This is a genomic window from Nitrospirillum pindoramense (genome assembly GCF_007827955.1).
Classification (GTDB): Bacteria; Pseudomonadota; Alphaproteobacteria; order Azospirillales; family Azospirillaceae; genus Nitrospirillum; species Nitrospirillum amazonense_B.
In genome coordinates, this window is the sequence record NZ_VITR01000014.1 from 1 (window position 1) to 57,245 (window position 57,245).

At 67.8% G+C, this 57,245-nt stretch carries 47 protein-coding genes and 1 tRNA gene (1 of these 48 running past the window's edge); 21 read left to right on the plus strand and 27 right to left on the minus strand.

Translation table 11 applies throughout. The features are described from left to right. Positions 1-174: 174 nt before the first annotated feature. From FBZ90_RS21090 to FBZ90_RS21155, 14 genes are all read right to left on the minus strand, one after another. Positions 175-393, minus strand: a complete 219-nt coding sequence (locus tag FBZ90_RS21090) for a hypothetical protein (RefSeq protein WP_145620594.1) — start codon at positions 391-393, stop codon at positions 175-177. Positions 394-423: 30 nt separating this feature from the next. Next, entirely contained in the window at positions 424-894 is a 471-nt protein-coding gene (locus FBZ90_RS21095) for a hypothetical protein (RefSeq protein ID WP_145734967.1), read from the minus strand. A gap of 42 nt (positions 895-936) precedes the next feature. Continuing rightward, entirely contained in the window at positions 937-3,168 is a 2,232-nt protein-coding gene (locus tag FBZ90_RS21100; RefSeq protein WP_145734968.1) for a TonB-dependent receptor, read from the minus strand. 170 nt (positions 3,169-3,338) lie between these two features. After that, on the minus strand, positions 3,339-3,725 hold the full coding sequence (locus FBZ90_RS21105) for a hypothetical protein (protein ID WP_145734969.1): 387 nt from the start codon (positions 3,723-3,725) through the stop codon (positions 3,339-3,341). Positions 3,726-3,816: 91 nt separating this feature from the next. Next, complete coding sequence (locus FBZ90_RS21110; RefSeq protein ID WP_145734970.1) at positions 3,817-4,704, minus strand: sigma-70 family RNA polymerase sigma factor; 888 nt, start codon at positions 4,702-4,704, stop codon at positions 3,817-3,819. Next, entirely contained in the window at positions 4,704-5,183 is a 480-nt protein-coding gene (locus tag FBZ90_RS21115; RefSeq protein ID WP_145734971.1) for a carboxymuconolactone decarboxylase family protein, read from the minus strand. Before FBZ90_RS21115 ends, FBZ90_RS21110 begins: the two co-directional genes overlap by 1 nt. 373 nt (positions 5,184-5,556) lie before the next feature. Continuing rightward, the gene (locus FBZ90_RS21120) at positions 5,557-6,546 is read right to left on the minus strand and encodes an ABC transporter substrate-binding protein (RefSeq protein ID WP_145734972.1); all 990 of its coding nucleotides are present in this window, start codon (positions 6,544-6,546) and stop codon (positions 5,557-5,559) included. A gap of 23 nt (positions 6,547-6,569) precedes the next feature. Beyond that, positions 6,570-7,535, minus strand: coding sequence for a D-isomer specific 2-hydroxyacid dehydrogenase family protein (locus FBZ90_RS21125; RefSeq protein WP_145734973.1), 966 nt, complete (start codon positions 7,533-7,535; stop codon positions 6,570-6,572). Then, complete coding sequence (locus FBZ90_RS21130) at positions 7,532-8,647, minus strand: LLM class flavin-dependent oxidoreductase (RefSeq protein ID WP_145734974.1); 1,116 nt, start codon at positions 8,645-8,647, stop codon at positions 7,532-7,534. The genes FBZ90_RS21125 and FBZ90_RS21130 overlap by 4 nt, the downstream gene beginning before the upstream one ends. Before the next feature lie 27 nt (positions 8,648-8,674). Then, complete coding sequence (locus tag FBZ90_RS21135; RefSeq protein WP_145734975.1) at positions 8,675-9,865, minus strand: acyl-CoA dehydrogenase family protein; 1,191 nt, start codon at positions 9,863-9,865, stop codon at positions 8,675-8,677. Then, positions 9,862-10,788, minus strand: a complete 927-nt coding sequence (locus FBZ90_RS21140; protein WP_145734976.1) for an ABC transporter ATP-binding protein — start codon at positions 10,786-10,788, stop codon at positions 9,862-9,864. Before FBZ90_RS21140 ends, FBZ90_RS21135 begins: the two co-directional genes overlap by 4 nt. A 3-nt stretch (positions 10,789-10,791) precedes the next feature. After that, positions 10,792-11,661, minus strand: a complete 870-nt coding sequence (locus FBZ90_RS21145; protein ID WP_186455968.1) for an ABC transporter permease — start codon at positions 11,659-11,661, stop codon at positions 10,792-10,794. Between the two features lie 307 nt (positions 11,662-11,968). Beyond that, complete coding sequence (locus FBZ90_RS21150; protein ID WP_145734977.1) at positions 11,969-12,697, minus strand: hypothetical protein; 729 nt, start codon at positions 12,695-12,697, stop codon at positions 11,969-11,971. Next, entirely contained in the window at positions 12,687-14,873 is a 2,187-nt protein-coding gene (locus FBZ90_RS21155; protein ID WP_145734978.1) for a serine/threonine-protein kinase, read from the minus strand. Before FBZ90_RS21155 ends, FBZ90_RS21150 begins: the two co-directional genes overlap by 11 nt. Before the next feature lie 195 nt (positions 14,874-15,068). On the opposite strand from FBZ90_RS21155, the gene FBZ90_RS21160 reads away from it, so the two are divergent. Further along, positions 15,069-16,628: a sigma 54-interacting transcriptional regulator gene (locus tag FBZ90_RS21160; RefSeq protein WP_186455969.1), complete on the plus strand. Its 1,560-nt coding sequence runs from the start codon at positions 15,069-15,071 to the stop codon at positions 16,626-16,628. 88 nt (positions 16,629-16,716) lie between these two features. Continuing rightward, positions 16,717-17,919: a bifunctional alpha/beta hydrolase/OsmC family protein gene (locus FBZ90_RS21165; protein ID WP_145734980.1), complete on the plus strand. Its 1,203-nt coding sequence runs from the start codon at positions 16,717-16,719 to the stop codon at positions 17,917-17,919. Positions 17,920-18,027: 108 nt separating this feature from the next. On the opposite strand, the gene FBZ90_RS21170 is transcribed toward FBZ90_RS21165, so the two are convergent. Beyond that, on the minus strand, positions 18,028-19,242 hold the full coding sequence (locus FBZ90_RS21170) for an MFS transporter (protein ID WP_145734981.1): 1,215 nt from the start codon (positions 19,240-19,242) through the stop codon (positions 18,028-18,030). Positions 19,243-19,403: 161 nt separating this feature from the next. Here FBZ90_RS21170 and FBZ90_RS21175 point away from each other — a divergent pair, with 161 nt between their 5' ends. After that, on the plus strand, positions 19,404-19,973 hold the full coding sequence (locus tag FBZ90_RS21175; RefSeq protein ID WP_186455970.1) for a TetR/AcrR family transcriptional regulator: 570 nt from the start codon (positions 19,404-19,406) through the stop codon (positions 19,971-19,973). A gap of 16 nt (positions 19,974-19,989) precedes the next feature. Here the strand turns inward: FBZ90_RS21175 and FBZ90_RS21180 are convergent, their stop codons facing one another. After that, positions 19,990-20,955 carry an ABC transporter substrate-binding protein gene (locus FBZ90_RS21180; RefSeq protein ID WP_145734983.1) on the minus strand — a complete coding sequence of 322 codons (966 nt, stop codon included), beginning with the start codon at positions 20,953-20,955 and terminating at the stop codon, positions 19,990-19,992. A 222-nt stretch (positions 20,956-21,177) separates the two neighbouring features. Between FBZ90_RS21180 and FBZ90_RS21185 the strand changes: the two genes are divergently transcribed. Continuing rightward, positions 21,178-21,984 carry a class II aldolase/adducin family protein gene (locus FBZ90_RS21185; protein ID WP_145734984.1) on the plus strand — a complete coding sequence of 269 codons (807 nt, stop codon included), beginning with the start codon at positions 21,178-21,180 and terminating at the stop codon, positions 21,982-21,984. Positions 21,985-22,052: 68 nt separating this feature from the next. Here FBZ90_RS21185 and FBZ90_RS21190 read toward each other — a convergent pair whose 3' ends face one another. Further along, positions 22,053-22,937, minus strand: a complete 885-nt coding sequence (locus FBZ90_RS21190; RefSeq protein WP_145734985.1) for a LysR substrate-binding domain-containing protein — start codon at positions 22,935-22,937, stop codon at positions 22,053-22,055. Between the two features lie 343 nt (positions 22,938-23,280). On the opposite strand from FBZ90_RS21190, the gene FBZ90_RS21195 reads away from it, so the two are divergent. From FBZ90_RS21195 to FBZ90_RS21225, 7 genes are all read left to right on the plus strand, one after another. Further along, on the plus strand, positions 23,281-25,794 hold the full coding sequence (locus tag FBZ90_RS21195) for a TonB-dependent receptor plug domain-containing protein (RefSeq protein WP_246130643.1): 2,514 nt from the start codon (positions 23,281-23,283) through the stop codon (positions 25,792-25,794). A gap of 159 nt (positions 25,795-25,953) precedes the next feature. Next, positions 25,954-27,282 carry an LLM class flavin-dependent oxidoreductase gene (locus FBZ90_RS21200; RefSeq protein ID WP_145734986.1) on the plus strand — a complete coding sequence of 443 codons (1,329 nt, stop codon included), beginning with the start codon at positions 25,954-25,956 and terminating at the stop codon, positions 27,280-27,282. Between the two features lie 185 nt (positions 27,283-27,467). After that, positions 27,468-28,205, plus strand: a complete 738-nt coding sequence (locus FBZ90_RS21205) for a SapC family protein (RefSeq protein ID WP_145734987.1) — start codon at positions 27,468-27,470, stop codon at positions 28,203-28,205. Between the two features lie 447 nt (positions 28,206-28,652). After that, positions 28,653-29,648 carry a hypothetical protein gene (locus tag FBZ90_RS21210; RefSeq protein WP_145734988.1) on the plus strand — a complete coding sequence of 332 codons (996 nt, stop codon included), beginning with the start codon at positions 28,653-28,655 and terminating at the stop codon, positions 29,646-29,648. Positions 29,649-29,788: 140 nt separating this feature from the next. Then, positions 29,789-31,165 carry an L-seryl-tRNA(Sec) selenium transferase gene (selA, locus tag FBZ90_RS21215; protein ID WP_246130645.1) on the plus strand — a complete coding sequence of 459 codons (1,377 nt, stop codon included), beginning with the start codon at positions 29,789-29,791 and terminating at the stop codon, positions 31,163-31,165. Next, on the plus strand, positions 31,162-33,114 hold the full coding sequence (gene selB, locus FBZ90_RS21220) for a selenocysteine-specific translation elongation factor (RefSeq protein WP_145734990.1): 1,953 nt from the start codon (positions 31,162-31,164) through the stop codon (positions 33,112-33,114). The genes selA and selB overlap by 4 nt, the downstream gene beginning before the upstream one ends. 16 nt (positions 33,115-33,130) lie before the next feature. Further along, positions 33,131-33,226 (plus strand) — tRNA-Sec (locus FBZ90_RS21225). A gap of 21 nt (positions 33,227-33,247) precedes the next feature. Here the strand turns inward: FBZ90_RS21225 and selD are convergent. After that, complete coding sequence (selD, locus tag FBZ90_RS21230) at positions 33,248-34,294, minus strand: selenide, water dikinase SelD (protein ID WP_145734991.1); 1,047 nt, start codon at positions 34,292-34,294, stop codon at positions 33,248-33,250. Positions 34,295-34,518: 224 nt separating this feature from the next. Here selD and FBZ90_RS21235 point away from each other — a divergent pair, with 224 nt between their 5' ends. Continuing rightward, positions 34,519-35,607, plus strand: a complete 1,089-nt coding sequence (locus tag FBZ90_RS21235) for a permease (RefSeq protein WP_211102235.1) — start codon at positions 34,519-34,521, stop codon at positions 35,605-35,607. Between the two features lie 187 nt (positions 35,608-35,794). Here the strand turns inward: FBZ90_RS21235 and fdhE are convergent, their stop codons facing one another. From fdhE to FBZ90_RS28920, 5 genes are all read right to left on the minus strand, one after another. Continuing rightward, positions 35,795-36,721, minus strand: a complete 927-nt coding sequence (gene fdhE / locus FBZ90_RS21240) for a formate dehydrogenase accessory protein FdhE (RefSeq protein WP_145734992.1) — start codon at positions 36,719-36,721, stop codon at positions 35,795-35,797. Positions 36,722-36,829: 108 nt separating this feature from the next. Then, complete coding sequence (locus tag FBZ90_RS21245) at positions 36,830-37,504, minus strand: formate dehydrogenase subunit gamma (RefSeq protein WP_145734993.1); 675 nt, start codon at positions 37,502-37,504, stop codon at positions 36,830-36,832. Further along, positions 37,501-38,442: a formate dehydrogenase subunit beta gene (gene fdxH / locus FBZ90_RS21250; RefSeq protein ID WP_145734994.1), complete on the minus strand. Its 942-nt coding sequence runs from the start codon at positions 38,440-38,442 to the stop codon at positions 37,501-37,503. Before fdxH ends, FBZ90_RS21245 begins: the two co-directional genes overlap by 4 nt. After that, a complete protein-coding gene (gene fdnG, locus FBZ90_RS21255; protein ID WP_477529318.1) occupies positions 38,442-40,976 on the minus strand; it encodes a formate dehydrogenase-N subunit alpha in 2,535 nt (844 codons plus the stop codon). Before fdnG ends, fdxH begins: the two co-directional genes overlap by 1 nt. 12 nt (positions 40,977-40,988) lie before the next feature. Continuing rightward, positions 40,989-41,582 (minus strand): hypothetical protein, encoded by a 594-nt coding sequence (locus FBZ90_RS28920; protein ID WP_477529319.1) that lies wholly within the window; start codon positions 41,580-41,582, stop codon positions 40,989-40,991. 381 nt (positions 41,583-41,963) lie between these two features. Here FBZ90_RS28920 and FBZ90_RS21260 point away from each other — a divergent pair, with 381 nt between their 5' ends. After that, the gene (locus FBZ90_RS21260) at positions 41,964-42,479 is read left to right on the plus strand and encodes a methylated-DNA--[protein]-cysteine S-methyltransferase (RefSeq protein ID WP_145734996.1); all 516 of its coding nucleotides are present in this window, start codon (positions 41,964-41,966) and stop codon (positions 42,477-42,479) included. Here the strand turns inward: FBZ90_RS21260 and FBZ90_RS21265 are convergent. Genes FBZ90_RS21265 through FBZ90_RS21275 form a run of 3 tightly spaced genes read right to left on the minus strand, consistent with a single transcriptional unit; the run spans position 42,476 to position 48,340 of the window. Further along, positions 42,476-43,951, minus strand: a complete 1,476-nt coding sequence (locus tag FBZ90_RS21265) for an efflux transporter outer membrane subunit (protein WP_145734997.1) — start codon at positions 43,949-43,951, stop codon at positions 42,476-42,478. The genes FBZ90_RS21260 and FBZ90_RS21265 overlap by 4 nt on opposite strands. A gap of 19 nt (positions 43,952-43,970) precedes the next feature. Beyond that, entirely contained in the window at positions 43,971-47,177 is a 3,207-nt protein-coding gene (locus FBZ90_RS21270) for an efflux RND transporter permease subunit (protein ID WP_145734998.1), read from the minus strand. 11 nt (positions 47,178-47,188) lie between these two features. After that, on the minus strand, positions 47,189-48,340 hold the full coding sequence (locus tag FBZ90_RS21275) for an efflux RND transporter periplasmic adaptor subunit (RefSeq protein ID WP_246130648.1): 1,152 nt from the start codon (positions 48,338-48,340) through the stop codon (positions 47,189-47,191). Positions 48,341-48,646: 306 nt separating this feature from the next. Here FBZ90_RS21275 and cyoA point away from each other — a divergent pair, with 306 nt between their 5' ends. The 5 genes from cyoA to FBZ90_RS21300 all read left to right on the plus strand — a co-directional run bounded on the left by cyoA (position 48,647) and on the right by FBZ90_RS21300 (position 54,772). Continuing rightward, positions 48,647-49,486: a ubiquinol oxidase subunit II gene (gene cyoA / locus FBZ90_RS21280; RefSeq protein WP_145734999.1), complete on the plus strand. Its 840-nt coding sequence runs from the start codon at positions 48,647-48,649 to the stop codon at positions 49,484-49,486. Between the two features lie 13 nt (positions 49,487-49,499). Next, a complete protein-coding gene (gene cyoB / locus FBZ90_RS21285) occupies positions 49,500-51,494 on the plus strand; it encodes a cytochrome o ubiquinol oxidase subunit I (RefSeq protein WP_145735000.1) in 1,995 nt (664 codons plus the stop codon). After that, positions 51,491-52,129 carry a cytochrome o ubiquinol oxidase subunit III gene (cyoC, locus tag FBZ90_RS21290; protein ID WP_145735001.1) on the plus strand — a complete coding sequence of 213 codons (639 nt, stop codon included), beginning with the start codon at positions 51,491-51,493 and terminating at the stop codon, positions 52,127-52,129. Before cyoB ends, cyoC begins: the two co-directional genes overlap by 4 nt. A gap of 1 nt (position 52,130) precedes the next feature. Next, the gene (gene cyoD, locus FBZ90_RS21295) at positions 52,131-52,544 is read left to right on the plus strand and encodes a cytochrome o ubiquinol oxidase subunit IV (RefSeq protein ID WP_145735002.1); all 414 of its coding nucleotides are present in this window, start codon (positions 52,131-52,133) and stop codon (positions 52,542-52,544) included. Between the two features lie 155 nt (positions 52,545-52,699). Further along, positions 52,700-54,772 (plus strand): hybrid sensor histidine kinase/response regulator, encoded by a 2,073-nt coding sequence (locus tag FBZ90_RS21300; RefSeq protein ID WP_145735003.1) that lies wholly within the window; start codon positions 52,700-52,702, stop codon positions 54,770-54,772. A 25-nt stretch (positions 54,773-54,797) separates the two neighbouring features. Here FBZ90_RS21300 and mce read toward each other — a convergent pair whose 3' ends face one another. Then, the gene (gene mce, locus FBZ90_RS21305) at positions 54,798-55,217 is read right to left on the minus strand and encodes a methylmalonyl-CoA epimerase (RefSeq protein ID WP_145735004.1); all 420 of its coding nucleotides are present in this window, start codon (positions 55,215-55,217) and stop codon (positions 54,798-54,800) included. Positions 55,218-55,387: 170 nt separating this feature from the next. On the opposite strand from mce, the gene FBZ90_RS21310 reads away from it, so the two are divergent. The 3 genes from FBZ90_RS21310 to FBZ90_RS21320 form a co-directional block, all read left to right on the plus strand. Then, complete coding sequence (locus tag FBZ90_RS21310) at positions 55,388-56,407, plus strand: NADPH:quinone oxidoreductase family protein (RefSeq protein ID WP_145735005.1); 1,020 nt, start codon at positions 55,388-55,390, stop codon at positions 56,405-56,407. A 45-nt stretch (positions 56,408-56,452) separates the two neighbouring features. Further along, positions 56,453-57,058, plus strand: a complete 606-nt coding sequence (locus tag FBZ90_RS21315) for a TetR/AcrR family transcriptional regulator (protein WP_145735006.1) — start codon at positions 56,453-56,455, stop codon at positions 57,056-57,058. A 93-nt stretch (positions 57,059-57,151) separates the two neighbouring features. Next, positions 57,152-57,245, plus strand: partial view of a type 1 glutamine amidotransferase domain-containing protein gene (locus FBZ90_RS21320; protein WP_145735007.1) — the 5' portion only. 587 nt of this gene lie beyond the right edge of the window; 94 of the gene's 681 nt are visible here — the first part of the coding sequence; the start codon lies at positions 57,152-57,154; its stop codon lies off the right edge, out of view.

Here is a 57,245-nt window from a genome sequence, read left to right on the forward strand (position 1 = left end):
AGCGGGGGGGGGCGGTGGGCGCCTCACATCCTATGCGCGAACTTGCGTCACCAGCATGAGCCGGGCAAATCGGGGCGGTGAATTATCCAGGCTAGGGGCTGGACCAGGGCCGGGGAAATCGAGTTTTCCTGAAGTTGGGCTTGAGGCCCGGTGGTCAGGCGCGAGGCCAAACGCCTATTGGGCCCGATCTTCGATCACCATAATAGGAAGGTCTGACGAAGCATTCAGCCACTGGAAAGGATCACGATCGTGCGCGCGCTGCCCCCGCTCCTGCGCGGACAGGAAGTCTTCCGGAATCTCCACTCCCTCAAACGCCGCAAAGAAACCTGACCAGTCCCCCTGCGGACATGCGGGCTGATCGCGGTCCACCAAAGGATTGTTTTCACTGTTCATGGCGTCTCCGAGATTTGGGGTCTGCCGTGCCTAGAGATTCCAGCGCTCAATGTCGGTTACCCGCAAATGACCCCACAGTGACCGCCTCACTTTCAAGATGTATATGTACTCATCGTCATGGCCGCAGCCATCGGTATTGAGTGTCACCCAATAGGTGGGCCACCAACCAGCATGACTATCGATCCGGCGTATCTTCAAGGCCTGCAACTGGGCCATGCACGCTTGAAAGGTCGTATAATCATCGGAAGAAAAAGTACTACTGGGCACGGCGTTCAAAAGCCGTCGATTAATAACACCCTTATCCTGAAAGCCTGCCAGCGCTTGGGTGACGGAGACCCAATCCGCCAATGCCGCCTGCGGCGTCAGATCTCCGCGTTCCAATCCCGAGGGTATCGGGCGGTCAGCATGGGCTTGTTGGCATGACAATATGACCACCAGCCCAGTAAGCATCGCCCATCCGCGCATGCCCGCCGCCCTTACCGCAATCACGTATCCCCACATGCTATGGCATTGACCATAGGAAGAGAATACGGCCCCGTCCTTTTACAGCTTATACCCCACCTTGAAGAACACGGTACGCGGCGGGCTTTCGACGAAGGTCCACACCGTGCCGGCGGCGGAGGCGGAGTAGCTGCCACCCTGGGGCAGGCGGCGGTCGGCCAGGTTGCGCACGGTGGCGGAGAAGGTCCAGCGTTCGTCCTCCGTCGTGTATTTGGCGAACAGGTTGACGTTCCACTGCGCCGGGATGGCCACCTGCCAGGAATTGGCCACGTCGGCGTAGGACAGGGTCTGGAACTGGGCGTCCACGCCGACCTGCGCCTGGCCCGGCACCGCCAGCGGCAGCGTGTAGGTGGGGGCCGTGCGGAAGGTCCAGCGCGGGGCGTAGGGCAAGCGGTTGCCACTGGCACTGGTGCCGATGCCGGCGTAGTTCGGGAACTGGTCGTACAGCGCCAGCGTGTAGCTGGCGGAATTGTCCCAGCGCAAGCCCTCGAACGGCTGGATGGTGGTTTCCAGCTCAAATCCCTCGGTATAGGCCGACGCCGCGTTCAGGCGGCGGGAGCGCAGAGTGGCCGGGTCGGTCGCCGTCGCCTGCAGGTTGGTGTAGTCGTTGTAGTAGAGTGCCAGGTTGACCAGCAGGCGCCGTTCCCACCACTGGCTTTTCACGCCCACCTCATACGTCTCGACCTTTTCCGGCTGATAGGGCAGCTGGGCGTTGATCAACGCGCTGGCGCGATTGTCGAAGCCGCCAGCCTTGAAGCCCTTGGAATAGCTGGCATAGGTCAGGAGGTCCGGCGTCCATTGGTAGGAGGCGGCGAACTTGGGCGTCAGGGAATACCAGGTAGCGTCCGACTTGGTCTGGAAGGCACCGGCCTTGTTGGTGGCGGTGGCTGGCACGATGGGGTTGCCGGCGGCGTCGGTGATGCGGGTGCCCGTCAACGTGTCGTCGAACTGTCGATAGGTGAAGTCGCGGCTTTCGATGGTGTAGCGCAGGCCGACGGTGCCGGTCAGCTTGTCGGTGACGTGGTAGTCACCCTGGCCGTAGGCCGCGTAGCTGTCGGTCTTGGTGTTGCCCACCTGGTCCTGCGGCGGGTTGGCCAGGCTGGGATAGCTGAAGCCGTTGCGGTCGCTGGAGAAGTTTTCGTGCAGGTAGAACAGGCCGCTGGTGAAGTCCAGCGGACCCCAGCTGCCGTTGGCCTGGAACTCCTGCGTCAGCTCATTCTCGTAATAGCGGATGAAGTTCACCTGCTTCACCGCCGCCTCGCCGTCATTGTCGTAGGTGACGGGGGCCTGGCCGAACAGGCGATAGGCGGTGACGGACTTCAGGGTCAGCTTGTCGCCCAGGGCCTGGGTGATGCGCAGCGCCGCCCCGCCGGAGTTGGAGTTGTTCTGCGGCTGCGGCTCCGCGAACGACAGCGAGGGGTCGAAGCCGCCGCCCGGCTGGCTCTTGGGCGTGTAATAGGCAGTGGTGGAGCGGTCGCGCTTGGCATCCAGGGTCAATTGGATGTCCAGGTCGTCGGTGGCCTGCAGCTTCAGCTTGGCGCGGGCGCTGTCCACATTCAGGTCGTTCACGTCCTTGTTGATGGTGGGATCGCGGGTATAGCCGTCGTGCTGCTCATGCCCATAGGCCAGGCTGGCGTACAGCTTGTTGGCGATCAGGGGGCCGGAGACGTAGCCATGGCTCTCGAACGCGCCCCAGGTGCCGACGCCGGCATCCACCGACAACCGCACCTCGTCGTTCGGGTCGCGGGTGATGTAGCGGATGGCGCCGGCGCTGGTGTTGCGGCCATAGAGCGTGCCCTGCGGCCCGCGCAAGACCTCCACCCGCTCCAACTCCGCCAGCAGGGGCGACGCGGCGATGGAGCGCGGAATGTAGACGTCATCCACATACTGGGCGATGGCGGGGTCGAAAATGGGGTCGGTCTCACCAATGCCGCGCAGGAAGAACAGCTGGGTCGTCGGCGTGATGCCACCGCGCGGCACCGTCAGGCCGGGCACCAGGCCCGCCAGGTCGCGTACCGTGCTGATGTGCTGGTCCTGAAGAGTGTCGGCGGTGTAGGCGGTCAGCGCGATGGGCGTTTCCTGCAGGCGGGTCTGGCGCTTTTCCGCTGTCACCACGATGTCGGCGATGCCGCCGCTGGCTTCCAGATCCGGTGCTGCCTCGGCCACGGGGGCCGGGGCCGTCTGGGCGGACGTGGATGCCGTCAGCGCGCACAGGGCACTCCCCAGCAGCAACGAGGAAACAGCAACAGGGGAAAACGAGGCCCGGCGAACCATGGAAGAGTGCTCCGCGAAACGAATGGGGAAGCACTCGTTTGGCGTATTTCACAGTTCCATAAAAACGAGATTTGCTTATGTGATCGGTGATTAACCGTCAAATGACTGTGATTTTTGCCAATACCACAGATATTTCCGTTAGGATGGCGACAACCGAAACCGCCTGGCCGCTATCGCCCAAGCCACCGCACCGCCGCCGCGTCGGTATCATCCGGCCGGGTGTTGAAGGCGATACGGGTCTGGGGGGCGGCGCGATGGATGGTGTTCAGCACCGTTTCCAGCAGGATGAGGTTGGCCGGCGGGTTGCGGATGCCGGCGCCGATCACCACCACGTCATAGGTCGCGCGGGACAAGGCGGCGGCGACTTCCGTCTCCGCCACGGCGGGGGCGGGCTGGATATACAAGCTGTCGCAACTGTAGCCCTGGCCCTCCAGCGACTGTTTGGACGCGGTCACGCCTGCCCGAACCTTGTCGGCGGTCATGCCCGGGATGATCCCTGGTGCCGTGTAGTCGACGGTGTCGGGATCCTGGCCGACGATCAGGATACGATGAGTCATGGCGCAAAACTCCCCCAGGTTTGCGACGAAAGGATGCAAGGAAGGCGCTCCTGACGCAAGTGTCGGGCAACCGTGCGCCAGGGGCACTCCATTATGAGTTCCCGACGACCATCCCCAGCGCCTGTGCGATCCGGGACAGCTTGTCGGGGTTGCGGGTGATGTAGATGGCGGTGATGCGGCCATCCTCGATCTCGAACGCGGTGGTCTGCAGCATCGCGCCCCGCTCCATGCTGGCATAGCCGGGCAGGCCATCGATGCGCAGGGGCCGGATGAAGACGGCCGTCTGGAACTCCCCCTTGGCGTGCAGGCTGGCGAACAGGCGTGTCAGGCGGTCCACCCCGACGATGGGGTTGCGGAAGGCATGCACCTTGCCGCCGCCGTCGGCCCGCAGCACCACGTCCTGCGCCAGCAGGCCGCGCAGGGTGTCCACATCGCCCAGGTGGGAGGCGGCATAGAAGGCCTGGGCGATGCGCTCCCCCTCCTCCGGCGCCACGGGATAGCGGGGACGCGCCTCCTGCACATGGCGGCGGGCGCGCACGGCCAGTTGGCGCACGGCGGCGGCATCGCGGTGCAGGGTGCCCGCCACCTCATCCAATGCCACGCCGAACACGTCGTGCAGCAGGAAGGCCGCCCGCTCCAGCGGCGACAGCCGTTCCAGCGCCAACATCAGCGTCAGAGTCAGGTCATCCTCGCCCGCGTCCTCATCACTGCCGGCCAGGGGCTCCGGCAGCCAGGCGCCGACATACGTCTCCCGCCGCACCCGGGCCGACTTCAACGTGTCCAGGCACAGGCGGGTGACGATGCGCGACAGGAAGGCGGCGGGGACCTCCACCGTGGCCTGGTCCGCCTGGCGCCAGCGCAGGTAGGCGTCCTGCACCACATCCTCCGCTTCCGCCAGGGAGCCCAGCATGCGATAGGCCAGGCGCACCAGCCGGGGCCGCTGCGCCTGGAAGATCGCGGTGGCGTCCCCCTCCCCCATCACGCGGCCGTCGCGGCGCTATGGGCCACCGGCGGGTGGGCGGCGCGGAAGCCCACCTGCAGGCGGTTCCACAGGTTGATGAGGCCGATGGCCAGGCTCAGATGCACCTGCTCCGCCTCCGTGAAGTGGGCCTGCACCAGGGCATAGTCCTCATCCGGCGCGCCGGTGTCGGCCACGCGGGTCAAGGCTTCCGTCCAGGCCAGGGCGGCGCGCTCCCGATCGGTGTACAGCGAGGAATCCCGCCAGGCGTTCAGCAGGTGCAGGCGCATCTCCGTCTCCCCCATCTTGCGGGCGTCGGTGACGTGCATGTGCAGGCAGAAGGCGCAGCCGTTGATCTGCGACGCGCGGATCTTCACCAGTTCCAGCAGCGCCGGCTCCAGCCCGCCGGCCTTGAGGGCGGTGCTGGCTGCCAGCAGTCCCTTGATGGTCTCGGGCGCCAGCTTGAACGCGTCAGTGAGGCGGGGGGTATGGGTGCTCATCGTCATCTCCATCAGATCATGCGTCATCGCATGACCCAAAGACGAGATGGCTTCACGGCCGTGTGACATGGCGGTCGAAAAAAATCCGCACCCTTATGTCGGATGCCGAAAGAGCAACCCATGGGTTGTGGGCGTGCCGGGTTTTCGATGAATATCTTCCCGTGGTCAGGGGGCGGATGGGCCGCCTCCCCGCCACAGGAAGAAAGGAAATTGGATGCTCATCCGATCCTTCTTCCTTCATCTCCGCTTCCGGTTCCTCGGCATGGCCGTTGAACTGAAACTGGGGAGGTGAAGGGCGCCGGGGGGAGTAGCCGCTCTCCCCGGTTGCCCTCGGAAAATACCGCAGATCCCACGACCCCGCAATCAGGCGCCCTTAAAGTTTCGCCAACACCTCATGCAGGCTGTCGTCCCACAGCGGCCGCACATCCACCGGGGCGGGGATGACGCCGGCGGCGGCGAAGGTGTCGGCCACGTCCTGTTGCGAGGCGATGGCCGCGTCGCTGACGGGCAGCAGGCGATAGGCGGCGCTGCGTTCCCGGTACTCCTGGAGGTAGGCGGCCTCGGGGATGTTGGTCAGCTGCGCCCGAAGGCGAGCCCAGCGGGTGTAATCGGCCTCGATCCAGGCCAGGGTCTTGGCGTAGCGCTGCAGGTAATCGGTGATGGCGCGCCGCTTCAGCGGATCGGCCAGGGCGTCCTTGGAGGCCGCCACCAGATAGTTGCCGGACAGGCGGTTCAGGCCGGTGGTCAGCACCCGCGCCCCACCCTCGCGGGCCAGCTGCACCACCACGCCATAGATGACCCAGGCGTCCAGGCTGCCCTGGTTGAAGGCCGCTAGGCCGTCCTGCGGCGACAACGCCACGGGGGTGATGTCGGCGAAGGTCAGCCCCTGTTCCTTCAGGATCTTCAGCAGCATGTATTGCGTGGTGGTGGCGCGGACATAGCCCACGCGCTTGCCCTTCAGGTCCGCCGTGGTCTGCAGCGGGCTGTCCTTGGGCACCAGCACCACCTGGTTGTTCACGTCGCCCTGCAACACGGCGATGATGCGTACCAAGGGGTTGGCGGCGGCGATGAAGATGGGCGGGATCTCGCTCATGCCGCCCACGTCCAGGGAATGGGCGTTGATCGCCTCCGCGATCAGGTTGCCGCCGGCGAACTGGGCCGTTTCCAGGGTGTAGGGCGTGTCGGCCACGCCCGCCTGCTCGAAGAAGGAGTCCGGATTGCCCCGGTATGTCGCCGCGCGCAGGGTGACGCCGGCCAGGTCCGCGTCCTTCTTGCGGCCACAGGCACCCAGGTTTAGGGCGCCCAGGCCCAAGGCCCCCGCCGCCAGCCCCCGCAGGGCGGACCGGCGCGATATCAGCATCATGGGTTCGATCTTTCCTTTATCCTTCAGTAGCCGCGCGCCAGATCGACCACGTCCTCCAGCGGTTCCCCGCGACGAAAACGGATCAGATTATGGGCCAGCTGGGCCGCCAGGTTGGCGTGGGTATCCGGCGTGTAGACGGAGGTGTGCGGCGACAGGCGCACGCGGGGGTGGCTGTAGTACGGGTGGCCGTCCGGCAAAGGTTCCGGATGCGTCACGTCCAGGGTGGCCAGCGACACCCGCCCCTCCGCCAGCGCGGCCAGCAGCGCCTGGTCGTCGATCAGCGCGCCGCGCGCCACATTGACCAGATGCAGGCCGGGCTTGGCGGCGGCCAGCACGCGGGTGTTCACCAGATGATGGGTTTCCGCCGTCGCGGGCGCCGCCAGCACCACATGGTCGGCGCGGGCGAACAATTCCAACACATCATCCACCCGCTCCACACCCGGCACGCCCAGGTCGCCGGCCCCGCGCCGTGTGGCCAGCACCGTCATGCCCAGGGCCAGGGCCTTGGGCGCCAGGGCCTGGCCGATGCCGCCGAAGCCGACGATGCCCAGGGTGGCCCCCTCCACCAGGCCTAGGGGTGACGGTTGCCAGTCGTCCGCGCGGCTGACCCAGATCTCCGGGAAGCGCTTGGCGGCGGCGAAGATGGCGGCCAGCGAGAACTCGGCCAGGGCGGTGGCGGAGGTGCGCTTGGCCGCCGTCACCACCGGCCCGTCGAACAGCCAGTGGGGATAGAAGTCGATGCCGACCGAGACCAGCTGCACCCAGCGCAGGTTGAACGGCCAGCCCGGCGGCTGGGCCGGCAGGTCGCCACCGGCACGGCGGAAGGGCGCGGCCACGAAGACGTCGGCGTCGCGCGGCCACTCGGCCGGCACCCCCCGGGGCAGGGTGATCAGTTCGACCGCCCCCTCCCCCGTCGCGGCGCTGACCCGCCGCGCCACCTCGGCATTGATGGGCTCGGTCAGCTGGCTGACCACGCGGATGGGGCTCATTCGGCCGCCACCGCCGTCGCGTGTCCCGCCTCCCTCGCGGCCGCCGCCTGACGCACCAGGGGAATGAGGTCACGGCCATACTCGATGGCGTCCACCAACGGGTCGAAGCCCCGGATGAGGAAGGTGCGGACGCCGAGATCATAGTAATCCAGCAGCGATTCCGTCACCTGCTCCGGCGTGCCCACCAGGCTGGTGGAATTGCCCTGGGCGCCGGTCAGGGCGGCGATCTCCGTCCACAGGCGCTTGTCCCGCACCTTGCCGGCCGCAGCCGCCGCCAGCAAGCGCTGGGAGCCCACGTTCTGCGGCTCTCCCGCGCGCACCGGCCGGAAGGTCGACTGGGTGGCGCGCAGGTGCTTGGCCTGTTCCAGGATGCGCTCGGCCTTGGCCCAGGCCTCTTCCTCCGTACGGCCCAGGATGGGGCGCAGCGACAGGCTGAACTGGACATGGTCCTGGCGGCCATGCAGGGCGGCGGCGGCCCGCACCTTGGTGATGGTGTCGCGCACGTCGTCCAGCGGTTCGCCCCACAGGGCGTAGACATCGGCATGTTTGCCGGCCACGGCGATGGCCTCGTCCGAGGACCCGCCGAAATAGATGGGCAGCGTGCCGTTGACCGGCCGCACGTAGGAATGCGAGCCGCGCGACTTGTAATAGGGCCCGTCATGGTCGAAGGGGGCGGTGCTGGTCCACACCTTGCGCACCACCTCCAGATAGTCGTCGGTGCGGGCGTAGCGTTCCGTCTTGTTCAGGAAGTCGCCGTCGCGCTGCTGTTCCTCATCCGACCCGCCGGTGATGATGTGCACGGCCAGGCGGCCCTGGCTGAAATGATCCAGCGAGGCCAGTTGCCGGGCAGCCAGGGTAGGCGCCACGAAGCCGGGACGGTGGGCCAGCAGGATCTTCAGCCGCTCCGTCTGCTGCACGGCGTAGGCCGCGATCTGGAAGCCATCGGGCGAGGCGCTGGAGTGCGCGATCAGCACACGGTCGAAGCCGGCATACTCCTGGGCCCGCGCCACGGTGCCGATGTAGTCGCGGTCGATGATGGGGCCGCTGCCGGGCCGGGTCTCGGACCCATCCTGCGACCCGATGAAGCCGATGAACTGCAAGGTGTTGGACATGGCGGAACCTCTTAAGGATAAGGGGCGTCAGTTCGGTGTGGCGGCGGCGAAGGCGGCGCGGCCGGCGCCGAGCAGCACCGCATCGGCCTGGGGGGTATGGATGCGGCCGCACAGCACGTCGCGGTAATGCCGCTCCAGCGGGTTGTGGCGGGTGGTGCCGGGGTTGCCGGTCAGGCGTATCGCCGTCTCCACCGCCTGGATGGCGTTCTCCGTCACCAGATGCTTGACCAGGCCGGCCTCCACCGCACTGGTCTCCCCGCGGGTGGCAGCGGCCAGCAGGGCGCGGTTGGACAGCAGCAGGCCGTCGATGGCGCCCACCGCCTCCTGGAAGCGCGGCAGGGTGGACAGGGCGGCCCCCAGGTTGCTGGGCACCCGCTGACGGGCGAAGGCGATCAGCCAGTCGCGCGCCGCCTCCGCCACCGCGTCATAAATGCCGGCGGTCAGGACGGCGGCCCAGGCGCCGAACAGGGCGTCGCGCGGCCCGGCCACCCCGGGCGCCCGCAGGTCCAGCGCATGGTCGAGCGGCGTGGGCACATCCTCCAGGATCACGTCGTGGCTGCCGCTGGCGCGCAGTCCCAGATGGTCCCAGGTCTCGACCACGCGGATACCGGGGCTGTCGCGGTGCACCAGGAAGCCGCCGACACGCGGCTGCGGCTCATCGGTGCGGGCCCAGACCAGCAGCCAGGTCAGCGCCGGGATGCCGGTGGAATAGAGCTTGTGCCCGCTGATGGACCAGCCGTCCGCCGTGCGCCTCGCCACCGTGGCCGGCAGGCCGCCGCGCGCCGGCGTGCCCAGATCGGGCTCCACCCGCAGGGCGTTGATCAGCGCGCCCTTCTCCACCGCGTCCCGCGCCACCCGGGCGTAAACCGCGTCGGCCACGGCACGCTGGTCGGCGGTGGCATGGAACAGGTACTGCATCACCAGCACCAGGGCCGTGGCGGGGTCGCCCTTGGCCACGGCGCGCACCACCTTCAGCGTGGTGGCCAGGTCCGCCCCGGCCCCGCCCAGGGCGGGCGGCACCGTCAGGGCCAGCAGCCCCTGGGCGTGCAGGCTGTGGAAATTCTCGAAGGGGAAGCTGCCGTCGCGGTCATGCGCGGCCGCCCCGGCGGCGAACTCGGCGGTCAGCCCTGCCAGGATGCCATCCAGCGCCGCGCTGTCCAGCGTCGCCCCGGCCAGCCCCTCCTGGTCCGCCGCCACCCGGCGCAGGGCCGCCGTCATGACAGTCCCCCGCCCAGCTGGGCGCCGGCGCGGGCGCCGTTGGTGAAGCCGCCCCCATGGCCGTTGTGGCCGTTATGACCATTAACGGCGGGGGCCGATGGCCGGCTCCAGGCGGCGCGGATGCCGCCGGCCGGCGGCGCCGGCGGAATGAAGGCCAGGGGCGCCGTGTCGCGCGGCGCCGGCTGCTCCACCCCCAGATGGCCCAGCAGGCGGCGGCGCAGGGCCTGGAACTCCGGCCCCGCCTCCCGCGGGCGGGCCAGGGTCACCTTCTCCTCCACCGCCAGGCGGCCGTCGGCCAGCACCAGGATGCGGTCAGCCAGGGCGATCGCCTCATCCACGTCGTGGGTGACCAGCAGCACGGCCGGCCGGTGCGCCCGCCACAGCGACAGCACCAGCTGGTGCATGCGCAGGCGGGTCAGCGCGTCCAGCGCCGCGAAGGGTTCGTCCAGCAGCAGCAGTTGCGGCTCCCGCACCAGGGCGCGGGCCAGGGCGGCGCGCTGCGCCTCCCCCCCCGACAGCGTGGCCGGCCAAGCGTCAACGCGATGGCCCAGGCCCACCTCCTCCAGCGCGGCGGTGGCCTGAAGACGGCTGCGGCCGCTTTTCAGGCCCAGGGTGACGTTGCGCCACACCTTTTTCCAGGGCAGCAGGCGCGGCTCCTGGAAGACGACGGCGCGGGCGCCGGGGGTGGACACCTGCTCAGCCGGGGCGGCGTCCAAGCCGGCCAGGGTGCGCAGCAGGGTGGTCTTGCCCGAGCCGCTGCGGCCCAGCAGGGCCACGAACTCACCCGGGGCGATGTCCAGGTCCAGGTCGCGCAGCACGGTGACGTCGCCGAAGCGGCGGGTGAAGCCGCGCACCCGGACGGCGGCGGGGCCGGAAGACGCCGAAGGGGACGGCGCGGCGATGGGGGCGATGGGGGAAGCCATGGGTCAGCGCTCCAGGAAGGTGGGACGCCAGGCCAGCAGGCGGCGTTCCAGCAAGCGGACGAGGAAGTCGGTGCCAAGACCGAGGACGGCGTAGACGCCCAGGCAGACGACGATGATGTCGGTGCGCATGAAGTCGCGGGCGTTGTTGATGAGGTAGCCGAGCCCGGCGGAGGCGTTGATCTGCTCCGCCACCACCAGGCTGAGCCAGGCGTGCCCCAGGGCGTAGCGCAGGCCCACCAGGAAGGACGGGGTGGCGCCGGGCAGCACGACGTTGGTGATCAACTCCAGCCGCGACAGGCCGAAGCTGCGCCCCGCCTCCACCAGCTTGGCCTCGATGGCGCGGATGCCGGAGAACAGGGTGAGGTAGGTGGGAAAGGCGGCGCCCAGGGCGATCAGCGCCACCTTGGGCACCTCCCCTATGCCGAACCAGACGATGAACAGCGGTACCAGCGCCAGGAAGGGCAAGGTGCGCAGCATCTGCATCAGGGGGTCGACCAGCGTCTCCCCCCGCCGGAACAGGCCGGCGGCCACGGCCAGCACCGTGCCCACGGTGACGCCGATGCCCAGCCCGGTGACCACGCGGGCCAGCGACACCAGCAGGTTGGACGGCAGTTCCCCTGACACCAGCAAGGTCCAGAAGGTGACCAGCACCGCGCTGGGGGCGGCCAGCACCCGGGGCGGCACCAACCCCACCCGCGACCCCACCTCCCACGCCAGCACCAGGGCCAGGGGCACGGTCCAGCGGGAATTGCCAAGATGGGACAGCAGGCGCCGGACCAGGGGGGCGCCGATGGGCGCGGTGGCGGGCGCGCCGGCGGGCCGCGCGGCCCCGGGCAGCGCCGGGGCCTGGGGGTCGTCAAGGACCAGGGACAAAGCCGCACCTCATTTCACAGGGAAATTTCGGTGATCAAGGATCACTAATACCCATTAAATGACGTGGGATTTAATGCGGCAATGGACTTCTGGTGCTGTGAATCTTTTAAAATTCTCAAGGGTGGGGCGCGGGTGGGTAAGCAGCATCGGACGGCGTCAAATGTAGCGAGGCGACGACGACGGGCGGCAGGCGCTACACAGCGGCTGGATATTGAAGACCTACGAATACCCCATGGCTAATAATCATCGGGCACAAGAGATAGCGCCGGCCGTCGAACGGCCGGCGCCGCGCGTTAAGTTGAGGGCTTTAGTGGCTGGCGCTGGTAGAAGGCAGCGGTGGCTGCGGAGGAAGTACCCCTCCTACCATGAGATCCGGATCGAAGGTGTAGACCCGGTGCGTCTGCACGCTTTTAATCGACGTCACCACCACCGAAAGGAAACCCATGATCTGCCACAGTCCAGATGGGGCGCTCACGGTTAGGTTTGACGCGTCGCCGGTACTCATAGAACTATCCGTCGTGTTCATATCCCCCTGGGTCGACCCCAGGCTCGACTGCTGAGGCGGATTAAACGCCTGCTGCGTCGTAAAAGCTTGCACCGTGGTCGAAGTGGGGTTGGAGACCGCGCTTGCGCTCACAGGATCGCCATTCGGCTGCCAGATATTAATATGGCATGTTGCGTAGTTAGCGTCACAAGGCGAAAGGTAGAGCTGTTCATTGGCCGGCAATGGGCAATCGGCGCTGTAGGGCGCCGGGAGCGCCACCAATGTCAAGCCCTTGATGGCAATGGCCGACGTCGTGGTCGGATCATAGTACGCGAAAATAACAACGTTGATCCCGTCGCCGTTCTGTAATTGATAGCCGCCGGCAGCCACCCCAGACGGTTGCATGGCCGGCGTTCCGTTGGGCTCGACACCTGTGGGGTCCGATCCTTCGTTACCCAGCAAGTTGAAACGCAAGGCCGTGCTGACTTGGCGCACATCGAAGTCCAACCGCATGGTGTAGACGGTTGGCGTGGTACCGTTTTCACTGGTCACCGGTATCCTCCTTCTTGATCAGGGATAGTTGATAGCGACGGTCCAGACGCAGTTGCGCCAGCTCCGGCTCATGGTCGATTTCATTGGCGGCATAGCCGGCGGCTCGCGCACGGGCCAACAGATCCAGCGCCTGGTCTCGCCGGCCAAGGACTTCGTTGGCAACAGCGGCATTGAACAAAATATTTGGTGTGGGATTTCCAGCCAAGGCCAAGTCAAGCGCCGTGAGGGTGGGCGCCTCCTCCCCCAACTTGGCGTGGAAAAGCGCAGCCTTGACGTTGAGGGTCGGATCCTGGGGGGAGTTGGCCAATAGAGTTTCGAGATGGCGTAGCGCCACGCGATAGGCGTCTCGAGCCTCCGCCGTTTTGCCCGGCGTCCAACGATACGCATCGGCTAAATTACCCCAGGTTACGTAATACTGGCTGTAACCCTCCACCCGCGTCAGACGTTCGAACGCCTCCGCCGCCTGAGGGTATTGACCCAGGAAATACAAGTAATTACCCAGGTTGTTGTACAGCTGCGGCAACGGCCGGATGCGCAACCCACGCTGCACCGTCTGGATAGCCTCAACCGTGCGGCCCAGCATATGTTGCGCCGCGCTTAGGTTGGCATAGCCGTAGGCACTGTCTGGGGCCAACTCCAAGCTTTTTTTGAACATCTCTTCAGCTTGAACATAATCTGCCACGCTAAAGTAAACGGCGCCAATCTGATAATAAAATTCGAAGAAATTTGGGTGCGAATTAAGGCCGTATCTTAAAATCTTAATAGCGGAATTTGGATCCCTTTTTATCGAATATACAGACGCGATTCCTTGAATTGCAAAAGCATTGCCATCTTCAAGAATTAAAGCTTTTTGAAATTGATCGAATGCACCTTCCTTATTATTTGAATGATATTCGGCCCAAGCTACAGCAACATGTGCCATAGCCAATTGATCGTCCAATGAAAGGGCCAAACGCGCGGCGGCGGTGGCCTGTTGCAGCACTGTGGGGTCAGGTCGTTGAGACATGTAGCGCGAAAACAGCGCTAGGCTCAGACCAGCGGTAGCCGCAGCGTTGTTCGGATCGCGCGCCAATACTTTTTGAAAGCCGCTAACCGCCGCGTCGATGGCGCCCTTGTCCTCCGCGTGATAGAGGCGGTCCATGGCGGTATCGATCATGGACTGTATGCTCGCCGTGCCGGCATGCCCCGGCAGGCGGTCGCGCACGGCGGGCCACTCCATCACCAACCCGGCCGTCAGCACAACGCCCGCCACCCCGGCAACGGCGAGGGCGCGCCCGTGGCGGCGGGCCCAGGCGATGGCGCGGCGAGGCGGCTGGACCGATTTGGGGGGCGGCGCCGGGGTGGCCCCGGCGGCGATGGCACGCAGGGCGTCGCGCACGGCGTCCATGGTGGCGGGGCGGGCGGCGGGGTCAACCGCCAGCATGCGGTCCACCAGGTCGCACAGCGGCTTGGGCAGGGGCGTGCCGGGGACGTATAGGGAATCCGGCCGGCCGTTGAGGATGCGCTGCATGACGGCGCCCTCGCTGGGGGCGTCGAAGGCGCGGCGGCGGCCGAGCATCTCGAACACCAGGGCGCCGAAGGAAAATATGTCGGACAGGGTGTCGGGCTGGGCGCCCATGAACAGCTCGGGCGCCATATAGCTGACGGTGCCGCGCAGGCCGTCCCCCCGCTCCATGGTCGCGGCCAGGGTGTCCTGCGCCCGGGCGATGCCGGACAGGCGGGCCAGGCCGAAATCCACCAGCCGGGGGTGGCTGCGCTGGTCCAGGATGACGTTGGCGGGCTTGATGTCGGCGTGCACCACGCCCTGGCCGTGGGCCGCCGCCAGGGCGTCGGCCAACTGGGCGGCGATGTCCAGCGCCTGGTCCACCGGCAGGGGCCCTTGCGCCAGCCGGGCGGCCAGCGTCTCCCCCTCCACATGCTCCATGGCCAGGTAAGTCTGGTCGCCCTCCTGCTCCAGCCCGAAGATGCCGACGATGTTGGGGTGCTGCAGCCGCGCCAGGGCGCGCGCCTCACGGATGTGGGTCTTCAGGCCGTCCGCCGGGGCGTCGGTCTGGCGCAGTATCTTCAGCGCGACCGTGCGGTTCAGCACAGGATCCGTCGCCTGGACCACGGTGCCGTAGGAGCCAGTTCCAATAATACGCTCAATCTTATACTTGCTGATGGTCTGCGCGAACATCCAGCTCCCCCAACCGCGATTTGCGCGCGTCCACAACCATGATTAAATTGAACGACTACCCCGTTTGGGCACGGTGTGATTTCAGGTGACAACGGCTAGAAGTGTATCTTATTTCGCTCTGGTGATACATAATTATACCCGCATATGGCGTGGTTTCTAAGAATTGATCATTTTTTGCGAGGGTTTGAGGGCATCATGCACGCCAGCTACAACCCGGACGCCACGGCCGCCCCCACCTTGCACGGGGCGGCACCGTGGAGTGGTCGGGACCATACCGTCGCCTGCCTGGGCATCGTCTGGCATCCGGACCCCAGCCTGGTCGGCATGATCACCCCGCTGGCCTTCGGGCCGGACGGCGCCTTCGCCCTCAGCCGCTTCCAGCCCCTGTTCCGCTCCGCCGTGGGGCAGAACCTGCGCGCGCTGGAAGACCGCCACATCTCGCGCCAGCCGCTGGAAATCCGCCGGCGGGGCCCGCGCACCTTCGACATCCGGCCACCGGAAAGCCGCATGTCCGTCTCCGTCAACGGGCGGGTGATCGAGGGCCCGCAGACCGTCAGCCTGGATGAGCTGGGGGCGGATATCCTGATCTGCCTGTCCGACACGGTGATCCTGTCGATCTTCGAGGCGAGCCTGCCCATCCAGACGGAGGCGGCCAAGCACGGGCTGATCGGCATCAGCCAAAGCGTGCAGGTGGCCTGGGGCCTGATCCGCCAGGCGGCGCCGACCGCCCTGCCCGTCTTCGTCAGCGGCGCCACGGGCGTGGGCAAGGAACTGGTGGCGTCGGCCATCCATGCCCTGAGTGGCCGCGCCACCCAAAAGCTGCACACCATCAACATGGCGACGCTGTCGCCGGCGCTGGCGCATGCCGAGCTGTTCGGCGCCGCGGCCGGCGCCTACACCGGCGCCACCCGGGAACGCAGCGGCCTGTTCGCCCTGGCGGACGGCGCCACGCTGTTCATGGATGAAATCGGCGACACCCCGAAGGAGGTGCAGCCCATGCTGCTGCGCGCCCTGGAGTGTGGCGAGTACCGCAAGCTGGGCGATTCCCGGAACCAGAAGGCCGACGTGCGGGTGATTTCCGCCACGGACAGGCCGCTGGACGACCCCGCCTTCAACCAGCCGCTACGCCGCCGGCTGGAGGGCGTGGTGATCAAGCTGGCGCCGCTGAGCGAGCGCCGCGTGGACATCGGCCTGCTGCTGCGCCACTTCCTGACCCGGGGCGAGCCCAACCTGAACGCCTTCGATCCCGCCGCGCTGTCGGCGGTGAAGGTCATGCCCCTGCTGCTGCACAGCTGGCCCGGCAACATCCGGGAACTGATCGGCGTCGCCCGGCAAATCCGGCTGGGCACGCCGGTGACCCTGGCGACCGACCTAGCGGCCGGCGCGCCGTCCCCCCGGCCGGCGATGGCTGGCGCGGGTGCGGCCACGGGTGTGCCGGCGCGCGCCACGCCGCCCGACACGGCGGAGCGCAAACGCCGGGACCCGGCGACGGTGGACGAGGCGGAACTGCTGGCGGCGCTGGAGGGGGCGGGCTGGAACGTCAAGGCCGCGGCCGAGCTTCTCAACGTGTCGCGCACCAGCCTGTACCGCCTGATGGAACGCTCCCCCACCTTGCGCACCGCCGGCGACATCCCAGCGGAGCAGTTGCTGGACGTCATGCAGCGCCATCCCGGCGACATCGAGGCGTGGAGTCAGGATCTGCGCATCCCCAAGGACAGCCTGAAACGCCATTTGCGCCGGGTCACGGGCCGATAAGCGCCCGTTATTGGCGGCCCTTCCCTTGGCCATCGCCCCGCCGACGGTGGTACAAGGGGGGCCAGCACACGGGGATAAGGAGGCCGGCATGGCCAGCCAGCAATTCGATTTCGACAGCGCCAAGGGCTATCGCCTGTCCGGCCGGATAGAACCGCCCGAGGGCGCGCCGCGCGGCTGGGCCATCCTGGCCCACTGCTTCACCTGCGGCAAGGACAGCCTGGCCACCACGCGGCTGGCGCGCGCGCTGGCGATGACGGGCATCGGCGTCCTGCGCTTCGATTTCGCCGGCCTGGGGAAGAGCGGCGGCGACTTCGCCGGCGGTGGCTTCGCGGCCGATGTCGATGACCTGGTGGCGGCGGGCGCCGCCATGACCCAGGCGGGCATGCCGCCCGGCCTGCTGCTGGGCCACAGCTTCGGCGGGGCGGCCGCCCTGGCCGCGGCAGGCGACATGCCGTCGGTCAAGGCGGTGGTCACCATCGCCGCCCCGGCCGACGTCGCCCATGTGCTGCGGACCGTGGGGCCGGAAGCGCTGGGCCGCATCGAGGCGGAGGGGGAGGCGGAGGTTGACCTGGCCGGCCGGCCGTTCGTCCTGCGCCGCAGCTTCGTTGATGACGCCCGCCAGCAGGATCTGGCGGCGCGTATCGGTCAGTTGCACCGGCCGTTGCTGATCCTGCACGCCCCCGGGGACATGACGGTGGGCATCGACAACGCGCAGCGCATCTTCGTGGCGGCCAAGCACCCCAAGAGCTTCGTCTCGCTGGATGACGCGGACCACCTGCTGACCCGGCCGGCCGATGCCGACTATGCCGCCGCCGTCATCGCCGCCTGGGCCGGGCGCTACCTGCCGCCGCAGGACGCGGCGCCCAGCCCGCATGGCGAGGCGGACGGCGTGCTGGCGGTGGAAACCGGCCGCGGGCGCTATCAGCTGGCCATGCGCAGCGGCCCGCACCAGTTCCTGGCGGACGAGCCGGTGGACGTGGGCGGCCTGAACAGCGGCCTGGCCCCCTACGACTTCGTGTCGGCGGGCCTGGCCGCCTGCACCACCATGACCATGCGCATGTACGCGGAACGCAAGGGCCTGCCCCTGGTGCGCGCCCAGACGCGGGTGACCCACACCAAGCGGCCGGACCAGACGCCAGCCGACCTGTTCACGCGGACCATCGTGCTGGAAGGCCCCTTGGACGAGGAGCAGCGGGCCAAGCTGCTGTCCATCGCCAACCGCTGCCCGGTGGACATCACCCTGACCCGCGCCTCGGAGGTGGAGACCCTGCTGGCGGCGGCGGAGGACTGAAGTCGCCTTGGCCACCCGCCCCGCTGCCAGCATCCCGGCGGCGGGGCGAGTGAGGCTTGGATGAAGCCGGACGATTTGGACGGATTGCACCCAAACGGTTCAAAATGCTCAGGCCAACGGCGCGCTGACGCTCGTGCCCAGGCCCCGTCCGGAGCGCAAGGCCATCAGGACCAACAGGACGGCGCATAGGGCTGTCATGATGGCCGCCCCGGTCAGGACGGCGATGGCCATGTCCGTGGCCGTCGCCAGCCGGCCCAACGCCAAGGCCAGAACGCTGGTGAACAGGTAGGCCAGCAGAAAGACGGCGGACAGCAACCCGCCCCGTGAGCCTTGTGGCGCCACGGCATTGAGCGCGGCCAGGCCGCCATAGACCATCCAGGCGTATCCCATGCCCGATGTCACGGTGGCGGCCAGGAAGGCGGCGAGGCTGTGCGCCAGCACGGCGGTGGCCAGGAAGCCCATGCCCGCGACGGAGGCGCCAGCCCCCATCAGGATGGCGGTCTCCGCCCGCAAGCGGCGGGCGAACAGGCCAGTGACGCCCAGGGCGATGGCGAACAAGGCCAGGGCGGCGCCATTGACCAGGCTGTTGTTGGACCGCACCAGATCCCGCGCTACCTGGGCGCCCAAGGACGCGATCATGACGCCGTGGGCGTAGGCGATCATGACGGTGAAGGCGGTGATTCCGAAAACCGCGCCCAAGCCGGCCGGCACCTGCGGCAACGCCGGCCTCCACCCCGCGGCGGCGGCGGCGGCCGGCCGGCGCGGCAACAGCGCGACACCGGCGAACAGCAACAGCAGCAGGGCGCCCAGCACCCAGAAACTGAGGTGCGCGGGGTACGGCGCGTACTGCACCAAGGCCCCGCCCACCAACAGCGCGGCGGCCAGGCCGGCCGACTGCGCCACCAGGGTGGCGGCGCTGGCGCGGGAGGCACCGGCGGCCCCGCCGGCATAGTCCGCCAGGGCGGCGGCCGATGGGCCGGCCGACAGCCCCACCCCCACGCCCATCAGGAAGCGGCCGATGAACAGGTCCGCAACGCCGCTGGCCATGGCGAACAGCAGGACGCCGGCGGCGGAAGCCGCCACCCCAAACAGCATGGCCAACCGCCGGCCAAGCTGGTCGGACAGGTTTCCGAACAGGATCAGCACGGCGACGACCGTGACCGGATAGACGGCGAAGATGCCGGTGGTGATGGTGGGGCTGAGGTGCCAATGGGTGGCATACAGCGGATAGACCATGGCAGGCGCGGCGCTGGTCCATAGCGTGTGCGCCACCACCCCGGCGGCGATCCAGAAGCCGATCCTGTCCGATACCGTGAAACGCATTTGTCACTCCGAGCCAGGCCGCGACCGGGCGCCTATTTCGAACTGTTTAGTTCATAACCCCCTCGGGGCATTCCGTCAATGACTTTATGAACCATATGGTTCAATATAGCTCCCGGGCGCGATTATTGGACCGATTGGCACAGACCGGGTGGGATGAGGGCATGGCCAGACCGAAGCTATTCACGCGGGACGCCGTCCTGGACAAAGCGATCCCGCTTTTCTGGCGGCACGGTTACGCCGGCACCAACGTGCAGCAGTTGGAACAGGCGACCGGCGTCAACAAGTCGGGCCTTTATGCCGAGTTCACGGGCAAGGAGGATCTGTTCCTGGCCGCCCTTCAACGCTACCTGGACACGGGGCCGGCCTTGCGCCTGCTGGCGCGGGAACCGCTGGGCTGGGCGAATATCGAAAAATTCCTGACCGAGGCGCCGTTCATCCTGGAAAGCCAGCCCGGCTGCCTCGTCGTCAACGCCACCGGCGCCCTCGGCGCCCTGCCGGACGCGGCGGCGGACCTGATCCGGTCCTACAACGCGCGGCGCCTGGACAGCCTTGAGCGCAACGTGGCGGCGGCGAACCCGGCGCTGGACGCCAGGGCGGTGGCGGGAATGATCGCCACCTTTTTCCTGGGGCTGTGCAGCGATGCCAACCTGGGTGGGGTCGATCTGGGTGAGGCGGTTGAAACCCACCAGTCACGGGTCGCCCCGTTCATGGCCATGCTGCGCGGCCTTTGATCCCGGCTTCTTCGCGTCAGAGCGACCGTTCGAAGGCGGGCCGGACATCCAGCCCGTCACACCCCAGCCCCACCTTGGCGAACTGGTCCACCACGCTCTGCTGGTCGGCGATGATGCCGTCGTCGATCACCACGGGCTGGAAGTTGGTGCGGCGGATCATCAGCAGGGCCACCTCCGCCGGCACGCCCGTCTGCTCGGCGAAGACGGCGGCGTATTTGTCCGGCTGGGCGCGGGTGAAGTCGCGGGCCCGGTTGATGCGGCCGACGAAGTCGCGCACCAGGTCGCGCCGCTGGGACAGGGCCGCCGGCGTGGACAACAGGTATGACAGGCCGGGCATGCGCCCCTCCGCGTTCACCAGGACCGTCAAGCCGTCGTGCAGTTCGCCCAAGGCGGTGTAAGGGTCCCAGGTGGCCCAGGCGTCGATGCTGCCGGCCAGCAGGGCGGCCTTGGCGTCGTTGGGCGCCAGGAAGGCGATGGTGACCCTGTCCACCGGCACCCCCGCCTCCGCCAGCGCGCGCAACACCAGGAAATGGCCGATGGAGCCCTTGCTGGTGGCGATGGTATGACCGGCCAAGTCAGCCACCGTCCGCACCGGACCGTCGCCCTTCACCAAGATGGCGGTACCCGCCCCGCTGGAGCGGTAGGCCGCGACCGCCTTGACCTGCGCCTTGCCCGCCAGGCCGAAGCCGAAGGGCGCGTCGCCCACCGCGCCCACGTCGATGGCCCGGGCGTTCAGCGCCTCGATCACCGGGGCGGCGTTGGGGAACTGCGCCCATTCCACCTGATAGTCCAGGCCGGGCTTGTCGTCAGGATAGGCGCTGAGCAGCGCCTGCAGCCCGCCGCGCTGGTCCCCCACCTTCAGGACGCCCGGCGCCTTTTTGTCATCGCAGCCGGTGAGCAGCGCCGGAACGGCGATGACCGCCCCCAGCCCCACGCCCGCCCGCAAGAAACCCCGCCGCGACCAATCCCGACCCCACGCCATGATGCACCCGAACCCAAATGATTACCGCCAAGGCCCAGGGTAACGGACGCAGGGGACGCCGACTGTTTGATAAGTCTCAACAGTTCCTTGAGCGGATAGGGGAGCGGATCGGAGAGTGGTGGCGGCCCCAGGGGCACTCAAGCGATGCTTTAAAAACCCCAATTTGACGTATCGCCCGCGTGGATCGACGGTGAAGGCCAATCATCATGATGGAGAATGACGATGGCGGACGGATCCTACCTGGGCATCCAGTCCCTGAAGGGGCGGGTGGATGAGGCGGAGTGGCAGGTGCGGGTGGAGTTGGCGGCGCTGTACCGCCTGGTGGCCCTGTTCGGCTGGACCGACCTGATCTACACCCACATCTCCGCCCGCGTGCCGGGGCCGGAGGAGCATTTCCTGATCAACCCCTACGGCCTGTATTTCGATGAGATCACCGCCAGCAGCCTGGTGAAGGTGGACCTGGACGGGAACATCCTGCAGGCGCCGGCCTGGAACGACTCAACGGGGGGCGACACGGAATACGGTATCAACCCGGCGGGCTTCACCATCCATTCGGCCATCCACGGCGCCCGGCCCGACGCCAAGTTCGTCATCCACCTGCACACCGCCGACGGCATCGCCGTCTCGGCGCACAAGGAGGGGCTGCTGCCCCTGAACCAGCATTCGCTGACCGTCCTCCCGCGCCTGGCCTATCACGACTATGAAGGCATCGCGCTGCATTTGGATGAGCGGGAGCGGCTGGTGGCGGACCTGGGCGACAAGAGCCTGATGCTGCTGCGCAACCACGGTACCCTGGCGCTGGGCCCCACCGCCGCCCACGCCTTCCTGGGCATCCATGCCCTGGAACGCTCCGCCACCCTGCAGGTGCGCACCCTCAGCGCCGGCCGCGACGGCATCCTGCTGGCCCCGGAACATGCCCAGGCCGAGGTGCGCCAGCAGGTGGCCAACCACCGCCCCGATCACGCCAAGCTGCCCTGGGCCGGCCTGTTGCGCCGCCTGGCTCGGGAATCGCCGGGATATGACGCGTAAGCTGCCCAACGCGAAGGGCCCGCCGGATCGCTCCAGCGGGCCCTTTTCTTGCCCGGACAGTCCTGGGATTAAGCCGCGTTCGCCCTCGGCTCATCCTCCTCACCGTCATCGTCCCCGGCACCTTGGGCACTGATCGCCTGGCTCACCAGGCCGATCAGGCTGGCGATGGACTCCGACGGGTTGGGGCGGTGGGCGAGGACGACGCTGACGGGCGCCAGCGGCGGCAACACGCCTTGCGGCAAGGGTGGCAGCGGGTCGAAGGCCATGGCGCGGCAGGTCAGACCCAGGCCGGCGCGCACGGCGGCGCGCAGGCTGGACAGGTTGGGGGTTTCCACCACGATGCGGTGGGGACGTCCGATACGGTCCAGGGCCGCCAGTGCCGCCTCACGGAAGCGGCACGGCGTTTCCAGCACCACCAGGGGCAGCACGTCGGCGCTCAACAGCTCGGGATTGCCCATCCAGCACACCGGCACGGTCAGCACGCCGTTGGGATCGCCCGCCGGACCGAAGCCCGCCACCACGTCCAGCCGATCGGCCGTCAGCAGGTCCAGCAGTTCCGCGGTGCCGGCGATGCGGGCGTGCAATTGCGCCTGGGGGTGGATCTGGGCGTAGCTGGCCAGCACGCCCGTTAACAGGCTGTCGGTCATGTCCTGCACCATGCCCACCCGCACCGGCCCGGCGAAGGCCCCGGCGGTGACCGCGCTGACCGCCTGCTCGTTCATCTCCAGGATCTTGCGGGCGAAGCCCAGCAGCGTGACCCCGGCCGGCGCCAGGGTCAGGCGCCGGCCCTCCCGCAAGAACAGCTGCGTCTGCAGCAGATCCTCCAGCCGCTTGATCTGCAGGCTGAGGGCCGACTGGGTGAGGAAGATGCGCTCCGTCGCCTTCTGCAAGGTGCCAGCGTCGACGATGGCGACGAAGGTGCGCAGCAATTCGGTGGGCAGATTGGGGGGCATGGGGCACGGTCCTCACTGTCCATGGGTTCTCATTGCCCCAATTACACACGGCGGGACGCGGGCCAGCAACCCGAGTCCGCAGCATAGCGATGTACAATATATCGCATAGCTCAATATTTCACACTTATTTATAGCGTTATGAGAATCCAGCCTTTCCAAGGTTTCACCTCGGGCAGCCCGCCGCAATGATGCGCGGCCTGACTACCAATTTAGTGCCCTCATCAGATCCTCAAGGATAAGTCGATTTACGGGCCAGGGCGGCGGCCTGTCTAAAAACCCCATCGCTTTATTCAACACGGGGAAGCCTGGCAGGCGTGCCAAGCCGGGCCCAAGGGGGTTTTACATGCGTGCCACCGCCATCTTGAACCGCCACAACATCCTCCTGCTGGCCACCGCGCTGGCCCTGCCCGCCGTCGCCGTCACAGCGCACGCGGCGGAACCGGCCGCCACGGCGACAGCGACCACCGGCGCCCCGGCCAGCGACAGTGTGGAATTGGACGCGGTGCAGGAGACCGTGGTGACGGGCCTGCGTGGCGGCAGCAGGGCGGCCATCGACAGCCCCTCCCCCATCGACGTCGTGGGATCGGCCGCCTTGGCGGAAACGGGCAAGGTGGGCCTGAAGGAGCTGCTGAACCAGCTGGTGCCCTCCTTCAACCTGCCGGGCGTCAACGGCGGCGGCACCAGCTGGACCGTTAGGTCCACGACCATGCGCGGCCTGAATGGCGACCAAGCGCTGGTGCTGGTCGATGGCAAGCGGCGGCACAACACCGCCCTGATCAACAACCTGGCGCGCATCGCCAACGGCGGTGTTCCGGTGGATCTGGACCTGATCCCCGTGGGCGCCATCGACCATATCGAGGTGCTGCGCGATGGCGCCGCCGCGCAATATGGGTCGGACGCCATCGCCGGCGTCATCAACATCATCCTGAAGAAGGCACCCGAGGGCGGCAGTGTGGAAAGCAGCCTGGGCCAGAACTACGGCGGTGACGGCTTCACCAAGCACGTGGCCGCCAACTATGGGCTGGAGCTGCCGCGACAGGGTTTCATAAACCTGTCGGCCGACTACAAGGACAACCAGTCGGCCAGCCGCGCCGCCCCCACCAGCGTGGCCAACCTGTACAATCCCCTGGCCAATGGCGCCCGGGACCCGCGCGAGGCCACGGCCGATCGCACCTTCTACGGCGGCGGCTACGGCCCCGGACAGGAGACGATCTACAGCGGATCATACAATGCCGAATTACCGGTCGGCGACGACGTCGCGCTCTATTCCTTCAGCACCGTGTCCAAGCGCCGGTCGCGCAAGAACACCGGCAGCTTCCTGCCCAACAACCTCAACTCATTGCCCGAGGTCTATCCCAACGGCTTCAACGCCCTGCGCCGCATCTGGGAGACGGACTTCCAAACCACGGTCGGCGGTCGCGGCGAGATCGCCTCGTGGTCCTGGGACCTCAGCACCACCTATGGCCGCGACGACGCCAAGCTGGATGGCGAGAACACGCTGAACGCCACCTTGGGGCCGACCAGCCCCACCTATTTCCACCTGGCCGACCAGACCTTCGACCAGGTGACCACCAACCTGGACGTGAATCGCCCGCTGGATTTCGGCCTGCCCGCCCCGGTCACGGTCGCCTGGGGTTTCGAGCACCGATATGAGCGCTATGAGATCGACCCCGGCGACCCGGCCAGCTACGCCATCGGCAGCTATGTCATCCCCAGCGGCTACTACGCCGGCCAGCATCCACAGCCGGGCCTCGCCTCCTACAGCGGCACCTCGCCCGCCGACAGCGGCGCCATCGCCCGCAACAACGGCGCCGCCTATATCGACCTGGCCACCAACCTGACGCCCGCCTGGTCGGTGGACGCCGCCGGCCGGGTGGAGCATTACACCGGCGCCGTGGGCGACACCGCCAGCGGCAAGATCGCCACACGTTATGAGCTGGCGCCCGGCTACGCCCTGCGCGGCACGGTCAGCAACGGCTTCCGCGCGCCCTCACTGGCGCAGAGCATCTACGCCTCCTCCACCTTCACCGGCACGGTGGATGCGGCGGGCAATTTTATCACCCTGCCCATCAAGGTGCTGCCGGCGACCTCGGGCGAGGCCAAGGCCCTGGGCGCCACGCCCCTGACACCAGAAACCTCCACCAACTACAGCGTGGGCGTGACGGCCGAGCCGGCGCACAACCTGCAACTGACGCTGGACGCCTACCGCATCGACATCACGGACCGCATCGTCGAAACCGGGCTGCTGACCGGCAGCGCCGTGTCCACCATCCTGCAGCGGGCCGGCTTCGCACCCGGCCTGTCGGCGCAGTACTACACCAACGCCGTCGACACCCGGACGGACGGGGTGGACGCCGTGGCCAACTACCTGGCGGATCTGGGGGATGCCGGCGACGTGCGGCTGGGCGCCGCCTACAGCTGGACGCGCACCACCATCACCCATATCAAGCCGACGCCCACCCAACTGGCCACCCTGGGCTATGCGCTGTTCGACCGGCAGCGGCAGGCGGACCTGACCGACGGCACCCCGCGCGGCAAGCTGATCCTGTCGGCCAACTGGCATTGGGACCGCCTGCATGTGGGCACCCGCGTCACCCGCTACGGCAGCTATACCGAGGCCGGCACGGTGGCCAGCAACGACCGCACCTTCAGCGCCAAATGGATCACCGACCTGGACGTGGGCGTGGATTTGACCGACCGCGTCAGCGTCAGCCTGGGCGCCAACAACCTGTTCGACGTCTATCCCGACGCCATCGGCATCGTCGACGCCAAGACCGGCCTGAACAAATACGGCCTGTTCTCCCCCTTCGGCATCACCGGCGGCTATTACTACAGCCGCGTCTCGGTGAAGTTCTGAACCATCCTTCAGCGCCGCCAAACAATCGCTGCACGATTTCCAAAATTTCCGGCAGGCCCGGCGGCGCTAGACTTCCCCCGACAGCCTTCCCCGAACCGATCCATCCCCGAACCAATCAATGGCGGCCAGCCCCTGGTTACCGCCTGGGAGATCCACATCATGACCCGTACCCTGCACCTGGGCGCCATCCTGGCCGGCGTCGGCACCACCCATGACGACTGGCGCGATCCCGACCTGCCCGGTGACGCCAGCGTCGACATCAACTGGTACATCGACGCCGCGCGCCAGGCCGAAGCCGCCAAGTTCGACCTGGTCTTCATCGTCGACAGCCCCTACATCACGCCCGACAGCGCCCCGCATTTCCTGAACCGGCTGGAACCGCTGACCCTGTTGTCGGCCCTGGCCGTTTCCACCAGCCACATCGGGCTGGTGGGCACTCTGACCACCTCATACTGGGAGCCGTACAACGTCGCCCGGCAGTTCGGCTCGCTGGACACCATCAGCCGGGGCCGCGCCGGCTGGAACGTGGTGACCACGGGGCTGGAGGGGGCCGCCCGCAACTATGGGCGCGACCAGCATTATGACCATGCGGAACGCTATCAGCGCGCGGCGGAGTTCGTCTCCGTCGTCCAGGGCCTCTGGGACAGCTATGAGGATGGCGCCTTCCCCCGCGACAAGGCGGCCGGCGTGTTCCTGGACAAAAGCAAGCAGCATGCCCTGAACCACAAGGGCCGCTTCTTCTCCGTCGCCGGGCCCCTGGCCCTGACCCGCAGCCCGCAAGGGCAGCCGGTCATCTTCCAGGCTGGCGACAGCGATGCCGGCCGCGACCTGGGGGCCCTGATCGCGGACGCCACCTTCGCCACCCCCGACACCTTCGAAGGCGCCCAGGCCTATTACGCCGACCTGAAGGCCCGCGCCGCCGCCAAGGGCCGCGACCCGGACAAGATCGCCGTTCTACCCGGCCTGACGGTCACCATCGCCGACACGCAGGAAGAGGCGGAACGCCTGGCGACGGAGCAGGAGGCGGACCTGGATCTGGACAAGCTGCTGGTCCAACTGGGCCGCCCCTTCAACTACCACGACTTCCGGCAATACGATCTGGACGCCCCTTTCCCCGACCTCAGCCATGTCAGCCTGAACGGCTACAAGGGCCATGCCGAGCGCATCATCCGCACGGCGCGGGAGGAAGGCCTGACCCTGCGGGCGGCGGCGTGGCGCTTCGGCCGCTGGCGCGGCAGTTTCATCGGCACGGCGGAGACGGTGGCCGATGAGATCGAGCGCTGGTTCGTGGGCCGGGCCGCCGATGGCTTCAACATCCATGTCAGCAAGCCTGGCGCCTTCCGGCAGTTCACCGAGCAGGTGGTGCCCATCCTGCAGCGTCGCGGCCTGTTCCGCACCGACTACGCGGCCAGCACCCTGCGCGGCCATCTGGGCCTGGACGTGCCCGTCAACCGTCACAGCATCCGCCTGGCCCAGGTGGCGGAATGACATAAGCACCTGGCTGAAGAACCTGGAGGAGGGGAGTCAATCGGGGGGTGGATAGCAGTGCCCATTCCTCCGCCATCGGTGGTAGCGTGGCGGCGACGGGCGTTACCCCGTCGCCGATGTTGACCGCGCCCGGGACAGGCCCCCTAACATTCGGGCTTTCCCCCACCTTGGGATCTGGAACAGAGATGAGCACGCAGCAAACCCTTCCCGCCTTTTACCAGCGCCCCCGTCCCCTGGCGGCGGAGCGCGACGGCGACCTGTCGCTGGCGCCGGCCACGGACTACCGGTTCGCCACGGGCGCCAACTCGGTCCCCGTCATCGGGGCGGAGTTCACGCTGGCGTGCAAGCACTATCCCATCCTGTTCCTGGATGGCGCCCCGCCCCAGGCCGTGGTCCTGCTGGGCCTGCGCAACGGCGAAAACCTGTTCGTGGATGCCGAGGGCGGCTGGGAACCGGGCGCCTACATCCCCGCCTATGTCCGCCGCTACCCCTTCATCTTCCTGGAAAACCGGGAACGGGAGGAGTTCACCCTGTGCATTGACGAGGCAGCCTCCAGCCTCAGCCACGGGGGCGCCAACAAGCTGTTCGACGGTGGCCAGCCGACCGAGGTGACCCGCAACGCCCTGGCCTTTTGCAGCGACTACCAGGGCCATTACAACGCCACCACCGACTTCGTGGAAGCGCTGCAAAAGGCCGGCTTGCTGGTGGAAAACCGTGCCGACGTGACGCTGAAGGACGGCCAGAAGCTGAGCCTGGCGGGCTTCAAGGTCATCGACGAAGGCAAGTTCAACCAGCTGAGCGCGGAAGAGTTCGAGCGCTGGCGGCAGCGCGGCTGGCTGCCCCTGGTCTATGCCCATTTTGTTTCGGTCAGCAATTGGGCCGGGCTGGTGGACCGGACGGTGCAGCGCCCCACCACCAACTGAGGTAACGCCGCGACACGCGGACGAACGGCGGCCCGGGGAAACCCGTGGCCGCCGTTGCTGTTTCCGAGGTGGCGGAAACGCGTTTCACGGTGAATTAATGTTCTATTCGTGAAGCGGCTCAAACCGCGAATATCGTGCCCAACAGCATGAGATACAGCAGGGCCACCAGGGGCAGGTAGGCTTCCGCCCACGCTTCCGTCCGAGGGCGTGCGATCGCCGTCGCCGTCATTCTCATGATCATTCCTCCAGCATGGGCCGTTGGATGATTTCAATCATCGCCGCCAATGATCGTCAATACAAAATATATAACATTGTTTTTGTTGTTATTACTCTTGTCCCATTGTCCGCTGGCCCCCGCATGGCATTTCCCTGGAAAGGGCGATGAAAGGGTTGAAGCCGATGCGCATGGGAAATCCATGGTCAGGCACGAAAGCGAGCCGGTGGCGGGTGACGGCCAGGATCGCGGGGGCCTGGGTCGCCTGGACCGTTGTCGCCGGGGGGATGCTGTTGGCGCCGATGGCGCGGGCGCAAACCGCCGCGACCGATCCCCAAGCCATCCGTGACGCCGTGCGCCAGCAATTGAAGGCGGAGGATATCGGCCACGGCTTTGAAACCCTGGGCGTCTTCGGTGGCACGCCCGACGCCAGCGCCGCCCGCTACGACAGCGACAAGATCACGCTGCACGGCTACAAGCTGCCCATCACCCACAGCTTCCGCGACAAGGACGACACCGACGGCGTGGCCCCCTACCTGGAGGTGACGCTGGGCTATGAAAACGCCTGGCAGGAAACGGCGCTGGCGACCGGCGACACCCCGTCCGACGCCGGGCAGGTCAAGCAAAGCTACAAGTCCTATTCCGCCCTGGGCGGCTTCGGCCTGGACATCCCGGTGGGACCGTCCACCACCATCCGGCCGGTGGCGTTGGGCGGGTACACCCGCATTCGCGGCAGCGGCGAGTTCAGCGGTGCCGACGCCGACCTGCTGCGGGAAAGCACGGGCGGCATCCTGACCAGCATGCGCATCGACAGCTTCCTGGCCGGCGGCGGGGTGGAGGTGCAGCACGACCGCGCCCTGCCCGATGACCTGCGCCTGCACCTGATGGGCCGCTTCAGCGAGTTCGCCGACATCCCCAACCGCGTCAGCGATCCCTCGCTGGAGACGACGGGCAGCTTCGGCTTCGCCACCGTCAACGCGCAGTTGGACGGCCCGTTGGGCCACCTGTTCGCCGACGACCTGCGCTGGATCGCCTTCAGCCGGGGCAACATCCTGATCGGCGCCCAGCAGGCGTTCTTGGGCTTCGACAAGTTCCTGGAGGTGGGCGGTGGGCTGGAGGTGGTGACGCCCCATATCGGATATGGGGTGGAGGGCGTCACCCTGCGCGGCTCCGCCATCGTCGGCAACGGGGTCCGGGGCTGGACCGTGGGCCTGGGCCTGGCATTCTGAACCCTGGCGTTCCGGGCCCCATACCAGGGCCGGAGAACATACGGCGACAGGACGGGCCAAAGCGGTGATTCCGGCAGGATTGACCAAATTTTTAAATGGGGCCACAAGGGGCTACTCCCCAACGAAAGCGCCCCCGTCCCGTGCGTCTCCGCGACCTACCCTCCATCAGCGCCGTCCTTGCCACCCCCGCCGCGTCCACGCCGCTGGATCGCCATGGCCGCGCGGCGACGACCGAGGCCATCCGCGCCGTGCTGGCCGAGGCCCGCGCCGCCCTGCTGGCCGGCGGAGACACGGTCCCCGATGCCGAGGCGGTGGCGGCCCTGGCCCTGACCCGGCTGGAAGGTGCCAGCCGGTCGAACCTGCGGCCCCTGTTCAACCTGACGGGAACGGTGCTGCACACCAACCTGGGCCGCGCCCTGCTGGCGCCCGAGGCGATGGCGGCGGCCCTGGCCGCCATGGGCGACCCCGTGGCGCTGGAATTCGACCTCGACAGCGGCAAGCGGGGGGAGCGTGACGACCATGTCCGCGCCCTGGTGTGCGAGCTGACGGGGGCAGAGGACGCCACCGTGGTCAACAACAACGCCGCCGCCGTGCTGCTGGCGCTGAACACCCTGGCCAAGGGCCGCGACGCCATCGTTTCGCGCGGGGAGCTGATCGAGATCGGCGGCGCCTTCCGCATGCCGGACATCATGGCCCAGGCCGGCGCCCGGCTGGTGGAGGTCGGCACCACCAACCGCACCCACGCCAAGGATTACAAGGGCGCGCTGACGGCCGAAACCGGCGTGATCCTGAAGGTCCACACCAGCAATTACCGCATCCAGGGCTTCACCAAGGAGGTGCTGGCGCCGGAGCTGGCGGAGATCGCCCACGGCGCCGGCGTGCCCCTGCTGAACGACCTGGGCTCCGGCACCCTGGTGGACCTCTCCACCCACGGCCTGAAGCGGGAGCCGACGGTGCGCGAAGCGGTGGCGGAGGGGGCGGACTTGGTCACCTTCTCCGGCGACAAGCTGCTGGGCGGGCCCCAGGCCGGCTTCATCGTCGGCCGCCGGGACCTGGTGGCCGCCGTCAACCGCAACCCGATGAAGCGGGCCCTGCGCGTGGACAAGGTACGGCTGGCGGCCATCGAAGCGACGCTGAAGCTGTACCGCGACCCCGACCGCCTGGCCCAGCGCCTGCCCACCCTGGCCCTGCTGTCCCGCCCCAAGGCGGAGATCGAGGCGCAGGCGCGGCGCCTGGCGCCCACCCTGGCGCAGGCCCTTGGTGACGGCTACACGGTCGAGGTCTGCGACTGCGCCAGCCAGATCGGGTCCGGCGCCCTGCCCCTGGACACCCTGCCCAGCGCCGGCCTGGCCGTGCGCGCGGGCGGCGGCGCCCTGACCCAGCTGGCCACGGCCTTCCGCGCCCTGTCCCGCCCCATCATCGGCCGCATCGAGGAGGGGCGCCTGGTGCTGGACCTGCGCTGCCTGCGCGATGAGGCCGCGTTCGTGGCCACGCTGGCGGAGCTGCCCCGGCCATGATCATCGGCACCGCCGGCCATATCGACCATGGCAAGACCGCGCTGGTCCGCGCCCTGACGGGCGTGGACGGCGACCGCCTGAAGGAGGAGAAGGCCCGGGGCATCACCATCGACCTGGGCTTCGCCTACCTGCCCTTGGCCGACGGCCCGACGCTGGGCTTTGTCGACGTGCCTGGGCATGAGCGCTTCGTCCATACCATGGTGGCGGGGGCCGGCGGCATCGACTACGCCCTGCTGGTGGTGGCGGCCGACGATGGCGTCATGCCGCAGACGCGCGAGCATCTGGCCATCATCGACCTGCTGGGCATCCGCCACGGCCTGGTGGCCTTGACCAAGGCGGATCTCGCCACGCCCGAGCGGCTGGCGGCGGTAACGGCGGAAATCCGGGCGGCCCTGGCGGGCACCAGCCTGGACAGTGCCGACATCCTGCCCGTCTCCGCCCTCGACGGCACCGGCGTCGCGGACTTGCGGGCCCGGCTGGAGAAGGAGGCGCGCGCCCAGGCGGCGGCCAAAAGCACGGCCGAAACCGGCGCCTTCCGCCTGGCCATCGACCGCGCCTTCACCCTCACCGGCGTGGGCGTGGTGGTCACCGGCACGGTGCTGTCCGGCCTGGTGCGGGTGGGTGACACCGTGACGGTCAGCCCCTCGGGCCTGGCGGCGCGCGTCCGCTCCCTTCATGCCCAGAACACGGTGGCGGAGGAAGGGCAGGCCGGCGACCGCTGCGCCCTGAACCTGGCCGGGCCGGACATCGTGAAGGACGCGCTGCACCGGGGTGACATGGTGCTGGCCCCGGCCCTGCACGCCCCCACCGACCGCATCGACGCCAGCCTGCGCCTGTTGCCGCGCGAGGCGGGGGCCAAGCCGCTGCCGCAATGGTTCCCGGTGCGGCTGCACCATGCGGCGGTGGAGGTGGGCGCCCGCGTCGTCCTGCTGTCGGAGGACACGCTGGCGGGCGGCGAGGCGACGCAGGTTCAACTGGTGCTGGAGCGGCCCATCGCGGCGGCGGTGGGCGACCGCTACGTCATCCGCGACGTTTCCGCCCAGCACACCCTGGGCGGCGGCCGTTTCATCGACCTGCGCCCCCCGCCCCGCCGCCGCCGCACGGCGGAGCGCGTGGCCCAGCGCATCGCCCTGGCCCTGCCCGACGCCAAGGCCGCCCTGGGCGCCCTGCTGGCCATACCGCCCCATACCGTGGACCTGACGGCCTTCGTGCGCGACCACGCCCTGCCCGGCGACGCCGCCGAGGTGCTGGCCGCCGAGCTGGGCCTGGTGGTGCTGGAGCAGGGGGAGGCGCGCACCGCCCTGTCGGCGGAGCAGTGGGCCGCCTTCCTGGCGCATTTGTCGGAAACGCTGGCCGCCTATCACGCCGAGAATCCGGACCTTCAAGGCATGGGGCGGGAGAAGCTGCGCCTGGCGGTCCAGCCACGCCTGCCCGCCGCCGTCTTCGCCGTGGCGGTGCAGCGCGCGGTGGCCCAGGGCTTGGTGGCGCTGGACGGGTCCTTCATCCGGCTGAGCGGCCACACCGTGCGCCTGGCGCCGGCGGATGAGGCCGCCTGGGCCGAGCTGGCGCCCCTGCTGGGCGGCGAGGTGCGTTTCCGCCCGCCGCGTGTGCGCGACATCGCCACCGAAACCGGGCGGGAAGAGACAGAGGTGCGCCGCATCCTGAAGCTGGCCGGCCGCATGGGCTGGGCCGACCAGGTGGCGCACGACCACTTCTTCCTGCGCGACACGGTGCGGGAGATGGTGGCCATCGCCGTGGACGTGGCGGCGCAGGCCCCCGGCGGCACCTTCGTCGTGGCCCCCTTCCGCGACCGCATGGACAACGGGCGCAAGGTCGCCATCCAGATCCTGGACTTCTTCGACCGCCACGGCGTCACCCTGCGCCGGGGTGACCTGCGCCGCATCAATCCGCACCGGCTGGACTTGTTCGGCCCGCCTGTGGTTTTGTGAGTTCAGCGGTTTAGACGGAAGGGAATCGTCCCTGGTGGGGCGTCCGGACTTCAAATCCGGGTGGGGCAGCGAGACTGTCCCGGGTGGGTTCGACTCCCATTCCCTTCCGCCAATTTTCGGGCGCTGCCGGGGCTCACCCCACCCGCACCACCGGCTCCCCCTCCGTCACGCGGCCGATGACGCGCGCCATCGGGTAGCCCGCCTCCACGATCTGGCGGCAGATCGCCTCCGCCCGCTCCGGCGCCACGGCCACCAGCAGGCCGCCGGAGGTCTGCGGGTCGGTCAGCAGGGCGCGTTGCCACGGGGCCAGGTCGGCGGGCAGGCGGGTTTCCTCGCCATAGCTGGCCCAGTTGCGGTTGGAGGCGCCGGTGATGAAGCCGGCCTGGGCCAGTTGGGCCGCCTGGGACAGGAAGGGCAGACGGTCCCAGTCCACCGACAGCGTCACGCCGGCACCCCGCGCCATCTCCAGCCCATGGCCCAGCAGGCCGAAGCCGGTGACGTCGGTGATGGCGTGCACGTCGGGATCTTGCGCCAGGATGGCACCGATACTGTTCAGCAGGGTGGTGCTGGCGATCATCTCGGCATAGCCGGCGGCGTCGAGCTTCTGCTTCTTGAAGGCGGCGGAATAGACGCCCACGCCCAGGCCCTTGGTCAGGATCAGCGCGTCGCCGGCCTGGGCGGTGGCGTTGCGGCGGATGGCCTGGGGCGGGGCCACGCCGATGACGGCCAGGCCGTAGATGGGCTCCCCTGAATCGATGGAGTGGCCGCCGGCCACGGGGATGCCGGCCTCGGCGCAGACGGCGGCGCCACCGGCCAGGATCTCCCGCACCACCTCGGGCGCCAGCTTGCCCAGGGGCATGCCCAGGATGGCCAGTGCGAACAGGGGGCGGCCGCCCATGGCATAGACGTCGGACAGCGCGTTGGTGGCGGCGATGCGGCCGAAGTCGCGCGGGTCGTCCACCACCGGCATGAAAAAGTCGGTGGTGGCGATGATGCAGTGGCGGTCGTCCAGTTGCCAGACGGCGGCGTCGTCCCCCGTTTCCGTGCCCACCAGCAGGTTGGCGTAGGCCGCCGTCTGCGCCTGCCCCGCCAGCAGCTGCTGCAGCACCGCCGGCGCCAACTTGCAGCCGCAGCCCCCACCATGGGCGAGATCGGTCAAACGTATCGGGTCATTGGACATTTCTATCGCCTTTACTTGTATGGATGCGCCGTCTTTTGTAGGGATGGCAGGAACGGCCACCGCATGCAGATAAGGACATTGCCAATATTTGCAAGCGGCGTTAAGACGGGTTTTGTTCCGATCGAGGATGCCTATCGCCTGAAGCCGGCGATCAGCGGCGCCCGATGCGGAACCCGTGGCCCGGCCGGGCCCGATCCCGCGCGACGCCCCAGGCCGGGCGCCGCGTGACCCAGCCCCCTGCCCACCGGATCATGATGTCAGTACAAAAAGCCCCCAAGATCAACCGGACCATCAACCCGGTGATCGGCCCCGCCATCGTCGCGCTGATCGCCATCGCCGGCCTGTTCTATGTGAAGTGGTCGCCCTACTACGCCCGCGCCTTCGTCGCTGCGGCCAACCATGCCATCGGCAAGTCCATCCTGATGGGCACCGACGCCGCCGCCCCGGCCCCATCCTGGGACGCGGCCGTGGGCTATGCCCTGGCCTATGGCAAGGCCATCTGGCAGGCCATGGTGCTGGGCCTGCTGCTGGGCTCCGCCATCCAGGCGCTGCTGCCGGTCAACTGGGTGGCGCGCGCCTTGGGCCGCACCGGCTTCGGCAGCGTGCTGGCCGGCGGCCTGCTGTCCCTGCCCGGCATGATGTGCACCTGCTGCGCCGCCCCGGTGGTCATGGGCCTGCGCCGGCAGCAGGCCGCCCCCGGCGCCGCCATGGCCTTCTGGCTGGGCAACACCGTGCTGAACCCCGCCACCCTGGTGTTCATCGGCTTCGTCCTGGGCTGGCAATGGACGGGGCTGCGCCTGGCGCTGGGCCTGGTCTTGGTGCTGGGCCTGGGCGCCCTGGTGAACCGCTTCAGCCCCATCGCCGACCAGCAGGCCGCCCTGCACGCCCTTCAGGCGGAGGCGGAGGCACAGAACCCCTTCGTCCGCTGGCTGAAGATCCTGGGCCGCATGGCGGTGCGCCTGATCCCGGAATACATCGTCATCGTGCTGGTCCTGGGGGCGGCCCGCGCCTGGCTCTTCCCCGCCATCGGGCCGGAGGTCGGCAACAGCTTCATCTGGATCGCCGCCTTCGCCATCGCCGGCACCCTGTTCGTCATCCCCACGGCGGGGGAGGTTCCCATCATCCAGGCCATGCTGTCGCTGGGCATGGGCGTGGGCCCCGCCGGCGCCCTGCTGATGACCCTGCCGCCCGTCAGCCTGCCGTCCATCGCCATGCTGCACCGCTCCTTCCCGCCCAAGGCGCTGGCGGCGGTCATCGCCGGCGTGGTGCTGCTGGGCATCGTCGGCGGCTATCTGGCGGTGGCGCTGTTCTGAGACCGCCCTCATATGCGGGGCGGGCGCATCTGCGCCCTTGGCTTCCTCGCTCCGCCCTGCGGTACTCGCTCCGGCGCCCGCAGTCGCGGGCTACTGGGGCACGAGCCAATATCTCTTGCCCCTGCCTGACCTCACGCGCCCGAATGAAGGCGGCCCCGGTTCCAATCAGAACCGGGGCCGCGTCGCGTCAGGCCAGCAACAGCGGGTTGGGCGCGTGGCGCAGCCAGCCGACCTCGGCCACCATCAGGTCCAGGCCCAGGCTGGCCAGATCGTCGGCGTAGGGGTCCAGCTTGGGGTCCTTGGCCAGGTACAGCATCTTCGCGTAGGTGTGGCAGTCGTCGCAGGTTTCCACCTGCACGGCGCCATTCTCCCCCTCCACGCTTTTCAGCGACAGCTGGGCCGACTGGCCACAGGTGATGCACACCGCCCGCACATGGTTCCAGGCGGTGGAACAGAGGGAGCAATAGAGATAGCGCACGCCGGGCGTGGCGCCCGAGGCGGTGATGACACCCGCCACCGGCGTGGAACCGCAGCAGGGGCACAGTCCGCGCTCTGGCAACAGGGGCGCCTGGCTTTCCTCCAGGCTACCAGCCAGCTTGGTGAAATAGACCTGCAGGGATGCTGCGATGAAGACGGCGCGGCCGGCGTCATCGGGATTGACCGCGCCGTGCAGGAAGTCGTCGGCCAGATGTTCCAGCGTCTCGCCATCCACGTCGTTCAGGCTGTCGATGACGGCGGCCACCAGGTCCGGCACCTCCGGCAGGCGGTCGAAATAGCGCAGGATCAGGGTCAGCGCCTCCCGCCAGGCGACGTCGCGGTCATGGCCATCGGCGGCCAGCGGCGGCATGCCGGCGCCATTGGCCTTGGCCACATCCTCCGCATCCACAGCCGGCAGGTCAATCATATCGGCGGCCTCCTGCTGGGCCTGCGACAGCTCACACAGGAAATCCAGCCACTGGGCCATGGGGTGGTCCACGGCCAGCACGCCCAGCCGCCCGGAGGTGCGGGCGAACCGGGTGGTGGGATCCGGCAGGATCACCGGGGCCGGGGCCGTCACCCCGCCCTGTGGGTTGCCCATCCACGGCGCCTTGGGCGCCACCTCACCCTGTCTCATGACCGGTCTCTCCCGGGGCGGCGCCTTGCCGCCCCCGCATCGTATGAAAGAAATGGGGCGCGGGCCCCGGCAGGACCCGCGCCCCTGATAGATAGGCCCAGATGCCGCTCAGTGCTCGCGGAATTTAGCCGTGCTGGTGGGCGTCGGCCCCGGCGAGCCGCTGGCGACCAGGCCGCGGAACCACTTGCGGTGGTGCCGGTGGGCCCAGCCGGGCGTCACCCAGCCGTGCAGCATGGCCCGCATGGAGCCCTTCACCCAGATGGCCGCGTAGACATGCGTGATCCAGATCAGGATGGCACCGATGGCGCCCATGCTGTGGATCAGCACGGCCACGCGCTGCGTCTCGATGGAGGTGGCGGCGCCGAAATAGACCTCCCAGATCAGGATGCCGGTGACGAACAGCACCGGGATGATCAGGGCCATGCCCCAGAACACCACCTTCTGGCCGGCGTTGAACCGGCCAACGGGCGGCACGTGCTCCTCATCATTGGCCATGACGCGGTCCAGCTTCTTGGCCCACGCGGTGTCGTCGCGGTTCCACAGGTTGTCCCGCCAGAACTGCACGAACAGGCCGATGAAGCTGACCATCAGGGTCACCCCCAGCCAGGGATGCACCGCCCGCATCCACTGCCCGCTGCCGAACAGGTTCGACAGCCAGAAGAAGACCGGGTGGAACATGGCCAGGCCCGACAGGGTCAGCAGCACGAAGCAGATGCCGGTGATCCAATGGTTCAGGCGGGTGGCCGTGGAGTTGCGGACCAGCGTTCCCTTGGGATAGCTCATGACTTGCCCTTCCCTTCCGAGTTCCCCCGGCCTGACATCTCTGGGCCCGACATCTCCCGGCGCGCGGCCTCCTCATCTTCCTCTGTCGTCTCGTTGGGACCGGAGACGATGGAGTGGACGAAGGTGCTGACGGCGGCGAAGGCCAGGCCGGCCAGGGCCAAGGGCTTCAGGAAGCCCTTCCACGCCCCCACCAGCGCGCTGATATGGGGCTTGTCCGGCAGGCCGGAATAGAGCGAGGGCTTGTCGGCATGGTGCAGCACGTACATGACGTGCGTCCCGCCCACCTCCGGCGGATCGTACAGGCCCGCGTTCTGGAAGCCGCGCTCCTTCAGTTCGGCGATGCGCTCGCCCGCCCAGTCCTTCATGTCGTCTTTCGAGCCGAACATGATGGCGCCGGTGGGGCAGGTCTTCACGCAGGCCGGCTCCAGCCCCACGCCCACGCGGTCGGAACACAAGGTGCACTTGTACGACTTGTGGTCCTGGGCGCTGATGCGCGGGATGTTGAAGGGGCAGCCCTTCACGCAATAGCCGCAGCCGATGCAGTTCTCGCTGATGAAGTCGACGATGCCGTTGGCGTACTGGACGATGGCACCGGGGGCCGGGCAGGCCTTGAGGCAGCCCGGATCCTCACAGTGCATGCAGCCGTCCTTGCGGATCAGCCACTCCAGGTTCCCCTGCTCGTCCTCGTACTCGGCGAACCGCATCAGGGTCCAGGTGCCGGGGTTGAGGTCGTGCGGGTTCTCGTAGGCGCCGTGGAACTCCTCCATCTCCGGCCGCAGGTTGTTCCATTCCATGCAGGCGGACTGGCAGGCCTTGCAGCCGATGCAGCGGCTGACGTCGATCAGCTTGGCCACCTCAAGCTCATGGTGGCGCACCGAGGGCGGCGTCAGGTTAGTGGCCGATCGGCGGATATAGTCCTGGGATTGCAGGTCGGCCATCACAGGCTCCCCACCTTGGTGAGAGACTTCGGCACGCCCTGGGCGTCACGAGGCCCTTGGGCCACGTCCACCGCGGGCGGCGCGCTGGTCTTCTCGATGTTGAGCAGGAAGGCCTTGAACTCCGGCGTGTTGGTGTTGGCGTCGCCCACGAACGGCGTCAGGGTGTTGGCGCCATAGCCCTTGCGGGCCACGCCGGTGAAGCCCCAGTGGATGGGGCAGCCGATGACGTGCGTCGGCTTGCCATCCACCATCAGCGGCTTGATGCGCTTGGTCACGAAGGCCTTGCAGATCACCTGACCGCGCTTGGACGACACCTTGACCCAGCCGCCCTGCTCGATGCCCTTCTCCTTGGCCAGGGCCTCACCGATCTCAACGAACTCCTCCGGCTGGAGGATGGCGTTGATCAGGGCGTGCTTGGTCCAATAGTGGAAGTGCTCGGTCAGGCGGTAGGTGGTGCCGACATAGGGGAAGTCCTGCGCCGTGCCCATCGCCTTGCGGTCGTTGGGGAAGACGCGGGCGGCCGGGTTGCTCTTCACCTTGGGGTGAAGCACGTTCTCCGCCGGGCTTTCGAACGGCTCGTAATGCTCGGGGAACGGCCCCTCGACCATCAGGCCCCGGGCGAACAGGCGACCTTGCCCTTCCTGGTTCATGATGAAGGGGCCGACCCCGTCCTGCGGCTTCACGGTCGGGCCGTAGTCCGGCACGTCGAAGCCCACCCACTTGGACCCGTTCCACTGGATGACGGGCTTGTGCGGGTTCCACGCCTTGCCGTCCAGGTCGGCGCTGGCGCGGTTGTACAGGATGCGGCGGTTGGCGGGCCAGGCCCACGCCCAGTTGGGGGCGATGCCGGCGTCGCGCGGGTCCGACGCGTCGCGCCGGGCCATCTGGTTGCCCTTCTCGGTCCAGCTGCCGGCGAAAATCCAACAGCCGGACATGGTGGTGCCGTCGTCGCGCAACTGGGCGAAGCCGTCCAGCTGCTGCCCGGCCTTCAGCACCACCGCGCCCGTGTCGTCCTTGATGTCGACCAGGGCGCGGCCGTTCATCTCCCGCGCCAGCTCGGCCGGTTGCGGCTCCGCCGGGTCGGCATAGGACCAGCTGAGGTTCAGGATGGGGGCGGGGAAGGCGCCGCCGTCCTTGGCGTACATGGACTTCAGGCGGTGGTACAGCCCGGCCATGATCCACAGGTCGGGCTTGGCCTCGCCCGGCGCGTCCGCCGCCTTCCAGTGCCATTGCAGCCAGCGCGCGGAGTTGACGAGCGAGCCCTCCTCCTCCGCGAAGCAGGTGGTGGGCAGCTGGAACACCTCGGTCTGGATCTCGGCCGGCTTGGACGGGTTCTGCGGACCGTAGTCCTGCCAGAAGTTGGCCGTCTCCGTATCCAGCGGGTCGATGACCACCAGATACTTCAGCTTGGACAGGCTGCGGCGGATCTTGCCCCGGTCGGGGAAGGCCTGCATGGGGTTGAAGCCCTGGCAGATGTAGCCGTTCATCTGCCCGTTATCCATGCGCTCGAACGCGCGCAGCACGTCGTAGCCGTCCACGTCCAGCTTGGGCAGCCAGTCGTAGGCCCAGTTGTTCTCGGCCTTGGCGGCATCGCCGTACAGGGCCTTCTGGAAGCTGACGAAGAACTTGCGGTAGTTCTGCCAGTAGCTGGTCTGCCCCGGCCGCAGCGGCTTGAACTGCTTGGTCTCCAGGTACTTGTCCAGGGTGACGTCCGAATCCTTCGGAATGGTCATGTAGCCTGGCAGCAGGTTGGACATCAGGCCGACGTCGGTCAGGCCCTGGATGTTGGAATGACCGCGCAGCGCGTTCATGCCGCCACCGGCGACGCCGATGTTGCCCAGCAGCAGCTGCACCATGGCCATGGCGCGGATGTTCTGCGCCCCCACGGAATGCTGCGTCCACCCCAGCGCGAACAGGCTGGTCAGCGCCTTGTCCGGCGCCGCCGTGCTGGCGAAGATCTTGCAGATCTCCAGGTACTTGTCCTGGGGCGTGCCGCAGATGCGGGACACCAGCTCGGGCGTGTACCGGGCGACATGCTGCTTCAGCAGGTTGATGACGCAGCGCGGGTGCTGCCAGGTGTCATCGGACTTGGCGTAGCCCTGCTCATCCAGCTCATAATCCCAGCTGGACTTGTCGTAACTGCGCTTTTCCTCGTTATAGCCGGTGAACAGCCCATCCTCGAAGCCGAAGCCTTCCTTAACGATCAGGCTGGCGTTGGTGTAGGCCTTCACATAGGCGTGCTGGATCGCATCGTTCTCCAGCAGATAGCGCATGACGCCGCTGAGGAAAGCGATATCGGTGCCCGGCCGGATGGGGGCGTAAACGTCGGCCACGGAGGCCGTGCGGGTGAAGCGGGGATCGACAACGACCAGCTTGGCCTTGTTCTCGATCTTGGCCTCGATCACCCATTTGAAACCGCAAGGATGCGCCTCGGCGGCATTGCCGCCCATCACCAGCACGACATTGGCGTTCTTAATGTCCTGCCAGGTGTTCGTCATCGCACCGCGACCGAATGTTGGGGCCAAACTGGCCACCGTCGGTCCGTGTCAGACACGCGCCTGGTTATCGAATGCCAACATGCCCAGCGAACGGGCGACCTTCCACGTGGCGTAGGCCGTCTCGCTGGACGAGGCGGAGGCCGCCAGCATGCCGGTGGACAGCCACCGATTGACCGTGTCACCCGCCGCGTTCTTCTCCACGAAGTGAGCGTCGCGGTCCTGCTTCATCAGGGTGGCGATGCGGTCCAGGGCGAAGTCCCAGGAGACTTCCTTCCACTCGCTCGCCCCGGCGGGGCGGTACTTCGGAACCGTCAGGCGGCCCGGCGCGCGCACGATGTCCAGCAGGCCGGCGCCCTTGGGGCACAGCGTGCCGCGGTTCACCGGATGGTCCGGATCACCCTCGATATGGATGACCGAGGACTTCACGTTCTTCGCGCGATCGCCCTGGCTGTAGATAAGAATGCCGCAAGCCACCGAGCAGTAGGTGCAGGTGTTGCGGGTTTCGGTGGCGGCGGTCAGCCTGAACGGCCGGACCGAGGCCGCCAGCGCCGAACCCGCGAGGCCGAAGCCCAACGCGCCCAGGCTGGAAGCCGCAAGTCCCGCGCCGGACAGCTTGATAAAGCCGCGACGACTGAGATCCATGTCTCACACGCTCCCGTGAAAATCGACCCCGCCGGAACGCCAAGCCCCGCCCCGAGGGCAAGCAGACGCCGGCAGACGAATACGGCATCATAAGACGGCGGCGTTCCCCGTCAAGTTATTGCCGGCGAATTTATACGGGGGTGAATGAACACAGGGCAGTTGATAACCATTCTCATTAACTAAATTCAGAAAATTGGTTGCGTCATGCGCAAACTGTATTACAAAACCAAAAGTATAGCCTGGGCCCGACCCGATACACGCCCTTCATTCACCGCTATATTCGCTTGAATATAGCGGTGGCTGTCATGATGCCTGAATGAAGGCCCTTGCACGGGCGGCGGACCGCCGCCACGCTGCGCCTCCGCCGGAGGAACCGTCATCATGGCCATCGCCACCCCGTTCGCGTTCAAGACCCTGCCCTCCCCCGTCGGCCGCCTGACGCTGGTGGCCGGGGACGATGGCTTGGCGGCGGTCCTGTGGCAGGATGACCGGCCCGGCCGGGTCCGCCTGGGTCCCCTGGCGCACCAACCCGACCACCCCGTCCTGCGGGAGGCGGAGCGCCAGTTGCTGGCCTATTTCGCGGGCGATCTCACCGCCTTCACCGTGCCGCTCACCTTCACCGGCACCGCGTTCCAGCGACAGGTGTGGCAGGCGCTGCTGACCATCCCTTATGGCGCGGTGCGCAGCTATACCGACATCGCCCGCCAGATCGGCAAGCCGGCGGCCGTACGGGCGGTGGGGGCCGCCAATGGGCGCAACCCGCTGTCCATCATAGCACCCTGCCATCGCGTGGTGGGGCTCAACGGCGCCCTCACCGGCTTCGCCGGCGGGCTGGCGGCCAAGGACTATCTGCTGACGCTGGAAAGACGGCGCGGGACCGGCGCCGTCCCCCCTTAACGCGCGGCGGCAGTGGCTGCGGGCGGCACCTCACCGGCAACCGTCCAGCCGCCGCCCAGGGCGCGGTATGTCGCCACGAGATCCTGCGCCACCTGGATACGGCTTTGGGCCAGTTGGTCCTCTGCCGCCAGTTGGGTGCGCTGGGCGTCCAGCACGGCCAGGAAGTTGTCGGCGCCATAGCGGTAGCGGGTTGCCGCCAGGCTGGCCGCCCGGGTGCTGGCCGTGGCGGCGGTGTCCAGCGCGGCGCGGCGTGCCCGTTCCTGGGCATAGCGGACCAGCGCCGTCTCCGCCTCCTGCCAGGCGGTCAGCACCGCCTTCTGGAAATTGGCCAGGGCCTGGTCGGTATTGGCGTTGGCCTCGCGGATACGGGCATAGAGGGCGGCGTCGAACAGCGGTACGCTGATGCTGGGCCCAAGGCCATAGGTGAAGGCGCCCCGCGCGCCCAGGTCCCCCGGCTGCAGGGCCTGCACCCCCACCGACCCGGTGAGGGAGATCTTGGGATAGAGGTCGGCGGTGGCGACACCGATGCGGGCCGTGGCCGCAGCCAGGGCCCGTTCCGCCGCCGCCACATCGGCCCGGCGGCCCAGCAGCGTGGCCGGCGTACCCACGGCCACACTGCCGGGCAGGTCGGGCAGCGGGGCCGGCGCGTCCAGCAGGGCCGCCAGCGCCCCAGGCTCCCGCCCCGTCAGGGTGGCCAGGATGTGCTCATCCGCCGCCACCGTGGCGCGGAGCGGCGGGATGGAGGCCAGCGTGGTTTCCAGCTGAGCCTGGGCGCGGGCGATATCCAGGTCCGTCCCCCGGCCGGCATCGCTCAAGGTATGGGTCAGGTCGAAGGTGCCGCGCTGGTTTTCCGCGTTGCGCAAGGCGACGGACAGGCGCAGTTGCGCGCCGCGCAGATCGACATAGGTGCTGGCCACGTCGGCGATGATGACGGTCAGCACTTGGTGGCGCAGCGCTTCCGCCCGCGCGGTGTCGGCCTCCGCCGCCTCGATGGCGCGGCGCACCTGGCCGAACAGATCGATTTCCCAGGACAGGGTGCCGCCCGCGGTGGTGACGTTGCTGTCGGGCAGCTGCGCGTCGGGCAGGCCCTGTTGCGTGGCCGCGGCCGCACGGGCGCGGCTGTAGCTGGCGCTGGCGCCCACCGACGGCAGGTTGCGGGCGCCCACGGCCTCGGCTTCCGCGCGCGCGGCGCGGACCGCGGCGTCAGCCGCCTTCAGGTCCAGGTTGGCCTTGACGGCGTCAGCCACCAGTTGGTCCAACACCGGGTCGCCCAGCTGGCGCCACCAATCCTCCAGCGGTTCCTCAGCCTTCAGCAGGTTGGCGTCCCCGTCCATGGCGTGAACGGCCCGGGTGAAGGGCGCCCCGGCGGCGGCCGGTGTGGCGGGCGTGTGGTAATCCGGCCCCACGGTCACGCAGCCCGACAGGGGCAACAGGACGACCGTCAGGGTCAGTAGGGCACCTGGAATACGCATGGACCGATCCCCCTCCCCGTCAGGCCGTGTGCGGGCCGTGTGAACCGGCCGGCGGCGTGTCCCGCCGTTTGCCGAAGCGTCGCTGGCCCCACTGCGCCAGCCAGCGGCAGACGACGTAGAATACCGGCGTGAACAACAGGCCGAAGAAGGTGACGCCCAGCATGCCGAAGAACACGGCCGTTCCCAGGGCCTGCCGCATCTCCGACCCGGCGCCGGACGCGATCACCAAGGGCACCACGCCCAGGATGAAGGCGAAGGAGGTCATGAGGATGGGCCGCAGGCGGGTGCGGGCGGCGCGGATGGCGGCCTGGAAGCGGTCCAGCCCCTGTTCCTCATCCTGCTTGGCGAACTCCACGATCAGGATGGCGTTCTTGGCCGCCAGCCCCACCAGCACCACCAGGCCGATCTGGGTCAGGATGTTGTTGTCCATGCCGCGCAGGTTCACACCGGAAAGGGCGGTGAGCAGGCACATGGGCACGATGAGGATGACCGACAGCGGCAGCATCCAGCTTTCGTATTGCGCCGCCAGCAGCAGATAAACGAACACCACGGCCAAACCGAAGGCGATGGGCGCCGTGTCGCCGGCGATGATCTGCTGATAGGTCAGCTCGGTCCATTCGTAGGAGAAGCCGTCGGGCAGATGCTCGCGCGCCAGCTCGCCAATGGCGGCGATGGCCTGGCCGGTGGAATAGCCGGGTGCCGGCGATCCCTGCAGCTCCGCCGCCGGATAAAGGTTGTAGCGCGGCACGCGATAGGGCCCGGTCACGTCCCGGAAGGTGGCGACGGAGCCCAAGGGCACCAGCCCGCCATTGTCGGACCGGGTGCGCAGGTAGGCGATGTCGCGCACGCTGGTACGGCCGGCGCCATCGGCCTGGGCCGTCACCCGGTAGGTGCGGCCCAGCAGGTTGAAGTCGTTGACGAAGGCGGAGCCGAGATAGACGTTCAACGTATCGAAGATGCGCGACGGCGGCACGCCCAGCATGTCGGCCTTGACCCGGTCGATGTCGGCGTAAACCTGGGGCGTGCGGGTGTTGTACAGGCTGAAGACGTTGGCCAGGCCCGGCGTCTTGTTGGCGGCCAGCATCATCTCCTGCGTGGCGTCGGCCAGCGCCTGCAAGCCACGGCCGCGCCTGTCCTCGATATACAGCTTGAACCCGCCGGAGGAGCCGATGCCCGGCACGGTGGGCGGCGGGATCAGCAGTGTCAGGGCGCCGTCGATCTGCTGCAAGGTCTTCTGCAGGTCGCTGAAGATCCCCTGGGTGGTCAGCCCCTCCTTGACGCGCTCGGCGAAGGGCTTGGTGACAACGAACACGGCGCCGGCGTTAGGGGCGTTGGTGTAGGTGGCACCATCGAAGCCGGCGAAACCAACCGTGTGCGCCACGCCCGGACGGGCCGCCAGCAGGGTCTGGGCACGGCGCAGGACGGCGTCCGTGCGGCTGAGGGAGGATCCCGGCGGCAACTGGATGACGGTGATGAAATAACCCTGGTCCTGTGACGGGATGAAACCGGTGGGGGTGCGGGAAATGAGGCCGCCGCCCAGCACGATCAGGCCGGCATAGACCACCAGCACCACCGTGGCCAGCCGCACCAGATGGCCCGTCAAGCGGCCGTACCGGTCCGACAGCCAGTCGAAGCCCCGGTTGAAGCCAGCAAAAAAGCGGGCGATCGGATGAAAGCCGCGCTTGGCCGCAGCACCCTGCGCCTTATCGTGCTGGGCGTCGTGCGGCTTCAGCAGCAGGGCCGCCAGGGCCGGGCTCAGCGTCTGCGACACCAGCATGGAAATGAGCGTGGCGGCGGCGATGGTGACGCCGAACTGGCGATAGAACTGGCCGGAGATGCCGGTGAGGAAGGCCGTGGGCAGGAACACCGCCGTCAGCACCAGGGCGATGGCGATCAGCGCCTCGCCCACCTCATCCATGGTCTTGTGGGCGGCCTCCCGGGGCGACAGGCCCTGGGCCAGGTTGCGCTCGACATTCTCCACCACCACGATGGCGTCGTCGACGACGATGCCGATGGCCAGGACCAAGCCGAACAGCGACAGGTTGTTGAGGGAAAAGCCCACGGCCGCCATGACGGCGAAGGTGCCGATCAGCGAAATGGGGATGGCGACGATGGGGATTAGCGCCGCCCGCCAGGACTGCAGGAAGACGATGACGACGATGACCACCAGCACCATCGCCTCGAAGATGGTGTGGTAAACCTCGTTCACCGATTCCGCGATGTATTGGGTGGGGTTGTAGACGACCTTGTAGGCCAGGCCCTTGGGCATGTCGTGGCTCATCGTCTCCATGGACGACAGCACGGCCGCGGCGGTCTTCAGGGCGTTGGAACCCGGGCGCTGGTAAATCAAGATGGCGGCGGCGCGCTTGCCGTCGACATAGGAATAGGTGTTGTAGTCCTGGGCGCCCAGCTCCACCCAACCGACGTCGCGCACGCGGGTAACGCGGCCTTGGGCGTCGGACTTGATGACGATGTCGGCGAACTGGCCGGGGTCGGTCAGCCGGCCCAGGGTCTGCACCTGCACCTCGAAGGCGGCGGGCTTGGGCACCGGCGGATGGTTCAGCTGGCCCGAGGCCACCTGCACGTTGTTGCCCTGCAACGCCTGCACCACCTCGGCCGTGGTCAAGCCACGGGCCTGCACCTTCTCCGGATCCAGCCAGATGCGCATGGAATAATCGCCGGCGCCACGGATGCGGGCATCACCCACGCCATCCAGGCGGGCCAGCGGGTCGCGCACCTGCAAGGTGGCGTAGTTGGAGATATAGAGCTGATCCAGGCTGTCATCCGGGGAATACAGGTGGATGACCATCATCAGGTTGGGGGAGTTCTTGCGCGTGGTGACGCCCAGGCGGTTCACCTCGTCCGGCAGGTGCGGCTGCGCCACCGACACCCGGTTCTGCACCAGCACCTGCGCCTTGTCGATGTCGGTGCCCAGCTTGAAGGTGATGGTCAGTGACAGGCCGCCGTCACCCGTGTTCTGGGAGACCATGTACAGCATGTCGTCGACGCCGTTGATCTCCTGTTCCAACGGGGCGGCCACGGTGTTGGCCACCGTCTCGGCCGAGGCGCCGGGATATGTGGCCGTCACCACCACGGTGGGGGGCGCCACCTCGGGATATTGGGCCACCGGCAGGGCGAAATAGGCGAGGCCGCCGACCAGCGTGATGAGGATGGAGATCACGCAGGCGAAAATGGGCCGGTCGATGAAGAAATGGGAAAACTTCATGATGCCGGCCCTTACTGCTCGGCCGCGGGGGTGATGGTCCCGGGCTGGGGCGTGACCTTGGCGCCGGGCCGTGCCCGCGTCAGGCCGCTGATGATGATGCGGTCGGTCGGCACCAGCCCGGATTTGACGACGCGCAGGCCATAGGCCAGGTTGCCCAGCACCACGGGCTTGGGCGTCACCGTTCCATCCTCGCCCACCGTCATGACGATCTTGTGCGACTGGTCGGAGGCGATGGCCTCATCCGGGACCAGCAGGGCGTCATACTCGCCGGAACCCAGCAGGCGCAGCCGGCCGAAGGTGCCCGGCTGCAGGAAATCGTCCTTGTTGGGGATGACGGCGCGCCCACGGATGGTGCCGGAACTGGGGTCCAGCCGGTTGTCGACGAAATCCATCTCACCCTTGCGGGTCCAGGTGGTCTCATCCATCAACCGGACGAAGACGGGGTTGGCCTTGTCGCGCGAGGATGCGCGCACACCTTCCAGGGCCAGGCGGTTGTAACGCAGGTAATCCGCCTCGCTGCCGTCAAAGACGAAATAGATCGGGTCCCGCGTCACGATGGTGGCCAGCAGGGTGGATTGCGCCGACCCGCCGCTGACCAGGTTGCCGATGTCGATCTTGCGGTCGCCGATGCGGCCCGAGATGGGGGACCGGATCTGGGTGAACTCCAGATCCAGCGCGGCCGACCGCGCCGCCGCCGCCGCCGAGGCCACCGCCGCCTGGCTTTCCTGTTCGGCCTGGGCGCGGGTGTCGTACTCTTCCTGGCTGATGGCACGGGCGGCCAACAGCTGGGCCGCCCGTTTCAGCTCTGAAACCGCAAGGGCCTGGCGGGTCTTTTCCCGCTGCAGATCGGCGTTGGCCTTGTCCAGCGTGGCCTGGAAGGGGCGCGGGTCGATGACGAACAGCAGGTCGCCCTTTTGCACCAGTTGGCCGTCGCGGAACTTGATCTGTTCCAGATAGCCGGAAACGCGGGCGCGTAGTTCCACGGTCTGCACCGCCTCGAAGCGGCCGGTAAACTCATCCCAGTCCACGATCTTGCGGGGCAGCGGCTGGGCCACCGTCACCGCGGGCGGAGCGGCGGCGGCCGCCGGCGGGTGCTTGTCGCCACACCCGGACAGGGCCAGCGCCAGGATCAGGGGATAGAGGCGGCGAAGCGGCGGCGACATGGTGATGGACGGCATCCTTCCCCCAACACGAGCTCAGGCTCGGCAGCCCGCATGCGGCGGGCTCCGGAGCCAAGACGAAACACCGCGCCTGACGCGGTTTCGCCATCACACTATGGGGCCGGCGCAGCAGTGGATTGCCCTGCCGTGCGGTGTTTTGTCGTTTTTCGCCGCCATGGCCGCCGGGACGGTTCGGGGCGCAGCCCCGCGACAATTTTGCCCATCCCCCGTCCGGAACATCTGGCGGACCGGGGCATTGACCGGCCGTACCCCCGTTCTCCTCCCTCCCCACCACACCCAAGGAAAGCCATGGCCCGCCCCGTCGCCGCCACCGCCCTGGCCTTGGTGCTGCCCGGCCTTGCCGGCTGTTCCGGTGGCGTCCTGGACCCTCAGGGCCCGGTGGCGGCGCAGGAATTGACCATCCTGCTGGATTCACTGGGCATCATGCTGGCCATCGTCGTACCCACCATCCTGGCGACGCTGGGGGTGGCATGGTGGTTCCGCGCCGGCAACGCCCGCGCCCGCTACCGCCCCGACTGGGAATATTCCGGCCGCATCGAAATGGTGGTGTGGTCCATTCCGGCCATGACCGTGCTGCTGCTGGGCGGCATCGGCTGGGTCAGTTCCCGCGACCTGGACCCGCCCAAGCCCCTGGCTGGCACCCGCGCGATACAGGTTCAGGTGGTGTCGCTGGATTGGAAATGGCTGTTCATCTATCCGGACCAGGGCATCGCCAGCGTCAACCGGCTGGTCGTGCCCGCCGGCACGCCGGTCAGCTTCCAGCTGACCTCAGACGGCGTCATGAACAGCTTTTTCGTGCCGCAGCTGGGCAGCCAGATCTACGCCATGCCCGGCATGATCACGCGGCTGAACCTGCAGGCGGACAAGCCCGGCCGCTATCCCGGCATCTCCGCCCAGTTCAGCGGCGCCGGCTTCCCCGACATGCTGTTCACGGTTGAAGCGGTGCCGGGCGACGCCTTCGACCGCTGGATCGCCACGGCCCGGGACCAGGGCGACCCGCTGGATGAGGCCGCCTTCCGCCGCCTGGCCCAGCCCAGCCGGGCGGACCGCCCCCGCACCTTCCGCGACGTGACACCGGGCCTGTTCACCGCCGTCGCCAATCCGGGCGCCGTGAAGCCGGGCCCCTGAAGAAGGACGCAGCATGTTCGGCAAGCTGAGCTGGAGCGCCATCCCCATCAACGAGCCCATCGACATGATCGCCTCGGGCCTCATGATCCTGGCGGTGCTGGGCGTGTTGGCCTGGGTGACGGTGAAGGGCCACTGGCCCTATCTGTGGAAGGAATGGCTGACGTCCGTCGACCATAAGCGCATCGGCGTCATGTACGTCGTGCTGGCCCTGGTCATGCTGCTGCGCGGCTTCACCGACGCCGTCATGATGCGCATCCAGCAATCCATCTCCGTGGGTCCGGATTCCGGCTACCTGCCGCCGGAGCATTATAACCAGATCTTCTCCGCCCACGGCACCATCATGATCTTCTTCATGGCCATGCCCTTCATCATCGGGCTGATGAATTTCGCCGTGCCCCTGCAACTGGGCATCCGCGACGTGGCCTTTCCCACGCTCAATTCCGTCAGCCTGTGGCTCACCGCCTCCGGCATCCTGCTGACCAACCTGTCGCTGGTGATCGGGGAGTTCGCGCGCACCGGCTGGCTGGCCTATCCGCCGCTGAGCGAGCTGAAATACTCGCCGGGCGTGGGGGTGGATTATTACTTGTGGGCCCTGCAAATCTCGGGTGTGGGCACCTTGTTGTCGGGCATCAACCTGGCCACCACCATCCTGAAGATGCGGGCGCCCGGCATGGGCTACATGCGCATGCCGGTGTTCTGCTGGACCTCGCTGGCGTCCAACCTGCTGATCATCGCCGCCTTTCCGGTGCTGACCGCCACCTTCGCCATGCTGCTGCTGGACCGCTATCTCGGCATGCACTTCTTCACGGCGGACGGCGACGGCAACCCGATGATGTACATCAACCTCATCTGGGTGTGGGGGCATCCGGAGGTCTACATCCTGATCCTGCCCTGCTTCGGCGTGTTTTCCGAAGTGGTCTCGACCTTCTCCGGCAAGCCCTTGTTCGGCTACCGCTCCATGGTCGCGGCCACCATGGCCATCTGCATCCTGTCCTTCATCGTCTGGCTGCACCACTTCTTCACCATGGGCGCGGGCGCCAACGTCAACGGCTTCTTCGGTGTCATGACCATGATCATCGCCGTGCCCACCGGCGTGAAGGTCTACAACTGGCTGTTCACCCTGTACGGCGGGCGGGTGCGGTTCCAGGTGCCCATCCTGTGGTCCGTGGGCTTCATGGTGACCTTCGTCATCGGCGGCATGACCGGTGTGCTGCTGGCCGTGCCGCCGGCCGATTTCGTCCTGCACAACAGCCTGTTCCTCATCGCCCACTTCCACAACGTCATCATCGGCGGCGTCGTGTTCGGCGTGCTGGCCGGCTACACTTACTGGTTCCCCAAGGCCTTCGGCTTCACCCTGGACGAAGGCTGGGGCAAGGTTTCCTTCTGGTGCTGGTTCGTCGGCTTCTACCTGGCCTTCATGCCGCTATACTACCTGGGCATGCTGGGCATGACCCGGCGGCTGCAGCATTATGACGATCCGTCCTGGCAGCCTTGGCTGATCGTGGCGGCCGTCGGCGTCGCCTTGATCCTGGCCGGCATCCTGGCCCTGATCATCCAACTGATCGTGTCCATCCGCACGCGCGACCGCCGCCGCGACGTGACGGGCGATCCATGGAATGGCCGCACCCTGGAATGGTCCACACCCTCCCCTCCGCCGGCCTGGAACTTCGCCATCCTGCCGCATGTGGAGCGGGAGGATGCCTATTGGCAGGTGAAGCGGCGCACGCGGGAGGAGCGGGTCGCCGCCGCCAAGGCGTTGGTGTATGAGGCCATCCACATGCCGGTGAACAGCCCCACCGGTTTCATCACCGCCTTCTTCGCCGTCGTCACCGGGTTCGCCCTGATCTGGCATATTTGGTGGATGGTGGCGCTGGGCCTGGCCGGTGCCCTGGCCACCACCCTGATCTTCGCCTGGCGCGATGAAAGCGAGTTCGAAATCCCCGCCGAGGCGGTGGCGCAGGCCGACCGCACCCACCAGGACGCCCAATGGACGGGGGCCGCGCCATGACCGCCGCCAGCCTACACGACGATGCGCCCAGGGCCGCCCACGGCATGCGGACCGGCACGAGCACAGCGGGGCCAGCACCCAAACGCATCATCATCGCCTACGGCTTCTGGCTGTTCCTGCTGAGCGACATCGTGATGTTCTCCGCCCTGTTCGCCACCTACGCGGTGGTGGCCAAGGCGACGGCCGGTGGACCAACGGGGGCGGAGCTGTTCGACCCCACCAACGTCGCCGTCGAAACGGCCCTGCTGCTGTTCTCCAGCTTCAGTTGCGGGATGATGTCGCTGGCCATGGAGGCACGGCACCGCACCGCCTTCCATAGCGCCGCCGCCGTGACCTTCCTGCTGGGCCTGGGCTTCCTGGTCCTGGAAATGCGGGAGTTCGCCGGCATGATCGCCCAAGGCGCCACCCCCCAGCGCAGCGCCTTCCTGTCCGGCTTCTTCACCCTGGTGGGATGCCACGGCGCCCATGTCGCCGTGGGGCTGCTGTGGCTGGTGGTCATGGTGGCGCAGGTGGCGGACAAGGGGTGGCGCACCACCGTCCTGCATCGACTGATGTGCTTCAGCCTGTTCTGGCATGCCCTGGACATCATCTGGGTGGCCTTGTTCACGATCGTCTACCTGATGGGAGGACGCTGAAATGGCCGAAACCGATCATCATGCCCCCGATGGCATCCCCCATGACGCGGTTCCCCTGGACACGGCGCCGGGCGACAGCCGGGAGGAGCTTCTGGCCAGCCTCAAGGTCTATATCGTCGGCCTGGCGCTGGCCATCCTGCTGACCGCCACCTCCTTCTGGGCGGCCAGCACCCATGTGCTGTGGCCGCCGGGGGTGCCCATCGGCCTGGCGGTCCTGGCCGTGGCCCAGATGGGGGTGCACCTGGTGTTCTTCCTGCACATCACCACCGGGCCGGACAACACCAACAACGTCCTGGCCCTGGCCTTCGGTGTGCTGATCGTTTTCCTGGTGGTGGCGGGATCGCTGTGGATCATGGCCAACATCAGCGCCAACATGATGCCGCTGGAGATGATGGACCTTCACCACCAGCACTGACCCCGATGCCCCGCCTCTGCCTTTTGGAGGGGGATGTCGCGCCACGACATAGTCTTTGGTTGGCGATGTGCCCGCCTTCCTCGCGTGACATAACAAGCGTCGTAGGAATTTCGGCGTGAAGGCGGCTAATGCGGTTGGATGGGGCGCGGCGGCATATGGCGCAAGAGGCAATACCGGCTTTCCTGTCCGGCGGCGGCGAATTGGCGTCGCTGATCGCGGCCTATGATTGGTCGCGAACACCCCTGGGCCCCCTGGACCGCTGGCCGCAAAGCCTGCGCACCACCGTGGGCCTGATCCTGCAGTCGCCCGTCCCCATCGTCACGCTGTGGGGACCGGACGGCATCATGATCTACAACGATGCCTATTCCGTCTTCGCCGGCGGCCGCCATCCCCAGCTTCTGGGCTCCAAGGTCCGGGAAGGCTGGCATGAGGTGGCGGACTTCAACGACAATGTGATGAAGGTGGGTCTGGCCGGCGGCACGCTGGCGTACCAGGACCAGGAACTGACGCTGCATCGCTCCGGCCGGCCAGAGCAGGTGTGGATGAACCTGGACTATTCCCCCATCCTGGATGAGGCGGGCAAGCCCGCCGGCGTCATCGCCATCGTGGTGGAGACGACGGCCAAGGTGCGGGCGGAGCGCAGCCTGCGCGTCACCGCCGACAAGCTGGCCCGCCTGAACGCCGACCTGGAAGAGCGGGTGGCGGAGCGCACGGCGGAGCGCGACCGCGTCTGGCGCTTTTCCCGCGACCTGCTGCTGGTGATCGGGCGCGACGGGATATTCCGCGACGCCAGCCCCGCCTGGAAGGCCATCCTGGGCCATGAGCCCGAGGAACTGATCGGCCGCAGCTTCGTGGAGATGGTCTGGCCCGACGACGCCCGCGCCACGGTCCAGGCCCACGAAGGCCTGCTGATCGAGGGTCAGCTTCTGTGCTTCGAAAACCGCCTGCGGCACCAGGATGGCGGCTTCCGCTGGATTTCCTGGAACTCCTTCGCCGAAGGGGACGTGGTCTATGGCTATGGCCGCGACATCACGGAAGAGAAGCGCCAGGCCGAGGCCCTGCGCCTGGCGGAGGCGCAGTTGCGCCAGGCGCAGAAGATGGAAGCGGTGGGCCAATTGACCGGCGGCCTGGCCCATGACTTCAACAACCTGCTGACCGCCATCAGCGGCAGCCTGGAACTGCTGGACCAGCGCGTCCGCCAGGGCCGTCTCAACGCGCTGGACCGGTACATGACGGCGGCGCGGGGCGCCGTGGATCGCGCCGCCGCCCTGACCCACCGGCTGCTGGCCTTTTCGCGGCAGCAGACCCTGGACCCCCGACCGACGGATGTCAGCCGCCTGGTCTTGGAGATGGAGGATCTGGTGCGGCGCACGGTGGGCCCCGCCATCGCGCTGATCGTCGATACGCCGCCGGACCTGTGGACCACCCTGATAGACGCCAACCAGTTGGAAAGCGCCCTGCTGAACCTGTGCATCAACGCCCGCGACGCCATGCCCCGCGGCGGACACATCACCATCGAGGCCAGCAACCGCGAGATCGATGACGAGACGGCCGGCGCCCATGACATGACGCCCGGCCAGTTCGTGCTGCTGAGCGTCACCGATACCGGCGTCGGCATGCCGCCGGAGGTCATCGCCCGCGCCTTCGACCCCTTCTTCACCACCAAGCCCATCGGCCAGGGTACCGGCCTTGGCCTGTCCATGATCTATGGCTTCGTGCGGCAATCCGGCGGCCAGATCCGCATCCTGTCCGAGGTGGGGCTAGGCACCACCGTGTCGCTGTACCTGCCCCGCCATCATGGTCAGGAGCAGGCCACGGAAATGCTGGCCATCACCCAGGCCGCCCCCCGGGCCAAGCGGGGGGAAACCGTGCTGGTGGTGGATGATGAGCCCACTGTACGCCTGCTGGTGACGGAGGTGCTGGATGAGCTGGGCTACACGACGCTGGAGGCGATGGACGGTCCGGAGGCGCTGCGCATCCTGCAATCCGATACCCCCATCAACCTGCTGGTGACCGATATCGGCCTACCCCAGGGCATGAACGGCCGACAGTTGGCCGACGCCGGCCGGGAGCTGCGCCCTGGCCTGAAGGTGCTGTTCATCACCGGCTACGCCGAAAACGCCGTCATCGGCAATGAACGGCTGGCGCCCGGCCTGCATGTGCAGACCAAGCCCTTTTCCATGGAGGCGCTGGCCAGCCGCATCAAGAGCATCCTGAGCGGAAGTTAAGGGCCTCGTCCCCGGGCGCACGCCGTCAGTGATGATCGCCCTTGGGTGTCTCCATCAGTTCCACCAGCACGCCTCCCATGCTCTTGGGATGCACGAAGATGACCGGCGTGCCGTGGGCGCCGATGCGGGGCTGGCCCAGCACGGTGGCGCCCTTGGCCGCCATGTCGGCGGCGGCGGCGTGGATGTCCGGCACCTCGAAACAGACATGGTGCTGGCCGCCCTGGGGGAACTTCTTCAGGAAGGCATGGACGGGCGAGGACTCACCCAAGGGCTCGATCAGTTCGATCTGGCTGTTGGGCGTGTCGATGAAGCAGACGCGCACGCCCTGGGCCGGCAAATCGAAGGGTTCCCGAATCACCGTGGCGCCCAAAAGGTCCCGGTAGACGGCGATGGCGTCCTCGATCGACGGTGTGGCGATACCGACATGGTTCAGGCGGCCGATCATGCGTGACACTCCCTTTCTCGAAAACCCGGCCCGACAGCGCACTGCGCGCGGGCCGGCAACGCCGCGATCCTGGAAAGGGTGCGGGGACCGGTCAATATGAATGATGGACCGGCCCCGCCGCCTCCCCCACTCTGGAGCACAACGACCGAGAGTGTCATGGGAGGACAGCGATGCGGGCCTGGCGCAGCCATCAGACGGGGGGACCGGACACCCTGGTCCTGGATACGGACTTGGCCCCGCCGGTGGCCAGCCCCGGCCAGGTGGTGGTCGCCGTCAGCGCCACGGCACTGAACTACCCCGACCTGCTGGTCATCCAGGATTTGTACCAGGCCCGCCCGCCCCGGCCCTTCGCCCCGGGGCTGGAGGTGGCCGGCCGGGTGATCACCCTGGGCGAGGGCGTCCAGGACTTCACGGTCGGCGACCGCGTCATCGGTGTGGTGCCCCATGGCGGCCTGTCGGAACAATTGGCTGTACCGGCATCGGACTGCCTGCCCCTGCCGGACGGCGTGGATGACGCCGCCGGGGCCGCCCTGCGCCTGACCTACGGCACCAGCCACTACGCCCTGCGTGACCGCGCCAAGCTGGCGGCGGGGGAAACGCTGGTGGTGTTGGGGGCGGCCGGCGGCGTGGGCCTGGCGGCGGTGCAACTGGGCAAGGCCATGGGCGCCCGCGTCGTGGCCGCCGCGTCCTCCCCAGAGAAGGCCGCCATCGCCCAGGATAACGGCGCCGACGCCGTGGTGGTCTATCCCGCCACCCTGGACGACCCCGCCGCCCCCAAGGCCCTGACCGCCGACATCCGCGCCGCCTGCCAGGCCGTCTCCGGCAAGGGCGAGGCCGACGTGATCTACGACCCCATGGGCGGCGCCTATGCCGAGCCCGCCTTCCGCGCCCTGGGCTGGCGCGGCCGCTATCTGGTGGTGGGCTTCACCGCCGGCATCCCCAAGCTGCCCCTGAACCTGACCCTACTGAAGGACGCCGCCGTGCTGGGTGTGTTCTATGGCGAGTTCACCCGCCGTCACCCGGCCCTGAACCAGACCTACCTGCGGGAGATCATGGGCTGGCTGGCCGAGGGCACAATCCGCCCCCACATCGGCCTGCGCCTACCCTTCGACCGCGCCCCCGAAGGCCTGACCGCCCTGGGCACCCGCCAGGCGGTGGGCAAGATCGTGGTGGAAGTCGACCGAGGGTGACGACCGTCACTAGACGACTGGTCTAATCGTGCTTATATCGCACCCATGATCGCCAAGCCCCACAGCATCGACGTGCGCCAGCACATCCTCGACACCGCCCAGCGCATTATCGGCGGCAAGGGGTTCGCCGCGGTTGGGCTGAACGAGATCCTGGGTGCCGCCCATGTGCCCAAGGGGTCGTTCTATCACTATTTCGACTCCAAGGACGCCTTCGGCACGGCCCTGCTGGAAAGCTATTTCGAGACCTATCTGGCGGATCTGGACCGGCAATTGTCGGCGCCGGGCAAGCCGGTGGTCGATCGCATGCTGGCCTACTGGCAGCACTGGATCGACACCCAGGGCGACTGCGATGCCGAAGGCAAGTGCCTGGCGGTAAAGCTGGGGGCCGAGGTCGCCGACCTGTCGGAGGCCATGCGCGCCGTGCTGGACCGGGGCACCAAGGCCATCATCAAGCGTCTGGGCCAGGCGCTGGAGGACGGCGTCGCCGACGGGTCGCTCACCATCGCCGGGGCCCCCTGTCCCCTGGCCGAAACCCTATACCAGACCTGGCTGGGTGCCAGCCTGATGGCCAAGATTTCCCGCAGCGCCAGCCCGCTGGAGGCCGCGATGCGCGCCACCCGGATGATGCTGCACCTCGACACCCCTCACTGACGCGGTTCCGCCGGCGACCTGCCAGCGTTTCCGCGCCCAAATAACTAGACGACTGGTCTATTCTACCCCTCGGACCGAAAGGACACTTGGATCATGAACATCCTGATGGTGCTGACCTCTCACGACCAACTGGGCGACACCGGCGCCAAGACGGGCTTCTGGCTGGAGGAGCTGGCCGCCCCGTATT

What these genes read in the sequence shown, in the direction of transcription:
- FBZ90_RS21090 (WP_145620594.1), bottom strand. Translation starts at nt 393, where the DNA reads ATGAACAGTGAAAACAATCCTTTGGTGGACCGCGATCAGCCCGCATGT.
- FBZ90_RS21095 (WP_145734967.1), bottom strand. Translation starts at nt 894, where the DNA reads ATGTGGGGATACGTGATTGCGGTAAGGGCGGCGGGCATGCGCGGATGG.
- FBZ90_RS21100 (WP_145734968.1), bottom strand. Translation starts at nt 3,168, where the DNA reads ATGGTTCGCCGGGCCTCGTTTTCCCCTGTTGCTGTTTCCTCGTTGCTG.
- FBZ90_RS21105 (WP_145734969.1), bottom strand. Translation starts at nt 3,725, where the DNA reads ATGACTCATCGTATCCTGATCGTCGGCCAGGATCCCGACACCGTCGAC.
- FBZ90_RS21110 (WP_145734970.1), bottom strand. Translation starts at nt 4,704, where the DNA reads ATGGGGGAGGGGGACGCCACCGCGATCTTCCAGGCGCAGCGGCCCCGG.
- FBZ90_RS21115 (WP_145734971.1), bottom strand. Translation starts at nt 5,183, where the DNA reads ATGAGCACCCATACCCCCCGCCTCACTGACGCGTTCAAGCTGGCGCCC.
- FBZ90_RS21120 (WP_145734972.1), bottom strand. Translation starts at nt 6,546, where the DNA reads ATGATGCTGATATCGCGCCGGTCCGCCCTGCGGGGGCTGGCGGCGGGG.
- FBZ90_RS21125 (WP_145734973.1), bottom strand. Translation starts at nt 7,535, where the DNA reads ATGAGCCCCATCCGCGTGGTCAGCCAGCTGACCGAGCCCATCAATGCC.
- FBZ90_RS21130 (WP_145734974.1), bottom strand. Translation starts at nt 8,647, where the DNA reads ATGTCCAACACCTTGCAGTTCATCGGCTTCATCGGGTCGCAGGATGGG.
- FBZ90_RS21135 (WP_145734975.1), bottom strand. Translation starts at nt 9,865, where the DNA reads ATGACGGCGGCCCTGCGCCGGGTGGCGGCGGACCAGGAGGGGCTGGCC.
- FBZ90_RS21140 (WP_145734976.1), bottom strand. Translation starts at nt 10,788, where the DNA reads ATGGCTTCCCCCATCGCCCCCATCGCCGCGCCGTCCCCTTCGGCGTCT.
- FBZ90_RS21155 (WP_145734978.1), bottom strand. Translation starts at nt 14,873, where the DNA reads ATGTTCGCGCAGACCATCAGCAAGTATAAGATTGAGCGTATTATTGGA.
- FBZ90_RS21160 (WP_186455969.1), top strand. Translation starts at nt 15,069, where the DNA reads ATGCACGCCAGCTACAACCCGGACGCCACGGCCGCCCCCACCTTGCAC.
- FBZ90_RS21165 (WP_145734980.1), top strand. Translation starts at nt 16,717, where the DNA reads ATGGCCAGCCAGCAATTCGATTTCGACAGCGCCAAGGGCTATCGCCTG.
- FBZ90_RS21170 (WP_145734981.1), bottom strand. Translation starts at nt 19,242, where the DNA reads ATGCGTTTCACGGTATCGGACAGGATCGGCTTCTGGATCGCCGCCGGG.
- FBZ90_RS21175 (WP_186455970.1), top strand. Translation starts at nt 19,404, where the DNA reads ATGGCCAGACCGAAGCTATTCACGCGGGACGCCGTCCTGGACAAAGCG.
- FBZ90_RS21180 (WP_145734983.1), bottom strand. Translation starts at nt 20,955, where the DNA reads ATGGCGTGGGGTCGGGATTGGTCGCGGCGGGGTTTCTTGCGGGCGGGC.
- FBZ90_RS21185 (WP_145734984.1), top strand. Translation starts at nt 21,178, where the DNA reads ATGGCGGACGGATCCTACCTGGGCATCCAGTCCCTGAAGGGGCGGGTG.
- FBZ90_RS21190 (WP_145734985.1), bottom strand. Translation starts at nt 22,937, where the DNA reads ATGCCCCCCAATCTGCCCACCGAATTGCTGCGCACCTTCGTCGCCATC.
- FBZ90_RS21195 (WP_246130643.1), top strand. Translation starts at nt 23,281, where the DNA reads ATGCGTGCCACCGCCATCTTGAACCGCCACAACATCCTCCTGCTGGCC.
- FBZ90_RS21200 (WP_145734986.1), top strand. Translation starts at nt 25,954, where the DNA reads ATGACCCGTACCCTGCACCTGGGCGCCATCCTGGCCGGCGTCGGCACC.
- FBZ90_RS21205 (WP_145734987.1), top strand. Translation starts at nt 27,468, where the DNA reads ATGAGCACGCAGCAAACCCTTCCCGCCTTTTACCAGCGCCCCCGTCCC.
- selB (WP_145734990.1), top strand. Translation starts at nt 31,162, where the DNA reads ATGATCATCGGCACCGCCGGCCATATCGACCATGGCAAGACCGCGCTG.
- selD (WP_145734991.1), bottom strand. Translation starts at nt 34,294, where the DNA reads ATGTCCAATGACCCGATACGTTTGACCGATCTCGCCCATGGTGGGGGC.
- fdhE (WP_145734992.1), bottom strand. Translation starts at nt 36,721, where the DNA reads ATGAGACAGGGTGAGGTGGCGCCCAAGGCGCCGTGGATGGGCAACCCA.
- FBZ90_RS21245 (WP_145734993.1), bottom strand. Translation starts at nt 37,504, where the DNA reads ATGAGCTATCCCAAGGGAACGCTGGTCCGCAACTCCACGGCCACCCGC.
- fdxH (WP_145734994.1), bottom strand. Translation starts at nt 38,442, where the DNA reads ATGGCCGACCTGCAATCCCAGGACTATATCCGCCGATCGGCCACTAAC.
- FBZ90_RS28920 (WP_477529319.1), bottom strand. Translation starts at nt 41,582, where the DNA reads ATGGATCTCAGTCGTCGCGGCTTTATCAAGCTGTCCGGCGCGGGACTT.
- FBZ90_RS21260 (WP_145734996.1), top strand. Translation starts at nt 41,964, where the DNA reads ATGGCCATCGCCACCCCGTTCGCGTTCAAGACCCTGCCCTCCCCCGTC.
- FBZ90_RS21265 (WP_145734997.1), bottom strand. Translation starts at nt 43,951, where the DNA reads ATGCGTATTCCAGGTGCCCTACTGACCCTGACGGTCGTCCTGTTGCCC.
- FBZ90_RS21270 (WP_145734998.1), bottom strand. Translation starts at nt 47,177, where the DNA reads ATGAAGTTTTCCCATTTCTTCATCGACCGGCCCATTTTCGCCTGCGTG.
- FBZ90_RS21275 (WP_246130648.1), bottom strand. Translation starts at nt 48,340, where the DNA reads ATGTCGCCGCCGCTTCGCCGCCTCTATCCCCTGATCCTGGCGCTGGCC.
- cyoA (WP_145734999.1), top strand. Translation starts at nt 48,647, where the DNA reads ATGGCCCGCCCCGTCGCCGCCACCGCCCTGGCCTTGGTGCTGCCCGGC.
- cyoB (WP_145735000.1), top strand. Translation starts at nt 49,500, where the DNA reads ATGTTCGGCAAGCTGAGCTGGAGCGCCATCCCCATCAACGAGCCCATC.
- cyoC (WP_145735001.1), top strand. Translation starts at nt 51,491, where the DNA reads ATGACCGCCGCCAGCCTACACGACGATGCGCCCAGGGCCGCCCACGGC.
- cyoD (WP_145735002.1), top strand. Translation starts at nt 52,131, where the DNA reads ATGGCCGAAACCGATCATCATGCCCCCGATGGCATCCCCCATGACGCG.
- FBZ90_RS21300 (WP_145735003.1), top strand. Translation starts at nt 52,700, where the DNA reads ATGGCGCAAGAGGCAATACCGGCTTTCCTGTCCGGCGGCGGCGAATTG.
- mce (WP_145735004.1), bottom strand. Translation starts at nt 55,217, where the DNA reads ATGATCGGCCGCCTGAACCATGTCGGTATCGCCACACCGTCGATCGAG.
- FBZ90_RS21310 (WP_145735005.1), top strand. Translation starts at nt 55,388, where the DNA reads ATGCGGGCCTGGCGCAGCCATCAGACGGGGGGACCGGACACCCTGGTC.
- FBZ90_RS21315 (WP_145735006.1), top strand. Translation starts at nt 56,453, where the DNA reads ATGATCGCCAAGCCCCACAGCATCGACGTGCGCCAGCACATCCTCGAC.